Origin of the sequence: Chitinophaga qingshengii, from assembly GCF_014529935.1 — a bacterium.
Lineage (GTDB): Bacteria > Bacteroidota > Bacteroidia > Chitinophagales > Chitinophagaceae > Chitinophaga > Chitinophaga qingshengii.
In genome coordinates, this window is sequence record NZ_JACVFC010000001.1 from 115,344 (window position 1) to 173,014 (window position 57,671).

A 57,671-nucleotide genomic window follows, 5' to 3' on the forward strand; every position below is an offset into this window, starting at 1 on the left:
CCCGGCCACCGTATGTATGAACAATGGCATCCGCTGGGCATCACCGCTATTATTTCCGCCTTTAACTTCCCGGTAGCGGTATGGAGCTGGAACTCCATGCTCGCCTGGGTTTGCGGTAACGTATGTGTTTGGAAACCTTCCGAAAAAACACCGGTTACCGCGCTGGCATGTCAACGTATAGTCGAGACCGTATTTGCCGCCAACAATGTACCGGAAGGCGTTTGCTGCCTGGTGAGCGGCGGTCGTGAAACCGGCGAATGGATGGCCAACGACCATCGTATTCCGCTGGTATCCGCTACCGGCTCCACCCGCATGGGCAAAAGCGTAGGCGCCGCCGTAGGTGCACGCCTGGGCCGCGTTCTGCTGGAACTGGGCGGCAACAACGCCATCATCGTATCCAAAGATGCCGACCTGGACATGACCCTCATCGGCGCTGTATTTGGAGCTGTAGGTACGGCCGGTCAGCGTTGTACCTCCACCCGCCGCCTCATCATCCACGAAAGCGTATACGACGCCTTTACCGCTAAACTGATAAAGGCCTATGCACAGCTGCGTATCGGCAACCCGCTGGATGAAAAGAACCACGTAGGCCCCCTGATCGATAAAGATGCGGTCAACGCCTACCTGAGCAGCATTGCACAGGTGAAGGAACAAGGTGGTACCTTCCTCGTGGAAGGTGGCGTACTCGAAGGCGCCGGCTATGAATCCGGCTGCTACGTGAAACCCTGTATCGCCGCCGTAGAAAACACCTGCGACATCGTACAGCACGAAACCTTCGCCCCCATCCTCTACGTGATGAAATATCAAACCCTCACCGAAGCTATCGCCATGCAGAACGATGTGCCACAGGGCCTCTCCTCTGCTATCATGACGCTGAACCTCCGTGAAGCAGAACAGTTCCTGTCTGCCGCCGGCTCAGATTGTGGTATCGCCAACGTTAACATCGGTACCTCCGGTGCCGAAATCGGCGGCGCCTTCGGCGGTGAAAAAGAAACCGGTGGCGGCAGAGAAAGCGGCTCCGATGCCTGGAAAGCATATATGCGCCGCCAGACCAATACCATCAATTACTCCGATAAACTGCCGCTGGCACAGGGTATTAAATTCGACCTGTAATTCGGCGAAAACGAATATCAAAAAAAAAGGGTGTGTCCGAATGGATACACCCTTTTTTGATTTCCCGAAGGTACCCGAATTTTCCAGGGCATCCAATATATGTCCCCAGGGCTGAAGCCTGGCGAACCTGGGTTTGCGGGCACCAGGATAACCTGGGATTTTAGGGATTCCGGGGAAACGAAATGCACATCCCTGCACCACATACCCCAAAAACAAAGGGCCGACCTACCGGTCAGCCCTCTTATAATAAAACGTTTGTGTTAGTCCTTTGCCTTCTTGTCAGCTCCGAGGCGGTGCCCCGGAGCTTTTAACATTCATGTCAGGAGGTTGTGCTCGTCCCTGATCAGATTTTAAAAGCGGTTGATAAAATCCTGCCTGAATACTCATTCTTTTCTTCAGGTCTTTCTTCTACATACATCGACGTGCTATGGTTTCAATCGTCTCTAAATCCTGAGATTTAAAAATAGTAGCGAGGTTAGAGAACCCCGCTTTTCGTTAAACGGAAACCATGCTTATGAGAAAAATATCTAATAGCGGGAAGCCATTAAATACTCTTCCGGCTATAAATATTAGACTTTTTTTTGAATATTCATATTCAACTTTTGTGCTACGGCGGTATTATTTCCGAGCACCTGAACGATCAAAAACTGTCCGGATCCTTTATCATAAAGGGTTTTAACGGCTTTTGCCCTTACGCCAAGGCTTCTGGCCATGGCCGGAATATTTTCCGGATTACCGCAAATAACAATGGTTTTGCCCTTGTTCTTCTTTACAATGCAGTCCAATACGCACTCGCGGGTCTCCGAATCCCGGGTTACCCAATAGTAAACCGGATGTAATTGCCGGAGCTCCGACAGGGGTCCAACCGTTTGAACAGCTTTGTTCTGATAAATCGTGTAAATGGCGGCCACATCAATATGCCGGAGCGCTTCCGTAAACATCCGGGCCTGGTCCTGCCCTTCTGTACTCAGACCAGCAGACGGTGTTGCCTCTTCTTCCGCAGCATTGACAAAAATAACAGTCGTCACTTTTTCCGGGCCGGTAGCAAAAGCCGGGATAGCAGCAGCCAGCAGGGTGGCTAAAATAGCAGTTTTCAGCATGACAATAGTTTTTAAAGGATGAGGAATACAAAACAAAACGGCACGGGAATTTTTTCCCGGAATGGGGCGCCTGTTGAGGAAGAGAACGTTATGAGGAAAAAAAGGAACCGGCGTAAAGGTAGGTTTTCCCGCTCATATTACGGCAGCATTGTGATAGGTGGATAACAGGGCTGTTCAACCATCAAAACCAGATAAGAATGGTTGCCGGTATCATTTTCTCCAGTTAACCACCAAATAGCGCGTTTATCATTAAAATTCAGGTGTTATAACCCTTTTTCTCTACCTTTATTCTCATCATGATATTTTAATTTTTAATTATAGAACATGAAATTGTTTAGTCGAGAGGTTGCAGTCTTGGCATGTGTTGCATTGACGGCTGCTTTTACAACAAAATCCAGTGCCCAGAGTAGAACCCCGGTGCCTAAAAACTGGCAGTTGCTGAGCTACGAGACCGACAGTGTTTACGGCACGAATACCGAAAAAGCCTATAAGGAAATCCTGAAAGGGAAAAAAAGCACCCCGGTCATTGTAGCTGTGATTGATTCGGGTATAGATACCCTCCATGAAGACCTGAAAGGTATCCTGTGGACCAATCCCGGCGAAATACCCGGAAACGGCAAAGACGACGATGGGAATGGCTATATAGACGATATTCACGGCTGGAACTTCCTGGGCGCCAAAGACGGCAGCAGCCTGAAGGAAGACTCCGATGAAGCTACCCGCGAATATTACCGTTTCAAAAACAAATACGGCAATCCGGACTCCACCCTGGACAAGGGCGCCAAAGAATACGCCACCTGGGAAGCCCTGAAACAAAAGATCGAAAAACCCAGCTCCCAGACCAAGCTGCAGTATAAAACAATGGCCAAATTACAGGAGAACGTTAACAAATGCGAAAACATCCTGAAAACATACCTGGGTAAAGATGACTTTACCGTTGGTCAGCTCGACAGTATCCAAACCACTAACCAGGACGTGCTGCTGGCTCGTAATTTCATGACCCGCCTGCTGAAAAGCACCGGCGATGAACCCACATCCTTCAGTGAGTTTAAAATGGAATTTGATGGCTACATGGGTGAACTGAAGAGAAAGGCTGAAAGCACAGAAGTACCGCCTAACCAGAACCGCGAGCGTATCGTAGGTGATAAATGGGACGATATTACGGATACCAAATACGGCAACAACGACGTGATGGGTAAATTCGGTTTCCATGGTACCCACGTTAGCGGCATCATTGGCGCTATCCGTAACAACGGACTGGGCATCGACGGCGTAGCCGATAATATACGTATCATGGCTGTTAAAGCAGTACCGGACGGTGATGAAAGAGATAAGGACGTTGCCCTGGCTATCCGTTATGCGGTAGACAATGGTGCGCAGATCATCAACATGAGCTTCGGCAAACCTTATTCCCCTCATAAAGAATGGGTGGACGAAGCGGTAAAATACGCTCAGAAAAAAGGCGTACTGCTGGTGCATGCAGCCGGTAATGACGGCGCCAACAACGACTCCGTTCCCAATTACCCGAACCCTGATTTTGCAGACGGCAGTCCCCGCGCTGATAACTATATCACCGTTGGCGCCAGCAGTCATGGTTTGGCTCCGGATAAAGTAGCCAGCTTCTCCAACTACGGTAAAAAGAATGTAGACCTTTTTGCGCCTGGTGTGCAAATTTATTCTACCATTCCCGGTGGTAATAAATACGGCAGCGCCAGCGGTACCAGTATGGCAGCACCGGTAGTAGCCGGCGTTGCAGCGCTTGTACTCTCCTACTACCCTGACCTGAGCGCCCGCCAGCTGAAATATATCCTGGAAAAAAGCGCTACGCCGCTCCCCGATGGTACCAAAGAGGTAAATAAACCGGGTACGCAGGATGAAAAAATAGACTTCGCTGACCTCTCTGTCAGCGGTGGTATGGTTAACTCTTATGAGGCCTTAAAACTGGCTGCTACCATCAAAGGTGAGAACGTGAAGAAAAAGCAGCATAAAGCTAAAATGAAGGCGGTAAAGAAAAACTAGTCACGCAAAGGCGCAAAGCAGCAAAGAGCGCAAAGACGATATAAGCGAATATAAGAAAGCAAAGGAGCGAAGACCCAATACGGATCTTCGCTCCTTTGCTTTCTTATTAAACTTAAAAAAAACTTTGCGCTCTTTGCTGCTTTGCGCCTTTGCGTGAATTACTTCACCAGGCGCAGCGAAATCGGGTACCGGTAAGTGGTGCCTTCGTTGGCTTTCACCGCAGCGATAATACTGAAGATCACATTCACGATCCACAGAACACCATGGAGTTTGCCCCAGCCCCAGCCACCGTGGAAATAGTAGCCTCCACCGCCGGACAATACCCAGCTTCCAAAGGACCAAAGCCCTTCGAAAATACCGCCCAACAGGGAAATCAGTACCCCAATCAGGCTGATGGTAATCTGGAAGTTGATGGCTTCCTTACCCTGGTCATCCACAAAACGGGACTCATTGCGCTTGATCAGCCACAATATCAATACAAGGATGATATTACCGGCAGGCTGGAATATCGCAGCCCCTACGATGCCGCCCAGGTGAATAAAAGTGCCCCAGTTACGTTCGTCTCTTAACGTCATATAAAACAGGATTAATAAGGGTGAGAAGATAGGAGGTTTTATTGTAATATCAAAGCAGGGAAAAAGAAAAACTACAAACCTATAAGCCGGATTCTGTCTCCTGGCAAGCCAGGAGTGCTATCATTTATCTGCGGTGACGCTCGCGCGCCCCCTGTATCTGCCTACCCTCGGACATCGGACGAGCAGCCCTCAAGCATCCGTATACATGGCATTTCAGCACACAAGGTTTACCCGCACAAACAGTTACCTGCCTGCACCGTGGGCTCTTACCCCACATTTTCACCCTTACCCCGCCGAAGCCGGGCGGTCATTTTCTGTGGCACTCTCTGTCTCCGGTAAACCGGAGCCCACCCGTTAGGTGGTGTGTTGCTCTGCGCTGTCCGGACTTTCCTTCCCTTCAGACAAGCCAAAGGAACGATAGCACGGTTTGTAGTTGGAGCGCAAAGGTACACGTAAAAACATTAATAGGCGAAATATTTCGCCTATTAATGCCGCTTTTCAGCGAAAATTTTCATTTAAAAAACAGGCTTACCTAAAAGTTATTTCCGTTGCACCGTAGCCATATTTCGCATGGTACTGGTTGACAAAGTTCGCCACTTCCGGCGTCTGGCGGAGAATCTGATGGATCTCGTCTTTCAGCTTCCCTTTACCGATTCCGTGGATCACCACCATATTATGCTGATGATGACTGATAGCCAGGTCCAGGTAACGTTGAAAAGCATTGAGCTGTACGGCCAGGATAGCGATGTTGCTCATTCCTTTCCAGTTTTTCTCCAATGCCTCGATATGCAGGTCCACCTCCTGCTTAGGTTCCAGCGAGGTTTCCGGCTGCAGCTGTATTTTGCTCAGCAGGCTGGCAAAATTACCGGAACCGATACTGGCTACGGGTTTGGCTTTCTTCTGGTTGACAGGTTCTGCCGGCGCCGGTGGTTCCGGTTCTTTCTCCGGGAACTGATCAAACAGTGTATAGGTCAGCGTAGCTTCCGCTTTGGAGCGCAGCTCTTCCAGCTGGGTAAACATCTGTTTAGGTTTGATTTTCCAGGTCTTTTTCACAGACGCGGCCAGCTTGGGCTGTGGCTCTTTCAGGAAAAAGGTGAACTCAAACCGTGGATTATCGTTCAGCGATTCAAAGATCAGATCGGCCAGGTAAAAGTGGTTATACGGCTGTATTTCGTTTTTGATTTCCAGGTCCATCTGGTTGTTGAGCCAGATCTGGAAATAAAAACGCATGGCATACGGTGTATCATTGAATAAGTGAAACTTCATCAGCTTCACGGTTTCATCGTATCCGTCAAATTGATATACCGGCAGTACAGACAGGAACATGCCCTTGTCTGTTTTAAATACCTCGTATTTTTTTCTGTCTACTTTGATCTCATCCCCCGGAATCTGTCTGGGTTTCTCTTTCACCAGTTTCTGTTGGGTAAAACGATGGAAATAGGGAAAATCTATCTGATCCAGGTATACCGGGAAAGTAGTGCCTTTCACATCAATCATCACCATATTGTCATTGACAATGTCTACCACTGTGCCTTCTTCCTTTGAGCTCAACAGCAATATCTTGTCTCCTGTTTGATATTTCATAATTGCATTCTTCTGGGCACAAAAATAGAATTTTGCCGGGGAAAAGCGAGGAAGAGATAGAAGATTTGCTTTTTGGGGGAAACCGTACCTTACCTGCGCCATTAAAATGGTGGTACTCACAGGTACGCCTATATTAAAACAGCCGGCTTAAAAATCGATGTAGGTATGATTACGCTTCCTTTCCGGATGTCTGCGCATAAACTCGTCTACCGAGAGACGTCCGCTGCCTGTGATGGCAAAAACGATCAGCAGCACCAGCACCAGGGCCGACAAGCCCAGCACCGGGTACACCTGGAACAATGCTGTCCGTGAATGCATGAACAGCAGCGCTCCTAACAGTACCGGGATGTTGACGATCGCACTGAACCGTGTTTCCAGGCCCATAGCGATGAACAGTCCGCCTACGATATGCACAAAAACGATGTAGTGCCCAATGAAAAAGGCAACCGTAACGAGTGCAGGCTTCGTATTGATCAGGGTGTCCAGTGCGTCCCTGTTCATGATAAACAGCACACCTACCGCCATGAGAAAGAGGCCCAGCAACATACGTACTACGCTCAACCATACCGGGTGATGATGATCACCCCATCGTACAACTTTTTGCAGCGTGTCCATAAAATAAGATTTTAAAGAACCGCTTATAAGTTACGAAAAATAAGCCGGATTTAGTGTTAACGGAGCTTACTGTTGCGGTAGCTGTACAGGAAATAAATGCTTAACCCTATCACCAGCCAGATGCCGAAAACGATCCAGTTTTTCAGCGCGATCTCGGTCATCAGGTAAAAACAGCTCAGCAAGCCCAATACCGGGATCAGCGATAGTTTCCGTACGAAGGAAAACCAGGTGAGCAACACCGTTACAATAACAAAGAGAAAGAAGGGAATATTGTGTTTCCATACTTCCCAGCCACCATCGAAAGACAAGCGGCGGCCGATCTCGCCTTTAAAAAGTATAACCATTCCTATCACCAGCACAGGTATAATATACCGGCTGTTGATATAAGGCAAACGGAAACGTTTTTCAGCGGTTTTCTCCTGTGGAGGCAGCATCAGCACACCGCCACATACGAGAATAAAGGCGAACAGGGTTCCGATGCTGGTCAGATCGGTTACGATGGTGAGATTGAGAAACAATGCCGGCACCCCTACGATAATACCGGTAATAATCGTCGCAAAAGACGGTGTTTTAAACCGTGGATGGATTTTAGCAAACTTCCTTGGCAACAGGCCATCGCGGCTCATACTCATCCAGATGCGGGGCTGACCGATCTGGAATACCAGCAGTACGCTGGTCGTAGCCACCACGGCACTGATCGAGATTATATAACTAATAGAAGGCAGGTTCACCTGGTCAAATACAAAAGCCAGGGGATCATCTACCTTCAGCTTATAAAACGGTACCATACCCGTCAATACAAAGGATATGGCCACATATAATACGGTACAGATAATCAGGGAATAAATCATGCCCCGGGGCAGGTCACGCTGCGGATTGGCGCATTCCTCCGCCGTAGTACTTACCGCATCAAAACCAATGTAGGCGAAAAACACGGCAGACACGCCTTTCAGCACACCGGAGAAACCGTTGGGCATAAACGGGTCCCAGTTGGCCGGATTCACGTAAAAGAAGCCCAATGCAATCACAAACAGGATCACCAGGATCTTCAGTCCCACCATCAGGTTGGCGCTGCGTTTACTTTCACGGATACCTACAAAAGCCAGGTAAGTCACCAGCACCACAATGATAAAAGCCGGCAGGTTAACGATGAACGGGATGCCAAAAATATGCGGCGCCCCTTCTATGGTAGCCTGAGAGGCACTATCGTAATTACTGGCCAGCCAATCCGGCAACGACATGCCAAATCCACGTAAAAGATTATTAAAGTAACCGCTCCACGAAATGGCAACGGCGATATTACCGATAGCATATTCCAGGATCAGCGCCCAGCCAATCACCCAGGCTGCCAGTTCACCGAAAGTAACGTAAGAATAAGTATACGCGCTGCCGGATACAGGCACGCGGGAAGCAAACTCCGCGTAACAAAGTGCAGAAAATCCGCAGGTGATAGCAGTGATCACAAACAACAACGATACACCCGGACCACCGTGATAAGAAGCCTCCCCGATCGTAGAAAAGATACCCGCACCAATCACAGCGGCAATGCCCATGGCTGTCAGGTCTTTTACCTTCAGCACTTTATGCATGCCTCCTCCTGTTTCAAGACTATCAGTCATTCCTTCATTGGCATCTTTTAAAATAGAGGTCAGGGACTTCTTTCGAAACAGCGAGTTAGACATTGGCTTCGGAATTACGTTTTAGTGTAAGGTAGTCGTTAAAATAAAAAATCTTTCCCAGTACCGGCGGCCGGGAAAATGAATATAGGATTATTATATTACAAAATAATCAATTATTCATTTTTGTTCCCTCCGGTCCTGAGAAAGACGCGAATATAATGCGATTTTACAAATAAAGTTACTGCTGGCGGTTTAACAGGAAGTCAGCCAGCTCCATCAGCGGCTTTTTACGGGCCGATAACACGGCAATATCTTCCAGACGGGCAAAGGCCTGTTGCTGGAAACGTTCCTTCTCTTTCTCTGCCCACGCATCCGCTTTACAACTATGGAAAATATCCAGCACACGGGCTATTTTATCGTCCGGGTTGGTGGCCAGCAACGTTTTGAGTTCTGCTTTCTGTGCAGCATTGCAAAGCTCAAAAGCTTTCAACAGCAGGAATGTTTTTTTATTGACCAGGATGTCTCCGCCTTGTTGTTTACCGAATTTATCCGGGTCGCCGAAAGCATCCAGGAAATCGTCCTGAATCTGGAAAGCGATCCCGATATTTTTACCAAAGGCGTACATATGTTCCTGGTTGCCGTCGCTGCCGCCGCCGATGATAGCGCCCAGCTGAAGGCTGGCAGCCAGCAACACGGAGGTTTTGAGACCAATCATATGCACGTAATCGTCGTATTGTACCTGCTCGGGGTCCATCTGTTCAAAGTCCATGTCTATCTGCTGACCTTCACAAACTTCCCTGGCTGCTTTGTTGAACACGTTGATGATACGCTGTTTGTATTTGGACTGTACCTTGTTCAGCATATCATACACGTTGATCAGCATCACATCGCCGGCCAGGATAGCGGCAGGTTCGCCGTAAATCATATGTACCGTCTGATGTCCGCGCCGGATGGGCGCTTTGTCCATGATATCGTCATGGATGAGGGTAAAGTTATGGAACAATTCTACCGCGTTGCCCACCTGAAAGGCATCCGGATGCAGGTCGTCAAACAGTTCGTTTCCCATCAGGCACAGCACCGGGCGGATACGTTTACCGCCGATCTGCAGAATATGGGACGCTGCATTATACAAACGTTTAGGTTCTTCCGGAAAATGCCATTGATCAAACTGCTGGCTGAACTGCGCTATTAACTCTTTAAATGAATGCATCTCAAATAGACGGTGGTTTGTTATTTGGTTATTTTTTTATTTGTTTATTTTTTGGGCTTCTTTTTAGCAGCGGCTTTTTTGGCCGGTGCTTTAACCGCTGGTTTCGCAGCCGCTTTCTTAGCCGGTGCTTTTGCTACAGCCGCCTTTTTAGCCGGCGCCTTCACAGCCGCTTTTTTAGCGGGTGCTTTCACTGCAGACTTCTTAGCAGGTGCTTTTACCGCCGCTTTCTTCGCTGGCGCTACCGTTGCTTTTTTAGCAGCCGCCTTTTTTGCCGGCGCGGCCGCCGCTTTTTTCGGTGTTGCCTTTTTAGCGGTAGCCCTGGTAGCTGCCGGTTTGGTGGCTTTAGCCTTCGTTGCCGGCGTCTCCTTTTTAGCGACCGCCTTGGTAACAACCACTTTAGCGGGCTTGGCCTTCGTCACAGGTACTTCCTTCACCGCTTCCTGTTTAGTGGTCTTTTTAGCCGCAGGCTTGGCAGCAGTCGCTTTGGCAGCTTTTGTGGCAGCAGCCGGTACAGTTTTCTCCGTTTCAGGCTTAGCGGCTTTCTTAGCGGAATCCTTAACAGCTGCGGCTTTTTTCGTTTCAGCAGGTGCTGCTTTTTTGATTTCCTTTTCAGTCGCTGCTTTCGCTGCTTTTTTACCGGAAGCTTTTGCAGCCGGTACAGTTTCCACGGGTGTTTTTATTTTTTCGGGAGATGTTGAAGCGACTTTCGTTGCTTCAGCTTCCGGGGCTGGCGACGCTACTGCAGCAGCCTGGACAGCTTTGTCACTTCCTGGTTTTTTCCCGGTTTTCTTTTTCTTAGCCGGTGCCGGTTCTGTTACAGCAGGCGGTGCAGCCGTAATCAGATCTACGACATGCGTTTGTGTGATCACCTGATCTACTACCGGTTCGGGTGGCGTTTCCAGGGATATGGGAGGAGCAGATACAGCCGGCTTAAACGGTTGTTTTTCCCTTGGCTGCCAGGGCTGCTGACCATGTTTCTGTTTTTTCTTTTTGCGGTCACGGTCACGGTTGCGGCCCTCCCTGCGATCTTCGCGCTGACCAGGCCTGAACTCGCGGCCGGCTGCGGTAGCCAGTTCTCCGTCCAGGTCATAATCCAGCTGGCGTTTGGCCAGGTTGGCGGCCACCACGCGGATGGTCACTTTTTCACCGATGCGGAAACGGCGGCCGGAGGCTTGCCCTACCAGCGCATATTCTGCTTCGTTGAAGGCAAACTCTTCTTTGCGGTTGAGGTTATGCACGCTCACAAGGCCTTCGCATTTGGTATCCACGGTTTCTACCCAGAAACCAAAATGCGCCACACCGCTGATCACGCCTTCAAAAGTGTGACCAATATACTGTTGCATGTACTCTACCTGCTTGTATTTATTGGCAGCACGCTCCGCCTCCATGGCTTTGCGTTCCATTTCTGAATCGTGTTTGCATTTAGACTCCATCTGTTTATCCGGATGGATCTCATTGGCCAGGCATTCCGCTACCACCCGGTGAACGAGTACATCGGGGTAACGGCGTATAGGCGAGGTAAAGTGACAGTAGTCTTCAAAGCCCAATCCATAGTGACCCACGTTTTGCACCGTATATATTGCTTTTGCCATGGTACGGATGCCCAGTGTTTCCAGCACATGCTGTTCCGGTTTACCCTGTACCAGCTGCAGCATCTTGTTAAAGGAGCGGGCAATGTTTTCCGGTGAACTGGTATCGAACTTATAGCCGAATTTACCGGCAAAAGCGGCAAACACCTTCAGTTTATCCGGATCCGGCGTATCATGCACCCGGTACGGGAAAGGCACCGGTTGTTTATTGACTTTGATTTTGGACACATAGGTAGCCACAGTCCTGTTGGCCAGCAGCATGAACTCTTCGATCAGCTGGTGTGCTTCCTTACTTTCTTTCACCACAATACCAATCGGTTTGCCGGTTTCATCTAGTTTGAAGCGTACTTCCTGGGAAGAGAAGTTAATGGCGCCCTGTGCAAAACGTTGCTGACGCAGCGTTTGGGCTATTTTATTCAGCAGCAGGATTTCGTTTTCATAAGGTCCTTCCTTCGTTTCAATTACCTCCTGTGCATCCTCGTAGGTGAAGCGATGGTCGGAATGGATCACCGTCCGCCCGATCCAGTAGTGCTTCACCTCTCCTTTTTCGTTCATCTGGAAGATGGCGGAGAAAGTCAGTTTGTCTTCATGCGGGCGCAGGGAACACAGTTCGTTGGAGATTTTCTCCGGCAGCATGGGCAGTACGCGGTCTGGCAGGTATACAGAGGTAGCACGTTTAGACGCTTCCTTGTCCAGTTCTGTTCCGGGTACCACGTAGTGGCTTACGTCAGCGATATGTACCCCGATCTCATAAAGACCGTTTTTCAACGTCCGGATAGAGATGGCGTCATCGAAGTCTTTGGCGTCGATGGGGTCTATGGTGAAGGTGAGGATGTTTCTGCAATCTTTACGTTTCCGTACTTCCGTGTCCGTTATCTCCTCTTTCAGTTCGGTCAGTTCCGTCATTACTTCCGTGGGGAAGTTGAGCGGGAAGCCGGCTTCGATAAGGATTTCCTTCATAGCCAGGTCGTTGGTATCGCTGGCATCGAGGACTTCAATCACTTCTCCCACGGGTTTACGGGTTTTTTCACCCCAGGCCACCACTTTCACCACGGCTTTATCGCCGTTTTTGCCTCCGTTCAGGGAGTTGGCGGGGATATAGATATCCGGCATAAACATACCCTTTTCCGTGATCAGGAAGCCGAAGCTTTTGCTGACCTGCAGGGTGCCGGTAAATTCAGTTTTATTGCGTTTAAGGATGTCCGTTATGATGCCTTCCTGGCGGCCATCACCATGGGCATGTTTGATAACGTCTACCAGGACTTCATCTTTATCCAGTGCAGTGTGCAGGTTTTTCTGCTTTACCATGATGTCTCTGGCGAGGCCCGGTACAATCACGAAGGCCATTCCTGACCTTGTCAATTCCACGATGCCTTTGAAGGTTTTCTTCTGGCCGGGGTTCTTTTTATCTTTCTTTTTCTTACTCATGTTTGGTTGTAGTCTTATTGACCGAAGGCCGGCAACTGCCGGACCACATAGTCAAAAATAAAGTTATTAAATGATTCCGCTTCTCCGAAGAGGAACGAAATTTCCACTGGCATAACAGCAATTTGCAGGTTTTGTTCTGCCAGGTCTTTTTGAAGGAGATGCAGCCTTACGGCGTCTTTTTCGGTGGTGATGACCATTTTATCGGTTCCCGCCATGTCCTCTCTTTCTTTTTTGATTTTCGCGATATCTTTTTCTGAATAGTAATAATGATCAGGGAAAGCCAGCAGGTATACCTGCCGGAACTGTTGTTGCAACTTCTCCAGCAAAGGTTCCGGCCGCGCGATGCCGCAGGCGAGCAACACCGTAGCCGATGCAGGAACATTCACTGGCTGCCGCGTTGTCATATCAAATAATGCGCCGTACTGCAAGGTAGTAAAAAACAACCGCTGACCGGGCAACGGGTTAATTTCTTTTTCCAGTGCTGCCTTTTCCGCCAGGCTCATATCCGGCGGGCACTTGGATACAATGATACAGTTGGCCCGTTTATAACCGCTGCGGTCTTCCCGCAAACGGCCGAAAGGTACCACATGGTCGCGGGTAAACAGCCGGCTGTATTCCGTAATCATGATGTTCATGCCAGGTTTAACAGACCGGTGCTGGAAAGCGTCATCCAGCAGGATCACCTGGGTACCCGGTTCATCTCCCAGCAACTGAGGGATGGCCAGCATACGTTCCTCTCCCACACACACTTTGATATCGGGGTATTTGGCGTGAAACTGCATGGGTTCATCGCCTATATCTGAAGCGGTGCTGTGTTCATCAGCCAGGATATAACCGCTGGTACGGCGGTTGTAGCCCCTGCTCAGGGTGGCAACGCTGAACTGGTCTTTCAGCAGGCGTATCAGGTATTCTACATGCGGGGTTTTACCGGTGCCCCCTACTGAGAGGTTGCCACAGGCAATCACCGGCAGGTCAAACTCCACGGCCGTCAGCAGGCCTTTATCATAAAAACGGTTGCGGACCCACATCACGAGGCCGTACAGCAGGGAGAAGGGATATAAAAGTATTTTCAGGTAACTCAGTAGTTTCAGCACTGCCAGGGTTGTTTAAAATGATAAATAAGGTCAGGTGTTACCACCGTCTGCAGCGGCACGTCCCGTTCATCAGCATCCGTGATCCCGTCAATGGGGCCGAAGAGTGACAGTCCTACCGTACGTACATCGGGGCGACACTGATGGAGGAAGCGGTCATACATCCCTTTGCCGTAACCTACACGCTGGCCTTGCCGGTCGAAAGCCAGCATAGGCACCATCACCAGGTCGATGGATGCGGGATCGACGGGTTCCCCGTTTTCCGGCTCAGGGATACCAAAGCGGTTTTTTACCAGTACGGTATCCGTATACCAGGCATAGTGGTCCATGGCGGCAGTTTTCATGTCTGACCGGGACAGCACCAGCACTATCTCCGGGTGTTGCTGCCGTAGCCAGTGGGCCAGTGGCCACGTGTCGACCTCCTTTTTTTCAGAGATGGGCAGGAAAAGATGCAGGTAACGCACTCCCTGGTAATCCAGCTGGCGGGCATTGGCCAGCAGCCGTTCGTTGAGGTCTGCCGCCATCGCTGCGGAGAGGTTCAGGCGCTGCTCCAGGAAGTGTTTTCGTATATCCTTTTTGGTGATCATGCCAGTAACGCCTTTAAGGGAGCTGACAAAAGTTGTGCCTGTTGCCTTACAAATGCCATATTGACTTCCCCGGCCTGTGGAATGCGGCCTATACGGGGATATCCGCTCAGACGCACCACATCATCTTCGTTGGTATGGTAATCTCCGCCAAAGATCCAGCCTATAACGGGTACGCCTGCATGTTGCAGTACCCTGGCGGTAAGCAGGCTGTGGTTAATGCTGCCCAGGTAGTTTTGTGCGGCGATGATCACGCCGGCGCCAAGGTCGCGCACCAGGTCCAGTGTCAGTATATCGTCGGTGAGCGGTACCAGCAGTCCGCCGGCACCTTCTATCACCAGCGGGCGGTGAACCGGTTGCAGCTGATTGGCCAGCGTTACGATATAATCGGTGTCGATAGTTATATTTTCCAGGCGGGCAGCCAGGTGGGGAGAAGCCGGTTCCTTCAATACATAGGCTTCCGGATGGCAGACAGTAACGCCGTTAGACACCAGAGACCCGACGGTGCTGGTGTCTGTTCCTTCTTCAGACCCTGACTGTACCGGCTTCCAGTAGTCGGCCTCCAGGGCAGTGGTTACACAGGCGGATACGATGGTTTTCCCTACACCGGTGCCTATACCGGTTATAAATATTCGATTCATCAACGGCAAATATAACGGAGGAATTATGAATTATGAATTACGAATTACGAATGGAGGCTGTTTAAATGGGTAGCCGCCGGTTGAAAATGAAGATTTTAACATTTTATAAAACTTGGAAGATTTTTATCTTTTCACAGCTATTATTAAAAAAAATTCATCTACCTAAAACATTATCAGGAAAATAAAAAGAAATAACCGGCTTCACACGGTAGCCAGCTAAAGCCTGCTACGGCAAATTAACGGCAGCGACCCGTTTGTTAAGGCTTAATTCGTAATTTACAGTTGTACACAACCTCATTCATTTTATGAAATACGCAGCAAACATTCTCGAAACGATAGGACATACCCCGCTGGTAAAACTGAACCGCGTAACCGCCTCTCTCCCTTGTCCCGTGTTCGCCAAAGTGGAGTTTTTTAATCCCGGCAACTCCATTAAAGACCGGATGGCCATTAAAATGGTGGAAGTAGCAGAACAAAAAGGCCTGCTGAAACCAGGCGGCACCATCATTGAAGGCACTTCCGGCAATACCGGTATGGGCCTGGCCCTGGCAGCGGTGATCAAAGGATACAAATGTATTTTCACCACTACCGATAAACAATCCAAGGAAAAAGTGGATATCCTCAAAGCAGTAGGTGCAGAAGTGATTGTCTGCCCCACCAACGTGGAACCTGAAGATCCGCGCTCCTACTACTCCGTATCCAAAAGACTGGCTACCGAAATACCCAACTCGTTTTACGTTAATCAATACGACAACCTCGCCAACCGCGATGCCCACTACGAACAAACCGGTCCTGAAATATGGGAACAGACCGATGGTAAAGTCACCCATCTCGTTGTAGCCACCGGCACCGGCGGCACAGTAACCGGTACCGGTAAATATCTCAAGGAAAAAAATCCTGCGATCAAAGTATGGGCGATCGATAGCTATGGCTCGTTGCTGAAAAAATATTTTGAAACCGGTGAAATAGATATGAGCGAAGTGTATCCTTATATCACGGAAGGCATCGGCGAAGATTTTGTACCGCAGAACTATGATATGAGCGTGATTGATGCTTTCACTAAAGTAACCGATAAAGATGGCGCCGTGATGGCCCGCCGGATTACCAAAGAAGAAGGCATCTTCGTGGGTTACTCCGCCGGATCGGCTGTAGCAGGGCTGCTCCAGCTAAAAGACACGCTGAAACCCGACGATGTGGTAGTAGTGATCTTCCACGACCATGGCAGCCGTTACGTGGGTAAAATTTATAACGACCAATGGATGATGGAGCGCGGTTTCCTCGATGTAAAAACCGTGAAGGATATCGTAAATGCCCGCCGGAACATGCCGCTGGTCACCATCGCCGCTGAAGAAAAAGTGAGTGAAGCCATCGCCCGCATGCGTAAATTTGATATCGAACATATCCCTGTCACCAAAGGCGGCGACATCGTTGGCGCCGTATCAGAAAGTGGCCTGTTCAACAAACTCATCGACAATCCACACCTGAAAGACGCCACTGTACAGGATATCATGCATGCTCCTTTCCCTATGGTCAACCAGGACACGCCGATAGAGAAACTGTCGGTTTACATTAACCGGGAAAACGGTGCTGTGATGACCAAAGATGAAAGCGGTGATCATCACATCGTTACCAAATACGACATCATTCAGGCCCTGGGCCGTTAGTAGTATGTACCAGGATCAGTTGCACCGTATCATCGTACTGCCGGAGGCGCCACAGCGGATCGTTTCGCTGGTGCCTTCGCAGACGGAACTATTATATACTTTAGGTCTGGAACAGGAAGTGGTGGGCATCACCAAATTCTGTGTACATCCCGACAGCTGGTTTCGCAGCAAAACGCGGATAGGCGGCACCAAAAATGTGCGTATGGACGCCATTAAAGCGTTATCACCGGATCTTATTATTGCCAACAAGGAAGAGAATACCGCAGCAGATGTAGAAGCGCTGATGGAAACGTACCCGGTGTGGGTCAGTGATATTCATACCCTGGAAGATGCCTGTGAGATGATTACCGGCATTGGTGCTATCACCCGGAAAGCCGAAGCAGCCAATCAGCTGGCAGCCGGTATCCGGCAACGTTTCGCCGCCTTGCCACCGCTCCCCGCTCCCATTCCTGCCGCCTACCTTATCTGGCGTGATCCGTGGATGGCCGCCGGTGGCGATACTTTTATTCATCATATGCTGCAGCGTTGCGGTTTACAGAATATTTTCAGCGGCATTCCCCGTTACCCTGCCATAGACGCCGGTCAGCTGGCAGCCAGCGGTTGCAGGCTGGTATTGTTGTCTTCCGAGCCTTATCCCTTCAAAGAAAAACATATCGCGGAAATACAGGCTATATTACCCGAAGCCCGGGTGTTGCTGGTGGATGGGGAGATGTTTTCCTGGTATGGCAGCCGTTTGCTGGAAGCGCCGGCCTATTTCACTGATTTGTTGTCGTCATTGCAGTCGTCTGCTTAAATATACATTTCTCACTGAAGCAACCCTTCCGTTTCCCGTTTCGTAACAGTAGCAAATACATTTTATGGAACGAAGAGATTTTGTCTCCCATATCGGGATGACACTGACATTGGCTTGTATAGGCGGACTGGCAGCCTGCAGTAAAGGTGGCGGTGGTTACGGCGATTCACCACAGCCTGCACCGGGCGGGTCTAACGCTAAGCTGTCGCTCAATCTGGGCACCGACCTTCCTAATCCCGGCGATTTTAAAATCGGCAACGGTGTCATTATTATCCGTACCGGTACGGGTAAAACGGCAGCCGACTTTGTGGCATTGTCCAGCACCTGTACCCATCAGGGATGTACGGTAGCCACTTTCAACAACACAACCAGGCTGATTGAATGTAATGCGCCTTGTGGCCATGGCAGCAGGTATGCTACCAGTGGCGCCGTGAATACAGGGCCGGCCACGTCGCCTTTAACAGCGTATACGATTACTGTCAACGGTAATACATTAACCGTCGCCTAAAAAATTACGAATTACGAATGGGGCAAATAGGTTTCAAATTCGTAATTCGTAATTCATTTAGTGTTTCAACAGGAAATCCAGTACCCATCCGGCGAAGTACGGTGAGCGCACCACGCTGCCGTGATCGCCGGCCACGGTGCCATGCATGCCCCGTGGCATCATAGCGGCGAGTGATCCGCCGGTATCATTGTCTTCATCCTTATCTCCCCCGATCACCAGTACCGGTTGTTCTACTTTTGACAATTCAGCCGGAGACGTAAACGGCTGTCCCCATTGCATGAGGGCGAGCGCCCTTTGGTCTAACCCTTTCGCCTGTACGTTTTTAACCATGGCGGTTAGTTCCGGGACATCTTTACCGGAGAGGGCGTCGTAGAATTTGAGCCGGCGTGGCCATTCCGGGTTAGTGAAGCCGGTACCGATGCCACCGAGTACAGCACAGGTAACCGAGGAGTCCAGCACCAGCAGGCGGGCGGTGATAATAGAGCCTCTGGAGTACCCTACCACCTGATAGGCGGGCAGTTGCAGGTGCCGGGCGAGCGCCATGACGTCCCGTGCTTCCGCGTCCCCGGTGTAGGCGAGACTATCGTGCGGATGGTCTGAAGTGCCGTTGCCGCGCAGATCCAGTATGATAATGCGGAAGTTGTGCCGCAGCAGCGAATCGTACAGCGGTGTGGTGGGCCAGGAATCACCATTGGTGATAAAACCGTGCACGAGGATAACGGGTTGACCGTTGCCTTTCACCGAATAATGAATACGGGTGCCATCGAAAGAGCGGAAGTAATTTATGGAATCGTTTGCATTCCGATCAAACGGGCTGGCAGACAGGTTTATAAAGGGGATCAATAAAAGTACGGAGCAAAGGAGTTTACGCATAACAGTAACGAATAAGTGGTTAAAATACGTTTTTCCGCCTGTATTTTTCAGCGGAGAGAAAAATACATTTCGCTATAAATCTTATTTTTTACTGTGTATATTTGCTTTCCTAAAAAAACAAATACATTTTAAAGTATGGGAAAATACAGAGCTGGCGTATTATTCGGCGAAGAGCTGGATGCGCTGTATAACGATGCCAAAGACAACGGATTTGCTATGCCTGCCGTGAACGTAGTAGGAACCAACTCAGTGAACGCGGTTCTGGAAACAGCTGCCAAAGTAAATTCACCGGTCATTATACAGTTTTCCAATGGTGGCGCCCAGTTTTTTGCTGGTAAAGGCATGCCGAATGACAAACTGCAGGCAAACATTGCCGGCGGTATCTCCGGTGCGAAGCATGTGCATGAAGTAGCTAAATACTATGGTGTTCCGGTTGTACTCCATACTGACCACGCCGCTAAAAAATGGCTGCCCTGGATCGACGGTCTGCTGGACGCAGGTGAAACGTTCTTCAAACAAACCGGTCAACCGCTGTACAGCTCTCACATGCTGGACCTTTCCGAAGAGCCTATCCAGGAAAACATCGAGATCTCCCATAAATACTTTGAGCGGATGAACAAACTGGGTATGTCCATCGAAATCGAGCTGGGTGTAACCGGCGGTGAAGAAGACGGTGTGGACAACTCCGGCGTAGACAACTCCAAGCTCTATACTCAGCCTGAAGACGTGGCTTACGCGTATGAAGTGCTGTCCAAGGTAGGTCCCCGTTTCACCGTGGCTGCTGCCTTTGGTAACGTACATGGCGTATACAGCCCGGGTAACGTAGAGCTGCGTCCGATCATCCTGCAGAACAGCCAGGAATTTATCCAGCAGAAATTCGGTACCCCTGCTAAACCGGTATACTATGTATTCCATGGCGGCAGCGGTTCTCCGAAACATCAGATCAGCGAAGCCCTGGGTTACGGCGTTATCAAAATGAATATTGATACCGATATGCAATGGGCATTCTGGGAAGGCGTACACGACTTCTACGAAGGTAAAAAAGAATACCTGCAGGCTCAGCTGGGCAACCCTGAAGGTGCGGACAAACCGAACAAAAAATACTACGATCCGCGCGTATGGCTGCGCAAAGGTGAAGAAACCTTTGTAAAACGCCTGGAAGAAGCGTTCCGTGACCTGAACTGCATCAACAGAAACTAATACCGCTATTTTATTTATAACCGCCTGAAGCGGAAACAAAGCGACTTATATTAAAATAATCGCTTTTGTTTCCGCTTCATTTTTAGGAGTTAAAATAGGACAATTCCTCACATTTCCGGGGGATAACAAACCACAGTTGTTTGGTTTTATGCATTAATTCGTATCTTGCACCACTATTTTCTAATCTAATAGTAAAATATGTCAAGCTGGTTTAAGCGAATTAAACAAGGCATCTCCACCTCCACCAGTGAGAAGAAAGAAGCACCGGACGGGTTGTGGCACAAGTGTCCTAACTGTAAAAAAACCACCACTGTTAAGGATCTGAAGGAGCACTACTACGTGTGTGACAAATGTAACTATCACAACCGTATCAACTCCAAGGAGTATTTCGAAATCATTTTTGACGACAACCAGTTCGAGGAACTGTTTTCCAATATTTACCCTACCGATTTCCTGGGCTTTAAAGACCTGAAACCTTACTCCGAAAGGCTGAAGGATGCTCAGAAAAAATCCGGTCTGAAAGACGCCATGACTGTTGGCGTTGGCAAGACAAACGGATTAAACCTGGTAGTGGCCTGTATGGACTTCAACTTCATCGGTGGCTCAATGGGTTCTGTAGTAGGTGAAAAAATCGCCCGCTCCATCGACTATTGCATTGTGCACAAAATGCCGTTGATGATCATTTCCAAATCCGGCGGCGCCCGTATGATGGAAAGTGCCTTCTCCCTGATGCAGATGGCTAAAACTTCCGCCAAACTGACCCAGCTCGCCAATGCCCGGCTGCCCTTTATTTCCATGATGACAGATCCCACTACCGGTGGTGTAACCGCTTCCTTCGCTATGCTGGGAGACGTAAACATTGCTGAACCGGGCGCCCTGATCGGCTTTGCCGGCCCGAGGATCATCAAGGAAACGATTAAAAAGGACCTCCCTCCTGGCTTCCAAAGCGCTGAGTTCCTGCTGGAACACGGCTTCCTGGATTTCATCATGGACCGGAAAGAATTAAAAATAAAACTGGCTAATTTGCTCAGTCTCTTCAAAAACTAGATAATCATTTTGGGATTTTCGGATTTTTTGATTTTGGAATTTTGGGAGACCATCAGCTCTGTTTTACATCACAAAATCAAAAAATCCGAAAATCCCAAATTTTTCACCCCATGGCCGAATTAAAGAACAGATCAGCATATTTTGAGTACGCAATAGAAGAGAAATTTATTGCGGGAATGGTATTGACAGGAACCGAGATTAAGTCTATCAGAGCCAGCAGGGTCAGTTTTAATGACTCTTTTTGCTATTTTTCAAAAGGAGAACTGTTTGTTAAAAGCCTGCACATCGCCGAATACTCACACGGCACCAGCGCCAATCATGATCCCCTGCGCGAAAGAAAATTGTTGTTGACCAAACGGGAGTTGAAAAAAATCGAAAACAAAATCAAGGAGCGTGGTTATACCATCGTTCCCCTTCGTATATTCATCACCGAAAAAAGTCTTGCCAAAATGGAAATAGGTGTAGGCAAGGGTAAAAAACTGTACGACAAACGGGAATCCATCAAACAACGGGAGTCTGACAGGGAATTACGCCGCCAGATCAAATAACCAAGGCGCAAGCAACCGTTACTGCTTAAACTCCATCCCTTGAATACGATTAGTTTACCTATCCGCTCCACCAGAATATGGGGCGTACTATGCCTGTTATGCTGCCTGGTATTGTGGAGTTGCCGTTCCGGCGAAAAACTCTACCAGAAAGGCAAGTACGATGATGCAGTGACCGCTTTCGTGAAAAAGCTGCAAAGCAAACCCCAGGAAGTTACCGCCCTGCAACTGCTACCCGAAGCCTACCGTCACGCCCAACAGTTGCACGAAGACCGGGTAAATGCCCTCCTCCGCTCCAACAACCTGCACAAATGGGAGGCCGTACGGAATGAATACAGGGCCATGCAACGGCTATACGACGCTATTCACAGCTCTCCTGCCGCCCTGGGCGTAGTAACGCCGAAAGACTACCGCGATGCCATTACCGGCGCCCTGGAAAACGCCGCCCAAACCCGTTACGATGAAGGGAACGCCCTCATGCAACGAGGCGACAAGGCCAGCGCCCGCAAAGCATATGACGAATTTGCTGCCGCCCTTAAACTCCTCCCCAACTTCCGCGATGCCAAAGAACGGAAGGAAGAAGCCTTCCAGGCCGGCATTATCCATGTAGTAGTGAGCGAAATCGATGTACGCTCTCCCTACTTCCAGTTTAGCGCCGACCAGTTCCGGGACTACCTGGTACGTACCCTGGAACAACGCAACGTCAACCGCTTTGTTGAATTTCACGACGAACGTTTTGCCCGGGCAGAAAACCTGCAACCGGACCAGTACATCTCTCTGCGCTTCATGGACTTTGTAGTGGGCCAAACCTATGTTGACCGCCTCCAGCGCGAGGTTTCCAAAGAAATTGTTACCGGCACCACCAAAGACACCTCCGGTAAAACCATTGATATCCGCACTATCGTAAAAGCGACCATCTTTACCACCAAAAAAACAGTGGTATCCAAAGGACTGCTCGATTATCAGATCACCGATGTTTACAACAACCGTGTACTCCGTACCGACCGCATTCCCGGCAGTTACACCTGGCTCAATCAATTCGGTACCTACCGCGGCGATTCCCGCGCACTCAGCGAAGAAGACAAAAAGCAGATCGGCGGCCAGGATATAGCACCGCCCCCACCACAGGAGTTGTTTGTTGAGTTTACAAGGCCGATATACGACCAGCTGGAGCGGGATTTGAGGAGTTTTTATTCATACGTTAATTAATCGACGATATGGGGCTCCATGTCCCCCCGGGGCTTCAGCCATGGGTTCCCTGGGACGATGAAATCATAGGGGCCAACACCGGTATCAGCTGATGTGCAGGTACCACCCCGCTTTGGCGCCAGGCCATTTTACCATTTTTAAACAGCAACATGGTAGGCACACTGCTGATCTGCCATTGGGCTGCCAGTTGCTGGTTTTTATCTATATCAATCTTGATGATCCGGAGTTTATCTCCAAACTTATCTTTCACCTCTTTCAGAATAGGCGGCATCATTTTACAGGGGCCGCACCAAACGGCAAAACAGTCGATCAGGACCGGGGTATCTGACTGGAGAATCGCTTGCAGGTTTTCCATAGCACACTAATTTAATCCACCTGCAAAATACGCTATTTTAAACACTTGATAATGGATGCGTTGGAAGCGTTACTGCAAGAAAATGTTGACGACGTTGAAAACATTTCATATATTAGGTATATTTATCATTTCAATATTCCCCACCGATGAACATCCTGTCCTCCGTTATTTACATGGTTTGGTTTCTTTCAGAGATATTATTACATCGTATACTGCGGGGAGGAGCGCCGGAAGACAAAAAGCGACAGGACAAAGGTAGCCTGGCCTATATCTGGATCGTGATCCTGATCAGCATCAATGTATCGATATACCTGTCTTACCAGACGAAATTCCCCATCCTGCAGCAAGGCAGCCTGATGAACTATATAGGGCTTTCGGTGATCCTGCTGGGTATGATACTGCGCTTTTATGCCATCGCCTCGCTGGGCCGGTTGTTTACAGTGGTAGTCACTATCCGCAAAGACCATCGCCTGAAAAAAGATGGTATTTACAGCGTGTTGCGGCATCCGGCCTATGCCGGTTCATTGCTGTCTTTCCTGGGCTTCGGGTTGTCGCTCAACAACTGGCTGGGACTCGTCATGGCGTTTATACCGGTGCTGGCGGCTTTTATTTACCGGATGGATATTGAAGAGAAAATGCTGACAACGCAGTTCGGTAACGAATACAACGAGTATATGCAACATACCCATCGTATTCTTCCCTGGATATATTAAAAAAGCCTTTGGAAAGAATTCCAAAGGCTCTCGATTTATGAAGGGTAAAAACTAGTTGTTGAGATTCGGATTGTTCTGTATCTCACTGAGCGGAATAGCGAATAGATAATAAGGGCTGTTAGGCACGAATGCGCTCTTATCCGGCAGTGTAAGCGTGCGATGCCCTACCCCGCGTACCGGTATCACAGAACCGTCGGGCTGCCGCACATTGATAATGCTATCGCCGCCGTTGAAATTCTTAAACGGCTTTCTCACTACGGTACCGCCGGTACGAATAATATCTACCAGGGAAAATCCTTCGCCCCATAATTCCTTTCTTCTTTCCAGCAGGATACTATCGAGTACCTGACCGCCACCATTGTAAGGATGGGAACTTCTGACGGATCTTAATGCATTCAGGGCCTCTGCCGCTTTGGCGTTATTAGCCGTACGGGCATAACTTTCTGCTTCAATCAGGTACATCTCGGCAGACCGCATCAGCACCACGTCGGCCACCTGGGCGCCGGGATCACGGAAACGGAATTTTTTATAGAGTAAGGCGCCCGGACCGGTAGTACTCCACTGGAACAAACGGAAACGTACATCAGTGCTGTCAAAATAGCCCTGGAACCAGGGATCAGCCTTGAAGCTTTTGTAGTAAGCCACCGGTGTAGATACGTCCAGGAAGTTGAAGGTAGAAGCAGCTACGTTCTGGTTGGGCGTTTGTGGCTGGCCCCAGATCCATTCCGGGTTGTTGACGTCGTTAAAACCTTTGTTGTAATCGTCGCCGGACATCAAAGAGTACCCCTGACGGGCTGCCACAGCCGGATCGATGGCTTTAGCCGGCTGGTTGCTGTACAGGTAGGCCCGCGCCAGTAACCCATTGGCTACATTGGCATCGATTTTAAACTTCTGCGTAGCATCGCGCTGGTAATCCGCCAGTAAAGGCAGCGCCGCTGTCAGATCGCTGATAGCCTGCTGATACACCTGCGTTACGCTGGATCTGGGCTTGCCGGGTGTAGCCGGATTAGCCGGATCGGTGTAAATGGGAACGGATTTTCCGGTAGCACTGGTCGTAACACCGAAAGAATAAAATTCTGCCAGCGTCAGGTAGCACCAGCCCCGTAAAGCGGAGGCCTGGCCTTTCAGCAGTTTACGTTTGGCATCGTCACCGGGAACCTGGTCTATTTTAGACAGGAAGTTGTTGCAGTTATCGATGGTTTTGTACAGGATAGTCCAATAAGCGCTTACCCTGTTTTTGGTATTATCCGTCATTTCGATAAACGTATAGGAATCCCTGAAACCATACGAAGTGGTGAGGGCCACATCGCTGCCCATCGCATCGCTGGTAAGGTCCAGCGATTTGATACCGGGTACCGCGAAGGTGAAGTAGGTTTCAAACATATAGGCCCAGATACCGGTCAGCGCAGTGGATGCGTTGTCTACCGAATTAAACACCTGGTCATCGGGCACAGCATTGGTAGGCTTCGTATCCAGGAAGCTTTTGTTGCAGGCCGAAAGAATGGCTGCGGCGAATATAGCGATGAATAATAGTCTGTTCTTTTTCATGACACAGTTTTTAGAAGCTCAGATTAAGACCGGCGGACACAGATTTTACAGCCGGGTAACGATAGTAGGTAGTACCGCCGACCGTTTGTTCAGGGTCCATGCCTTTGTGATTGTACAAAGTAAACAGGTTCTCTCCCTGTACATACACCGTGATATTGTTCAGGTGCGCCCGCTCCATCAATGTCTTGGGCAGCGTGTAGCTGAGGTTCAGCGTCTTTAGCCTGGCGTAGGTAGCATCGTACAGGAAACGGGTGGAAGTGCCCGTCCAGCTGGGCGCTACGGAATTCACCTGTGGTACGTCGGTATTACGGTTGGTTGGCGTCCAGGCATTAAGCACTTCGGTTGACCATGCACGGCCGGCAGCGCTACCCAGTCCCATCAGGAACGTATAGTCGTTGTCGAGCACTTTACCACCCAGGCTGTACACGATAAGGAATGACAGCGAGAAGTTTTTGTAAGTGAAAGTGTTGGTCAAACCGCCATACAGGTCCGGCAATGAAGAACCGGAATAATACAAGGAGGATGCAGCATAGTTACTGGTATCACCGATACTGCCATCCGGTTTCGTTACTTTCCAGAGCGGCGCACCGGTGTTGGGATCTACACCTGACCATTGACGGATAAAGAAATCATAAATGGATTTGCCTACCATTAATTTTTTGGTACCGCTGATGATTTCCTGTTGTGGCAGGCTGGTCACTTTGTTGCGATAATGGGTCATATTCAGATCGATGTTCCAGCTGAAATCTTTTGTTCGTATAGGCGTACCATGCAGGTTGATGTCTATACCGGTATTTTTCAGGGCGCCGATGTTTTCGTCTACAGAAGCGTAACCGATAGAAGGCGGTTTAGGCCTGGAATACAACAGGTCCTGTGATTTGCGGACAAAGAACTCTGCACTACCGCCAAAACGATTGTCGAACATAGCCCAGTCCACCCCCAGGTTCAGGTTGAGGTTTGTTTCCCATTTCAGCAGGTTGTTGTACAGGTTTTCGCGGAAGGTACCACCCAAGCCCAGGTTGCTGTTCACAGAGTACAGTGGCAGGTAGTTGTAATAACGGGTAGGTCCCAGGTTATCGTTACCCTGTCCGCCGTAGCTGGCGCGCAGCGTCAGCAGGTTGAGCCAGGAACTGTTTTTCAGGAATGCTTCTTCCGTCATTTTCCAGGAGGCGCCTACAGACCAGAAAGTACCCCAGCGGCGGTCGGGAGCGAAGCGGGAGGAGCCATCACGGCGAAGGGAAGCGGAGAAGAAATATTTGTTACTATAATCGTATTCCGCTCTGCCGAGATAGCTGCTTTGCCGGTAGGAATCGGAGTATCCTTCGAAGCCGCCGATCAGGGCTGCATCAGAAGGCTCATCAATGCCGGGAACGGAAAATCCGGACTTATTGCCTTGCAGATAAGTGTACTGGTATTTATAGGCTTCCTGACCGAGCAACACATTCAGGTGATGTTTTTCATCGAAGGTAGTTTCGTAAGTCAGGATGTTGTTGAATGTCCAGCTGAAAGTACGGTAGTTGCCTTTTACCACGGTACCGCCTACTTCGGCATCGAAACCGAGGGTGGGATTTGTATAGTCGTGCCCTACGCGGGTAGAGTAATCGGCGTTATAGCTGGTTTTAAATTTCAGGCCTTTATAAAGTGTTGCTTCGGCGTATACGCGGGCGGATACGTCGTCGCGGATGGTATCGTGTTTATCGATGCCGGAAGTTTGTACCAGGTTGGTCCTGGGGTTGGCCGGATCGGGACGGTAATCGCCATAGTCGAAGATGCGGCCGCCTTTGGCATCCAGCAGATAAGCGCCGGTATTGGGATCGCGCTGATAAACAGGGTACATAGGTCCCATGAGCCGGCCGTAATTGACGTAGTTGTCGCTGCGGCTATCTTCAGAAGGAGGCGCCTGCTGATCGGAATGGGTGGCGTTGAGGTTGAGGCCTACTTTCAACCATTTACGCGCATCAATGTCTATATTGGAGCGTACGGTATACCGTTTAAAACCGGAGCCGAGGTAAATGCCCTGGTCATCGAGATAACCGCCGGAGATAAAGTAGCGGGTTTTATCCGTTGCGCCGCTGATGGCCACATTGGCCTCCGTACGGTGACCGGTACGCTGCATTGCTTTGTTCCAATCATCGTTCCACAGCGGTTTAGCGCCGGCCACCAGTTTACCGTCGGTACCTACCGGCTGCGGGAAAGCGCTGCCATAGGGATTGATGCCCAGGTTGTCCACCAGGTCGCGGCTGGCATCCCTGGCGGCTGTAACGGAATCTGAGCTCATCAGGTTTTCGTTGAACAACGCGCGCCAGAACATAGGGAAGTACTGATCGGTAGACATCCTGTCATAATCTTTTACCGCTCTTTTGGAGAAACCCTGACTAACGCGAACGTCTATATTACTGCCTTTGGCTTTTCCTTTTTTAGTAGTGATGATGATGACACCGTTGGCGCCCCGGGAGCCGTACAATGCAGCAGAGGCCGCGTCTTTCAGCACGCTGATGGATTCAATATCGTAAGGATTGATAGCACTGAGGTTACCACCATAAGGTACCCCGTCTACTACATATAATGGGTCTGCGGAAGCATTGATAGAGCCTACCCCGCGAATACGGATGGTAGCGTCAGAACCCGGCTGTCCGCTCTGGGAGGCGCTTTGCACGCCGGGAGCGAGACCTTGTAAGGCTTTGGTAATGCTGGATACCTGGCGGTTTTCCAGTTCGGCGCCTTTTATCTGCGATACAGAGCCCGTATAGGAGCTCTTTTTAGCCGTACCATAGGCGATCACCACTACTTCATCGATGTCTTTCCCGGATGATTGCAGGGAGATGGTTATGGGAGCAGTACTGACAGGTACTTCCTGCGGTGTCATGCCTACGTAACTGATGACCAGTGTAGTGGCGGCAGGATCGGTTACTTCCAGCCGGAAAGTGCCGTCAGGACCGGTTAACACCCCTTTCGTCGTTCCTTTGATAACGATGGTGGCGCCGGGCAACGGCTCTTTGTCTTTAGCCGAGAGCACGGTACCTGTAACGGTACGTACCTGCGCAAATGCTGCCAGTGGGCCCAGCAACAGTAAAATAATCAGCAATCGTTGTAACATAAGTTCTATGTTGATTGGTTTAGAGAACGAATGAAGGCAATAGCAAGCCCCTACCTGCTGCAAGCAGATAACACCGGCTAAGCCTCCCTGTATGGTTTGTACTGTGACAGTTAACTTCCGGAATCAGTAAATGTTGCTGTAACCTGTTGTTTCGGAAGTGCTGTTATGCAGATAGCGATTTGATATTTAATTACAGCAACAACAACTTTGGTTGATGCCCTGAAGGAGCTGGCTCGTTTGTTCCATCATTCGGTTTCCTGGTTTGTTTAGCAATGGTTTTTTTGATATTCTACTAATCCTATAGACTAATGGGACGCAAAGCTATGGTGTTTGCATGTAAACAACAAAAGAAATGTTAAAATAGTTGAGCTATGATGGTCATGATTATTGCTGATTACGCTGATGATTTGGAAACGATGGTTACTTAAAACAGCCTACCCTTATAGCTATCAGGGTGTTTATCATGATAATATTTTTTTTCTGAAGAGGAGGATTATCATCTTATATTTTTTTGAAGATGATCCCCTGTTGTTGTTTTTCAGGGAGACGGCTATCTGCTATTGATATGATATGGAGGAAGATAATCAGCCTTTGTGCATCAACAGGACAATGATGACACCGGAGGTGGTTAATGTGATATTAGCCACTGCATAGGCTACCGTATAACCGAGCGCAGGTACTTTACTGTTAAGTGCATCCTGCACCGCCAGTAAAGGGGCCGACTCATCGTGCGCACCGGCACAGGCGCCCAGCCCGATGGCCGGATGAAATTTGAAGACGTACTTAGAGAGAAATAATGCCACTACCATGGGCAACAGGCTTAAAACCATGCCTGCCACAAACAACGTCAGGCCTTCCTGTTTGAGGCCCAGAAGAAAACCATCGCTGGCGGTAAGTCCCACAATAGCAATGAACACATGCAAACCGAGTTTGGTTAATACCCATTGGGAAGAAGGCGGGATATACCCGAAACGGGGATTTACACTTCGCAGCCAGCCAAAGAACAGACCGGCAATCAGCGCACCGCCGCTGGTACTCAGTTCCACCGGCACATTGCCGATGCGTACGCTCATAGCGCCCACCAGGGTACCCAATACGATACCGCCTGCCAGGTATGGGATATCCGTTTCCACTCCTACCCTTTCTTTAAAACCCAGCAGCGGCACCGCCAGGTCCAGTTCTTCCTGTATGCCCACCAGTTCGGCTACATCACCCTTTTGTACAATGGTATTGGCTTGTAACGGCATTTCTATACCGGCACGGGTAATTTTCCGGACACTGATGCCGTGCAGTTGCGGCTGCCGCACCAATAGTTTAATAGCCTTGTTACAGGCTGTTTTTTTGCTGATCACCACATTGACTGTCTGCACCGGAAAGGTGAGCAAGTCTGCGTCCGCTACCTCTTTGCCCAGCAAATCGCCGGAAGCGATGGCGGCGGACCGCTGTCCGCCTACGGCAATAATATCGCCGGGACGTATCACAAAATCGGGCGGCGTGGCCATGATCTCACCCTGACGTCTTACCCGCAACAGGTACAATACTCTTTTTTTACGACGGAAAAGCGCTTCTATCTCCCCGACAGATTTACCTCCATCCGCTACCAGCTCATTATTGACCAGGTATGCCCGGAAAGCTACATGATCGTAAGCCGTCTTAATATCACCATCTTCTTCTGCGTTCGCATCTTTGAGCGTGGCTTCCAGCTTGCGGGTCTCTTCTATCAGTTTCTCCCGGCTACCCGACATAAACCAGGGACCAATCACCGACAGGAACCAGCTGGTACCGGCAGTTCCAAAGATGTAGGTCACCGCATAGGCGACCGGTATCTGGTTGATCAGCCGGTCCTTGTCCGCCAGGCTGATATTGAGTTCATTGATGGTATTGGATGCCACGCCGATAATAGCGGAGCAGGTGTTGGCGCCGGACATAAGGCCGGCGGAAGTGCCGGTATCAAACCGCAGTATAGACGCAATAGCCCAGCAGAAAAAGAGACTACTGCAACATACAATAAAAGAGAATGCAGCGATGGGGAGACCATCTTTTTTTAGTCCCTGGAAAAACTGGGGACCGATACTATACCCGGTACAAAAGAGGAACAGCAGGAAAAAAACGGATTTCGCAGCGCCGGGGATCTGGATATGGATGCCACCAATGACTATACCCACCAGCAGCACCCCGGTAACGGTGCCCAGTGTAAAACCCCTGATACGTAATTTACCCAGGAGAAAACCAATGAGCAGGGTTAACATGACAGCGATTTCCGGGTATTTCTGGAGCGTTTCAAATAGCCAGGTAAGCATAAACGAAGTTTTTCCGTTTATATTACAATCCGGGCTGTCAGTTGGTTCGCGATGGTTAGTTTCCGCTTTCAAAGCCCTGGTCTATCAACCAGTTGCCGCTGTCTGCTGCCGCTGTAGCCAGTTCATCGCAGCGATTATTGAGCGGGTTGCTGGCATGGCCTTTCACCCACTGCATTTTCACTTTATGTTTACGGTAGAGCGGTATAAACCGCATCCACAGGTCTTTATTCTTTTTATCTTTAAACCCGGTTTTTACCCAGCTCCATATCCATCCTTTTTCGATGCTGTCTACCACATACTTACTGTCGGTAAAAATGGTTACCGCCAGTCCATCTTTTTTTAAGGCTTCCAGGGCGGTGATCACCGCCAGCAGCTCCATCCGGTTGTTAGTCGTTTTACGATACCCTTGTGATAACTCCTTACGGACGCTACCCCATAACAATACCACGCCGTAACCACCAGGACCGGGATTACCGCGGGAGGCGCCATCCGTATATATCTGCAATTCTGCCATAGCGCGCAAAGATAGTGTTCATTTGGTTATTTTGTCATTTGGCTATTTTGATATTTATTCATTTGGATATTTGGTTATTTTATTGGTTCCATGCGTAATATTGGCACCAATAAAATAACCAAATATCCAAATGAATAAATAATCAGACCTGGAAAACGCCCACGTTAAACGCCTGTTCTACCGGCGCGTTATTGGCAGCTTTAATACTTTCCGCAATATGGCTGCGGGTATCGGCAGGATCAATGATATCATCTACCCAGAGGCGGGCAGCAGCATAATAAGGAGTTGTCTGGCTGTTGTATTTATCTGTGATTTCCTTCAGCAGGCGGGTTTCCTCTTCCGGAGTGATCTCCTGTCCTTTTGCTTTGAGGGAAGCCACCTGTATCTGCAACAATGTTTTCGCCGCCTGTTCACCGCCCATCACCGCTATTTTAGCCGAAGGCCAGGCGAAGATAAAGCGTGGATCATAGGCTTTACCGCACATAGCGTAGTTACCGGCGCCGTAAGAGTTACCGATGATGATAGTGATTTTAGGCACGACAGAGTTAGATACCGCATTCACCAGTTTAGCGCCGTCTTTAATGATACCCGCGTGTTCACTGCGACTACCCACCATAAAACCGGTGACATCCTGGAGGAATACCAGCGGTATTTTTTTCTGGTTGCAGTTCATGATAAACCGGGCCGCCTTGTCGGCGCTGTCGTTATAGATAACGCCGCCCATCTGCATTTCCCCTTTGCGGCTCTTTACCATTTTACGCTGGTTAGCTACAATGCCTACCGCCCAGCCATCGATGCGGGCGTAGCCACAGAGGATACTTTTACCGTAGTCCTGTTTGTATTGGTCAAAGGCCGAGTGATCGACGAGGCGGTGAATGATCTCCAGCATATCATACGGACGGCTGCTATCGGCCGGCAGTATGCTGTTCAGCTCCGCTTCCGGCAGGGCTGGCGGTGCAGGCGCAATGCGGTCGAAGCCGGCAGAGGGTCCCTGTCCTATTTTGCTGACGATCCTTTTAATCTGGTCCAGGCATTCCTCATCCGTTTTGAATTTATAGTCCGCGATACCGGATATTTCGGTATGAGTGACAGCACCGCCTAACGTTTCCGCATCTACGTCTTCCCCGATAGCCGCTTTCACCAGGTAGGGACCGGCGAGGAAGATTGAACCGTTGCCTTCTACCATCAGTACTTCATCGCTCATGATGGGCAGGTAAGCGCCACCCGCCACGCAGCTGCCCATTACAGCGGCTATTTGCGTGATGCCCATCGCGCTCATGCGGGCATTGTTGCGGAAGATGCGGCCAAAGTGTTCTTTATCGGGGAATATCTCATCCTGCATAGGCAGGAATACTCCGGCGCTGTCTACCAGGTAGATCACCGGAAGATGATTTTCCATGGCTATTTCCTGCAGGCGCAGGTTCTTTTTGCCGGTCATGGGAAACCAGGCGCCGGCTTTTACCGTCATGTCGTTGGCTACGATCATACACTGGCGGCCGCTTACATAACCGATGCCACCAACTGTACCGGCGGCGGGGCAACCACCATATTCGGGGTACATTTCATAAGCGGCAAAGGCTCCGATTTCAATAAAGGGCGTGTCTTTGTCTATCAGATATTGAATACGTTCCCTGGCTGTCAGTTTGCCGCGCTGGCGAACCTTCTCAAGGCTTTTTTTTCCGCCGCCCTGTTCAATGGTTCCCAGGCGCTGCTTCATCGTACTTATAGCCAGTCTCATGGCATCTTCGTTCTTGTTCGTTTCCAGATCCACTTGGTTCATAACGTTTGGGTTTTACTTTAAAAATACCGACAAATAAGTTAAATTACGAATTATGCAGCTTACAGAACACCTCGCTTCTTCCTTAGAAGCATTATATAATGGTAAACCCTGGCTGGACGTAACTTTCAGGGAACATCTTTCCCGTATTGATGCAAAACAGGCCGTTAAAAGCCTGAACGGCTCCAATAACATCTGGCAGATTGTAAACCATGTTATCTACTGGCATCAGCGGGTAGACCGGTATATGCATAACGAACCACCGGAAAAAGACGGAGATCTTCCGGATTTTTATATGCCCGAAAATCATGGCGAAGAAAACTGGCAGGGAACCATTCACCGGCTGGAACATTCTTTTGACCTGATGGCCGCCTCTATCCGGAAATTTCCGGAGGCTGAACTTTTCGATACCTTTCCCGGTACCGATAAACAAGCGATTTATTATTTGCAGGGCCTTGCCGAACATGATGCCTATCATCTGGGACAGATAGTGCTGCTGCGGAAATACCTCTGAACATTTAGGGATTTACGGATTTTTTGATTTTGTGATTTAGCGGATGACCAGGCATCATTCAAATCAAAAAATTAAAAAATCCGTAAATCCCTAAATCATTGACTCAGGTCCATATCATAACGTTGTTCATATTGTTGCTGGCCCCATAGCTGCAGGAACTTTTCGCCAGTTTTACGAAAGCCGGCTTTTTTGTAAATATCGATAGCCGTGTTTTGCAGGCTGGTTGTCATCAGGTACACCTTCTCATAATTTTTCTCCCGGCAGAAGGCGATGGCTTCTTTGAATAATCGTTTTCCCAGTCCGCGCCCCCGGTAGTCGGGATGTACAATGAACCACCGCAGTTGCGCCAGGTAGCGCGACGAGCCCAGGATAGCCACGGCTCCTACGATCTTATTATCTGCAATAGCCAGAAATACCCGGTCCTTATTGGCGTTGTAGGTAGCCAGGAAATCCTGGAAGGTTTTGCATACATAGGATTCAAACTCAAAGTTATAGCCACATTCCTTCGCATACAGTTCACCGTGGAGGTAAATCAGGTATCCGATATCGCCCGGTTGCAGGTCATAACGGATATGGATATCCGAAGTTACGGCCGGGGCAGAACCGGACAATACTGTTTCGATGGTTTTCATGGCACCTGCCACTTGTTGTTGCTGTGATTCAGGCAACGGTTCCAGTATCTGCCGGATCTGGTCAGATGATTTATCGTTGAGGCCTGTCATCAGTTTTTTTCCTTTGGCGGTCAGCTGCAGGAAAAAGGTACGGCCGTCGGCGGGCGACTGGTGCCGGGTCAATAAACCGGCTGTTTCAAATTTCTTTAAGATGCGGCTCAGGTATCCCCCATCAATTTTCATGGTGGTGATCAACTGGCCGGCGGTACATTTTTCCTGCTCCCCGATCTCGTAAAGCACCCTGACTTCCGAGAGAGAATATTTGCTTTCGAGGATGTGCTGGTCCAACAGGCCTACTACCCCGGTATAAAAACGGTTAAAATGGCGGATTTCCGCTATCAGCGTGTCATTCGACGACATAGGTATCTGTATTTCAGTCAAATTTACAAAAATACTTGACAATGTCAAATATTTTATTTGACTAAAGCAAATAGTTATTTTCGGAGTATGAGTGTAAAAAACACCCCTGCGGTGTGTATACACTCAATAGTGTAAGATGTTATATTTGTGATTTAGCACTTTAAATTGGAGGTGCGGGCTTGATTAAAACACATATATGTCACCAGGATTATTATTTTCATTTGTCGTTGCCTACTTTGTTATCTTATTGATCGTCGCCTGGTACACTGGCCGTGGCTCCAACAACGACTCCTTTTTTATCGGGAACCGCAACAGTAACTGGATGCTGGTAGCCTTCGGGATGATAGGCACCTCTTTGAGCGGAGTTACTTTTGTGAGCGTTCCCGGAGCAGTGGGCAAAGACGCCTTTACCTATTTCCAGATTACCCTGGGGTATTTTATCGGGTACATCACCATTGCGTATGTATTGATACCGTTGTATTACCGGTTGCAACTGACTTCTATTTACAATTACCTGAACAGCCGTTTCGGGGCAGCCTCCTATAAAACAGGCGCTTCGTTTTTTATCCTGTCCCGTACACTCGGCGCCACCGCCCGTTTGTACCTGGTGGTACGTATCCTGCAGGACGCGATCCTGTCCAGCTTCGGCGTGCCTTTCTGGTTAACCACCCTGATCATTCTCTTTATGATCCTGGTGTATACCTATGAAGGCGGGGTAAAAACCATCGTATATACCGACACCCTGCAAACTACCTGTATGCTGGCCGGTTTGATCATTTGCGTGTTTTATATCCTGCATGCCATGGATATGAATATGGGCCAGAGTATTGCCGCCATGCAGGAGAAAGGACTTACCCGGATCTTTGAATTTGATCCCAACAGCAAACTGTTTTTTGTCAAGCAGATACTGGCCGGGGCATTTATTACCATTACCATGACCGGCCTTGACCAGGAAATGATGCAGAAAAACATCTCTGTTAAAACCCTGCGCGATTCCAAGAAAAACATGGTCTCCCTGGCATTCATCATGCTGGTCGTGATAGGATTATTCCTGTTCCTCGGCGGCCTGTTGAACCTCTACGGCGCCCAACAGCAGGTTAGCGCCACCGGCGATGCCCTGTTCCCTGAACTGGCCCTGCGTCATATGCCACCGGTCATCTCCGTGATCTTTATCATTGCGCTGATCTCGGCCCTGTTCCCCAGTGCCGACGGCGCTATGACCGCCCTCACCTCTTCTATCTGTATCGACATCCTGGACCTGCAGCGTCGTTCCGACTGGGACGAAGTCAAAAAGAAAAAAGTGCGTCAGCGCATTCACCTGCTGATGGCGTTTATCTTCCTGCTGTTCGTGATGGTATTTGAGTGGGTGAACAACCCGAGTATGATTGGCGTGATCCTGAAAGTGGCGACCTATACTTACGGACCGCTGCTGGGGCTCTTTGCCTTCGGTATCCTGAGCAAACGGGTTGTCAACGACCGGCTGGTACCGGTTGTTTGTGTGATTGCCCCCCTGCTTTGCTACGTGGTAGACAGCAACCAGGCCGTACTGTTCAAACAATTCCAGATCGGACTGGAGCTGTTGATCATCAACGGTGCATTTACGTATATCGGATTGCTCCTGATTTCAACAAAAAAAGAACTGCGTTAAGCAGTTCATCTATCTACATAAAAGAGAGAAGACCAACGACCGGTCTTCTCTCTTTTTTATTTATGGTAAATTTGATACTAAAAGTATCCTATGTATCATATTCGCCAGCTTCAGGAAAACGAACTTCCGCTTTATAAATCGATGCGTTTGGAAGCCCTACGGCTGGAATCTTCCATGTTCCGGCGCCCTCACGCAGAAGAAGCAGCGCTGCCGGATGCAACCTGGCTGGAACGTTTGACGCACCCCGGCGCCGTTTTTGGCTTGTTTGAAAATGACACGATCATCGGCATCACCGGCGTCCGGTTGTTGGATGGCCAGGTGGGCTATCTCGGACAATCCTATATCAGAAAGGAATACAGAGGGCGAGGCCTCTCCGCGATGCTTTACCAGGCAAGAATAGCCTGGGCAAAAAAAATGCAATTGAAGCAACTGCAGGTGGGCCATCGCGAAAACAATCTGGTTTCCAAAGCTGCCATTCAACGTTATGGATTTACATATAGTCACCGGGAGCCGTCCAACTGGCCTGATGGCAGTACAGAAGATGTGCTGTACTATGTGCTGGATTTATAATCCGTCCGTTTCTTTTGATTTATTGATCATGTGCAGTTCCAGTATGGTGGTCCTGCCGTTTTCGCTTTCGCGGTACATGGGGATGAACTTACGGTTGAACTGTATTTCCTGGTAGGTGTAAGACGTGCGTTGCAGCACGGTATTGGCATATACATCATTAAATCCTTTCACCAGCACGTATATTTCCACGTCGGCGTTCTGCATATCTTCCGCGGTAAAGCCCAGCAGCGGGCTGTTTTCATCGATCGGATGCACCACGGTCCAGTTCATGGCCAGGCTTTCAATTTTACCTCTTTCCAGCGGCAGGGTGTAGAACCGGTAGATGGGCGTACCGTCTTCCACCACCTGCAATCCCATGGTGACGGTCACATCCACGTTGGTGAGGGTGTGATTGTCTTTGTAGGAGGCAAAGCGGAACATCAGGCCGGTCATACCCTTATACGGCGCGATGAGTGCATTGTCGCTAAACACCAGGTGAGCACGGGGTTTGGAAAAGCGGCCATACATAAGGCCTGTAGCCACCGCAAAAGAGAGGAAGCCCGACATCGCTTCAATAGCCGCCACCGCATTGGCGCCGTCGCCGATAGGATTTACCCGGCCATAACCTACTGTCGTAAAGGTTTCCGTACTAAAGAAAAAAATCTCCTTAAACCGTGCCCAGGTAGTTTGCCCGATAATACCCTGGAACTCTCCAACGCCTATCCACCAATAGATACCAGTGTACAGCAGATTAATGGACACATAAAACAGCAGGATAACGCAGGTGAACTTCCAGGCCGGCAGGCTTAGCAAGGTGTGGTAGACATTAAAACGGTGCCAGAACGGACGGCCTACCCGTTGGATATTAAACGTGCCGTCGCGGTTGATAAACCGGCCTCCGTAACCATTGGGATTGGTACCGAAGCCGGTGTTGTCATTTTCTTTGGAGAAAGGGTTGATCCTTTTAAGGAGCGACATAAAAAAGATAGTTTGAATAACAAAGCTAACAAGATAATGTCATCTCCCGTTTGATCTTAATCACAAGTCCCGTCGATAGCGCAGGAAGGTCCGCCGGTAGATTCGATCGTGGTCAGCGGCTGTGTTTTATGCCATTCACCATATGCCTGTGTCAGCGCCTGTGTAAAGGCCTCTGACGGCTGCGCGCCGGATACGCCGTATTTGCGGTCCAATACAAAGAAAGGCACGCCGCGGGCGCCTAATTGCTCCGCTTCGCGGATATCGAGGTTTACTGCGCCGGCAAAATCGTCGGATGCCAGCATGTTTGTCACCAGTGTACGGTCCAGGCCTATGGCTGTTCCGATTTCTACCAGCACATCATGATTGGCCACATCTTTTCCTTCCGTGAAATAGGCAATGAATAATTTTTCTTCCGCCGCATCACCCAGTTTATGTGCTTTGGCCAGTTGTATCAACCGGTGTGCATCAAAGGAGTTAGCGATCACTGCTTTGTCGAAGTTATAGGTAAGGCCTACCTGGCTAGCAGTCTGTGTTACCTGCTGATGCATCTGTACAGACTGTTCACGGGAAATGCCTTTATGCTGTGCCAGGTAATCGTATACATCCGTGCCCGGCACAGGTGCCAGATCGGGGTTGAGCTGAAAGCTCTTCCACTCTACTTCTATCTTATCTTTTTCCGGGAATTTTTCCAGGGCAGCTTCAAATTTACGTTTGCCGATATAACAAAACGGACACATGATGTCTGACCATATTTCTACTTTCATCTTATTCATCTTTTATGTTAGAAACTCCTGCAAAGTTAATATATTTGCTTTCTAAAAGTTAGCAGTTACCAAAAGGATAGTGCTATACTAAAAGTAACCGAAAACATTTATATTGTCTTGTTATTTAATTATTTATAAATAACAAAATAACTAAATAATCAAATTATATGGTAACAGGTATTTTAACGGATCAGCCGATGGAGCTGACAGTAAAAGAGAAATGCATGGAGAAAGGTGATCATAAAGACTGCCTGGGTGTGATTATGCCGGTGCGCGACGCGCTGGATGTGATCAATGGCAAATGGAAGTTGCCGATTATCATTGCTATTTCCCGTGGCCATAAACGTTTCCGGGATATCGAAAGGAATATTCCCAAAATTACGTCCAAAGTGTTGTCCAAGGAACTGAAAGACCTGGAAGCGCATAAGCTGGTAAAACGCAGTGTATTTGACAGTCAGCCGGTAACGGTGGAATATACCCTTACACCGTATGCCGCTACGCTGAATCCGGTGATTGATGCGTTGTTTGCGTGGGGAACACAGCATCGCAAAACGATATTCGGATCAGCAGAAGTAGCGGAAATGCCGGTCATGCAGGAATAGGATATCAGGTGTACCACTCCGTAACGAGGTAGGGGACGTTCCCGGAAACCCAGAACCCAGGGCTGAAGCCCGGGGTTTTTCGTGCAGGCATATTATTCTTCTATCTTCAACACAATCTTCCCTTTGCCGGGGCCGCCCAGCTGGCTATAATCCTGGGCTGCGGCAGCGCTGGACAACGGCGCAAACACTTTCCGCACATAAGGCCTGATCAGATCTTTATCCAGCAGTTTGTGTACCTCCTGCATAGCGCGCAGGGTTTTCGTTCCGGCCCATACCGCGCGGATGCCGGCAGCAGCGGCTTTCTCCGGGGATGGTTCTTTCACCAGGCATAACAATATGCCGCCTGGTTTCACCAGTTGATAGGAGCGCTCAAGCGTATCGCCGCCCACCGTATCCAGCACCACATCTACCGGCGCTATTTGTGTTTCGAAGGGAGCGGTTTTATAATCGATTACTTCGGAAGCGCCCAGGGATTTAACGAAGCCGGCATTTTCAGCAGCGCTGGTGGCGATTACATAAGCGCCGGCATGATAGGCCAGTTGAACCGCCAGGTGCCCTACCCCACCGGCGCCGGCATGGATTAATATCCGTTGACCTTTTGTGAGTTGACCGACATCGAATAGCGCACCCCAGGCAGTTTTAGCGCCACCTGCCGCAGCCGCCTCCTCAAAAGACAGGTGCAGCGGTTTGGGAAACAATCTTTCGCCGGGCGCTACCGCACAGGCGGTATAGGAACCATCTACCGCGCCGTATACGGCTTGTCCCACCTTTTTATCCGTCACCCCTTCACCGAGGGCCACTACTACGCCGGATGCTTCCACTCCCGGGATATAGGGCAATGGCTTTTGCATCAGTCCTTCCCTGACTTTCCAATCGATGGGATTGACCCCGCTGGCCACGATATTAATCAACACCTCCCCTGGTCCCGGCACCGGTACAGGCACCTCTTCCAGGCGTAGCTGATCCGAACCGCCATAGGCGTGTACTCTTATTGCCTGTATATGTATATCCTTCATACCATTGATTTTTTTACTCCCTTAAATGTAAGGAAAAGCCGGCAGGAATCATGCGGAATGGGCCTTTACAGCTGCGGGCCAAAAATATTGTTTACCTTCGCCGTTCATATTTTGTAGAAACATGACATTTGGGGATTTAAATCTGAATACACCATTACGCAATGCACTGGATGAACTGGGCTTTACCAAACCCACTACCATACAGCAACGGGCCTTTTCTGTGATCATGTCCGGACAGGATGTTTGCGGTATCGCGCAAACCGGTACGGGTAAGACCTTTGCGTACCTGCTGCCTGTTCTCCGGCAGTTTAAGTTTACCAAAGAAAAATATCCGCAGGTACTGATTATGGTACCTACCCGCGAGCTGGTGGTGCAGGTAGTAGAAGCCGTTAAAAAACTGACCACCTATATGAGTGTGGAAGTGCTGGGCATTTATGGCGGCGTGAATATGAACCCGCAGATGGCAGCCGTACAGGAAAAGGTAGACGTGCTCGTAGCCACACCCGGACGCCTATACGATGTTATCCTCAGCGGAGCACTCAAAGTAAAATCAATTAAGAAACTCATCATCGATGAGGTGGATGAAATGCTGAACCTGGGCTTCCGGACGCAGCTGACCAACATCATGGACCTGCTGCCACCACGCCGGCAGAACCTGATGTTCTCCGCCACCATCACCGAAGAAGTAGAAGCGTTGATACAGCGGCATTTTGATAACCCGGCGATGATAGAAGCCGCACCCGCAGGCACGCCACTTGAAAACATCGACCAGGTACTGTACCGCGTGCCTAACTTCAATACCAAGGTAAACCTGCTGGAACTGCTGATTACCCGGGATGAAAGCATGGTAAAAACCCTCATTTTTGCGGGCACCAAAAAACTGGCCGACGACCTGTATGAACAACTGGAACCCAAGTTTCCCGGGAAGGTTGGTATTATCCACTCCAACAAAGAACAAAACCATCGTTTTAATACCGTTAACCAGTTCCAGGCTGGCAACTACCGCTTTCTGATTGCTACAGACATCATCGCCCGTGGTTTGGATATAGCGGAAGTAAGCCATGTGATCAACTTTGATACGCCTGAAGTGCCGGAGAACTATATCCACCGTATCGGAAGAACCGGCCGTGCTGATAAAAAAGGCATTGCCATTCTGCTGACGAAGGACCAGGAGACCGAAGCGCTGACCGCTATCGAAGGACTGATGAACTATAACATACCGGAAAGAACGTTACCGGAGGACCTGGTGATTTCTGATGTGCTGACAGAAGATGAGAAGCCGAAGGTGTTTATGCGTAACACGCTGGTGAAGGCACCCAAACGGGAAGATGCCGGTCCGGCTTTCCACCAGAAGCTGGCCAAAAACATGAAGACCAATCAGAAGGTCAGTCACAAAGAAAAGATGATGCTGAAATACGGTAAGCCGAAAAAACGCAAGCCTAAGAAAAGATAATTTTAGCCGGTCCCTGTCTTTAAAAAGGGCAGGGATTTTTTCTACCTGTATGATTATTTTTTTACCCCCTTTCCCGGGGGTAATTCCGTCTCAAAAAACTTTCTATCCAGCAGATTATCAACGCTATTGACGGTTTGTTAACTGATGGTTACCATTTTATACGCGCCTATTTCGATTAACAATTAATTAACAAATTCCTTATCTTCAGAAAAATCCGTGGAGTAGTTACGTATCGAATATACCTGAAAATTTATACCTGGCAGGAGCAGACACCCGATCAATCTTTACACTGTATGACGAAAACCAGCGAAGCGCAGCTGTTTAAAGGGCTTTTACCCCTCCCTGACAGCTCAACCACATACAACGTATGAATGCCCCCGATAATGACATAGCATTACTGGCGGCACTGAAAACGGGCAATGTGGAAGCATTTGACCATTTCTACCACCTCTACCGCCAATGGCTGTTAATTACGGCAATGACCATCCTGCAGGACGAAGACGAAGCGCAGGAACTGGTACAGGAATTCTTTATTGATTTCTGGCAGCATGCCTTGTATAAGCGGCTGGAGCTGAACACCGTGTCTACGCTGAAGAATTTCCTTTTTGTCAGCATTAAGAACCGGTGTTTAAACAAGATCTCTAAAGACGAGACGCGGAGAAAGCGGATGTCGTGGTTGGAGCATTCGCCCCATGTACCTCCCGACACCCGGCTGGAGAAAATTGAGTTACATGGCCAGCTGGAAGAAGCCATCAACCTGTTGCCCCTTAAACAATCCCAGGTATTCCGTTTGGCGTACCAGGAACATAAGACCCGTAAGGAAATTGCCGCTGTACTGGACATCAGCGAAGAAACCGTCAAAAAACATGTGGCGGCCGCCCTGAAAACACTTCGTCAATTATTGGAAAAAATCCGCTTCTGAGATACCCCGTCCAGATAATATTTCTGTTATTATGATTGATGAAAAATCTGACGTTCCTATTTCAGTTGATGACAGAAAAGAAAGCCGGTATTATATCGGCAGCTGATGAAGCATTACTGGACGCCTATATGGAAGAAATTCCGGAGGCCCGGGAAATGTGGGAGCTTATCGAAAGTGGTCAGCAGTTACGACAGCCTGCACATTGGCGTAATACCTACAGTATCGCCGATTCGCAGGCAGGTCCCCCATTGATAAAATGGGGTATTGCAGCCAGTATGTTCCTGGCGGTATTTTGTGTTAGCTGGTACTACCTGTTTCAGGGCGGCGTTCATCTGGCGGCCGAACCTGCACCCATAGCAGCTTTCCCCGGGGCTACGCTTACGCTGGCAGACGGATCTGTTCACCAGTTGCCTGGCAGTCCGGGTACCGTTGATATCGGCGGGCAACAATTGCCTTTGCAAGCCGGCGTACTATCCCTTCAAACCGCCATCCACCTGCCATCGGGGCAGAACACCCTGGCAGTTCCCCAGGACAGTCACTACAAAATAACCCTGGCAGACGGCTCCGAAATATGGCTCAACGCCAGTACCACGCTGCAGTTCCCCTTTGAGTTCAGGCAGTCCACCCGGGAAACGCTGCTCACCGGCGAAGCCTATTTCCGGATCGCCGCCAATCCTAATAAACCTTTTATCCTGAAGCTGCCCAATAGTACGGTGCAGGTATTGGGTACCAGTTTTCATGTCAACACCTACGATCCTCATCATATTCGTATATCCCTTACCGAAGGCTCTATCCGTATTACTGCCGGTACCCGGCAGGTGGTACTGCGTCCCGGTCAGCAGGCCGTTTACAACGACAGTACCCATACCCTTGATGTACAACATTTTGATGAACAGCAAGCAGACGCCTGGCGTAAAAAACAATTTTATTTCACCAGCGTAACCCTCGCCGGACTGAAAAGCATTACCATGCGCCGTTACGGCCAGCATGGCGTGATTGATCCTTCCGGAGCCATCCATAAACCATTCATTGTGAGTCCCGACGGAGAGCCACTTTCCGCCGGCATACTATTGCCAGGCCCACATCCGGCCAGCGACAGCATGCAACTATATCAATAGGCACTCATCAAAAACCATCTTCCATGAAATCTACCACCAAAATCCTCTACATCGAAAGGGATGACACTACCTTTACACCGCACCAGGATATTCCCGCTGCCTTCCAGGGCCAGCTGATTCCGTATGCGCGGTTTTACTACCACGAGGACAAAGACGGCAGTATCCTGGACCAGAACATCAGAGCCGGTGAATTTTCCATCTGGGTACACAGTATTCAGATGCGCCCCGGCGTGGAAGTACGGCCCTGCGCCCAGTACCAGGTAATTACCCTGCACGCCTACGACGACATTGAGAGCCTGAGAGGCGCCATCAACAACCGGGAGCAGCTGGAGAAAGAAGTCAGCCTCTTTAACGTGATGGCTTCCGATGAACCCTCCCTTCCTGGCACGCAACAACCAATGAGTTTTCATATCAACATCGAGCCATATGCCCTCAAGGAGCTGTCCAGGGAATTTCCGCTGCTCAGCGCACTGGCGGCTATTCCTATTTCCAACGTCACCGGGCCGCTGCATAAAGCGCCGTTCCTGCTCAATCCCGTGAGCCGCCTGATACGCGACCGTATCCTGCGCGCCAAACATATCGGTAACAGTGCCTACAGTTTTTTCCGCCGCAATGCAGCCGATTTCTATGGCAACTATACCCGGCGGCTGATAGCACCGGCGCCCATTATGATGAACGACGCCAAAAGGCAACAGCTGTACGAGATATTCCGCTATATCCTGGAGCATCTGGATGAACCGCTGACCTATAAAATGTTGCAACAGAAATTTGGGGTAGAAGAAGCGTTGTTACGCCGTCCGTTTGAACAGGAATTTCACCTGACTATACCGGAGCTGGTATTGCAGGAAAAAATGGCCGTAGCCTTTGAGATGCTGAGCACCCGCAATACGCCGGTCACCATCATCATGGAGCGATTAGGCTTCAACAGTCTGCCTGTTTTCCTCAGCACTTTCGATAAATACTTTAAATACGGCGCCTTACAGGTCATGGATGCCCAGTAAGGAACCCTACTTTTCCAATCCTTTCAGCAGTTCCTTTACAAAGAGGTCTGCAGCCTTTTTGCGGTAGGTGCCTTTCTGCCAGAGTATAAAAGCCTTGCGTAGCAGGGCTTTCCCGGCGATGGGCACCGCTACCAGGTTTTTCCAGCCATTGAGCGCCCGCTCATTCAGCAGTGTTACCCAATGTCCGCCTTCCAGCATCGACAGCAGCGCGTGTACATCGTTGAGCTCCACCCTTACCGCCGGATATACCTTATGTTTCTCCAGTACCTCACTGAGAAAATCGCGGGAGCTGAACCCTTTAGAGGCCAGGATCAGTTCCATCCCATCCAGGTTTTTCAGGTTGATTTCCTTCAATTGCGCCATGGGATGCTTTTTGGAGACCGCCATCACTATTTTGGACGTAAACAGTTCCTGGTGTTCAAACTCCTTTCCCGGTTGCAGCTGGTGAAAGGCCAGGATAAAGTCCAGCTGGGAGGAACGTAGTTTCCTTTCCAGTTCCTCCGTATTACCATAATCCACGAAGATGCGGATGCCCGGGTATTTTCCGGGAAAGGACTTTAATACCGGCAGCAGCAGGGAAGTAAACGCGTAAGTGGCGCCAATGCGCAGATCGCCGGTGAGCAGGTTTTGTAAATCTTCGATCGCCTGTTTTCCTTTCTCTACATCCAATAGAATCTGGCGGGCATGCAGGAGGAACACGCTGCCGGCTTCCGTGAGTTGTACGTGTTTACCCACACGGTCAAATAACGGCATGCCTAATTCTGTTTCCAGGGCCTTGATTTGCTGCGATAAGGTAGATTGAGTGACATACATAGACGCCGCAGCTTCCGTAAAATGCGCTGTTTCCGCGGCTTTCACAAAATAGGCCAGTTGACGAAGCTCCATCGATTAATCGTTTTTACTAATGAATATGATTAAAACAATCTATTTTACAAATATATCATTCTGACCGAAATTTGCACCATCGATTATTAAAAGGAATGCCTGCATTCCCGCTTTCATAAATAAATTTTGAATGGATGTATTTCGCTCACTAAAATCCCGGAATTTCCGGCTCTTTTTTTATGGACAATCTGTTTCGCTGATAGGCACCTGGATGCAAAAGACAGCCGTTTGCTGGCTGGTGTACCGGTTAACCAATTCCGCCCTGCTGCTGGGTGTTGTCAGTTTTGTAAGCCTCATTCCTTCCCTGGTATTATCGCCTTACGCAGGCAGTTATATTGACCGTCATAACCGTTACCATCTGATGATCATCACGCAGGTGATTTCCATGGTACAGGCAGGCGCACTGGCGCTTATGATCCTGCTACGGTATTATCATATCCCTGGTATCATTTTCCTGTCGCTCGTACAGGGCGTGATCAACGCTTTTGATGTTACCTGCCGGCAGTCGCTGATGGTGGAGATGGTAGAGCAGAAAGATGATCTACCCAATGCCATTGCGCTGAACTCCACCATGGCTAATTTCGCCCGTATTGCCGGCCCAGCGCTGGCAGGCATTGTATTAAGCACCTTCGGGGAAGACATTTGTTTTATCGGCAATTTCCTGAGTTATGTGCCTGTGCTGATTTCTTTATTTATGATGAAGATGGAACTGCCTGTGATGGTAAAGTCAAAGCGCAGTATCTGGGTAGAATTAAGAGAAGGCTGGGACTATATTTCCCATGACAGGGACCTGTCTTCCCTGCTGCTGATGCTGACTGCCAGCAGTTTACTGGTGATGCCTTTCAATACCCTGATGCCGATCTTCGCCAAAGATATTTTCAACGGCAGCGCCCGCACCTTCAGTTGGTTTGAAAGCGCAGCCGGCGTAGGTTCTATTCTTTCCGCCATTTATATGGCGCAGTTAAAAGCCGGTAAAGACCTGGTGAAGATTATGATCACTTCCAGCCTGGTGTTTGGATTAAGTTTGATACTCCTCGCCTATGCCGGCTGGCTGCCACTGGCATTGTTCTTTATGATGTTGTCCGGTGTGGGCATGATGGCACAGACATCCGCTATCAACACCTATATCCAGACTCACGCCATTCCTGTGATGCGGGCCAGGGCCATCAGTTATTACATCATGGCCTACCAGGGTATGATCCCCATTGGCAGTTTGCTGACAGGCTTGCTGGCACAATGGATCGGTTCACGCGCCACGGTGTGTATCGCCGGACTGACCGGCGTTGCCGCTACCATTGTGTTTGTACAGCATCGCAAAAAAAGTAATACCCCGGGCACTATTTTTCCTTCTTCCGGTAAGATGATCGCCAACGACCGCGCTTAAAGTTTGAGTGGAGACACGCCTTCCTTCGTCATCACCACCGGACGGATTGTACCGTCTGCATTGAATTCCATCCGGTCTATGCAGGTCTCCCTGGAATTGGCCTCTTTAAGTCCCAGCGGGCGGCGATGATACACAATAAACCACTGATCGGCGCGGGGGTTGTGTATCACTGAATGATGTCCGGCACCGGTAGCGATAGCCGGGTCTTGCTGCAGAATTTTACCGATGCGTTTAAAAGGCCCTGCCGGATTGTCGGCGATGGCATAGGCCACGCTGTAGTCTGGTCCACCCCAGCCACCTTCCGACCACATAAAGTAGTACTTCCCGTTTCTGACAAACATGGTGGGTCCTTCCGTATATTTTTCCGGCGTAATTTCCCGGAAGGTAGTACCATCCTCAAAAGGTATGAACCCGGTAAAATCGTCCTTCAGGCGGGCGATATTACAATGTCCCCAGCCGCCATAGATCAGGTAATAAGCGCCGTCCGTATCCTGGAACACGTACTGGTCAATCGGTTGGGCACCATGAACAATACTGTCAACCAGCGGTTTGCGGAGATAGTCGCGGTAAGGCCCTTCCGGATTGTTGGCTACGGCGACGCCTATACCGCCGGGTTCGCCGTTATGCTGAATATCGTTGGCGCCGAAGAAAAAGAAATATTGTTTCCCTTTTTGGATCACCGCCGGCGCCCACATGGCTCTCCTGGCCCATTTGATAGCCGCCGTGTCCAGGACATGCGGGTATTTTTTCCAGTGGACCAGGTCATCAGAAGCAAAAGCATCAAAAAAGACCTGTTGCTCATATTTAGCGGAAAAAGTGGGAAAGATCCAGTATTTTTTTCCGAACACCACCCCTTCGGGATCAGCGTACCATCCGGGGAAAACCGGGTTGCCGGCGTGGCCCGGCAGTTTTTTGTCCTGGGCGTGTACAGTCAGCGCCAGCGTGGTGGCTGCCAGCAGCGCAGCACACTTTTTTTTCATACCGTTCGTTTTCATAGCAGCTAAAAATAATAAAGCCATTGTATTTATCCGGCAAAACTTTAACACATCCCCAACATGCATGGGTACCCACTGCCACCATTTTTCGATATTTTTACGCATTAGAATGGCCTTGAACATGAAAGCAGGAAAAAAAATCATCCGTGTGGCGCTGATATCGCTGGCAGCTTTACTGCTGCTGACCGGCATTGCAGGCGGCGTTTTATACAGCCAGCAACAGCGTCTGACCCAAATGGCAGTTGATGAGCTGAACAAACAGTTTGCCGGGGAACTGGTACTGGGCAACAGCAGCATCTCCCCTTTCAGCAATTTTCCCTATGTATCTATCGCTTTGCACAACGTTCGTTTTTATGCCAACAAACGCATGGACAGTAAACCGTTGTACGAGGTGGAGAAGCTATATGCCGGCTTCAGCCTGCCGGATATACTCCGGGGCCGCTACCAGGTACGCATTATCGTGGTAGCTAACGGGAACGTACATATTGCACGTGCCGCCAATGGCGATGTAGACCTGATCAAGGCGCATGCCTTCAAGACGGATACCAGCTCCGCCGCCGTGGCCGACAGCGTAGAAGCGCTGACCCTCGACCTGAAAAAGGTAATCCTGAAAAATATTGACGTTACCTACCTGGACGCTGCTTCCGGCTGGAAAATCGTGTCCCATATTGATAAAATCAGGACATCCTTTAAAATGGAAGGCGATCATATGGCGCTGGACCTGGATAGCAAACTGTCGTTCGATTTCACCAGTCCAACCGACAGCACCTTATTCCGCAACCGGAAAGTGGCCATGGTGCTGAAAGGAGACTATGACCTTGGCCAAAAGAAACTGTCCCTCTCTCCCAGCACCATCCGGCTGGAGAATGCCAGTCTCGCACTCGCCGGCAGCGCTGTGCTGGGTAAAGAAACAGACCTGGACCTGCAAGTCAGGGGAGACAGGCCCGACCTGAACCTGCTTTTCGCCCTCGTACCCAACGACATCGCCGCCATGCTGGAGAAATACCGCCGCGATGGCCGCATCTTTTTCGATGGCACCGTAAAAGGGAAAATCTCCAAAAATGAAATGCCTGCCATCCGCGTTAATTTCGGTTGCGAAAACGTGTGGTTCCAGAATAAAAACATTGACCGGAAAGTCGACTCCCTGGGCTTCAAAGGATACTTTACCAACGGTGACGCCCATACGCTAAAAACAGCAGAACTGCATCTGCTCGGCATCAACGCCAAACCAGGACAGGGCGTTTTCAAAGGTAATTTTATTATGAAGGATTTCACCGATCCGCATGTCGTGATGCAGGTGTACTCCGAACTGGACCTGAAGTTCGTAGGCGAGTTCCTGGGTATCAAAGACCTGCAGCAGCTACAGGGGCAAATTGCCCTGAAAATGGACTTCAAGGAGCTGGTAGACATCCATCTGCCGGAACAACAGCTGGCCAAACTGAAAGAGGGCGTACAGAGCGAGTTGACCGTGAGTAACCTGGAATTCCGTATTCCCAACTATCCCCTGCCGGTTCGTAAAATGAACCTGCATGCTCAAATCCGCAATGGTGGCCTGCTGCTGGACTCCGTAGCTTTTCGTATAGGCCATTCCGATATAAAGGCAGCAGGTTCCATCAGCGACCTCCCGGCTATTTTCCACCAGCAGAAAAAGCCTATTGCCGTTACCTTCCGGGCCTCGAGTAACGCTATCCATCCCGGGGAACTGCTGCTGGCAGACTCCACCCACAAAGTGCTACGCCAGGAAGTAATTTCCGGTTTTAACATCGGGCTGGCTTTTGAAACATCCGTGCAGGAACTGCTGCATCCTGCCCCACTGCCGAAAGGCACTTTCAAACTGACCAACCTGGGCGCCGCTTTCAAAGAATATCCGCATGCCCTGCATGATTTCGGTGCAGACATCACCATCAATGATACCAGCCTGCTGGTACGTAATTTCACCGGGCATATCGACAGCAGCGGCTTTGCCTTTAAAGGCCGGCTCAATAATTATCCGCTTTGGTTTACCAAAATCAAAAAAGGCCGGACAGAACTGGCGTTTGATCTGAAGTCAGACCGTATAGCCGTCAACGATCTGATTGGTCCCCGCGGGCGTAAATTCATCCCCCAGGGCTATTGGTACGAACAGGCCAGCAACCTCTGGTTACGCGCCAAACTGAACCTGCGTTACGACACCGTGTTCAAACGTGTAGACGCGCATATTGCCAACATCTCCGGCACCCTGAAACAACATCCTATTCAACTGGAGAATATTAAAGGGAGAATACGGTATGGCGCCAACAAATACCTGGTGGTAGACACGCTCACCGGCAAAATCGGCAGCAGTGACTTCGACATGAACGTGAAACTATACGCCGGGCCCGATCGCCAGGGTAAGGAGCGGAATAACTTCTTCAGCTTTCATTCCAAATTCCTGAATGTGGATGAGCTGATGAACTACGACTTTACCGATCATACCGCGCAAACCGCTCCCACACAACCTACCACCGTTAGGCAGAACGACAGTCTGCATGCCGCCGGTTTCAACATCTTCAAAATACCTTTCAGCAATTTCGACGCGCAGGTCAATATTGGCAAGATACGCTACCACCGCCTGTGGATGAAGGAAGTGCTGGCCAACGTGCATATGCAGAAAGACCAGCGCATCAAGGTAGATACCATTTCCGTGCGGATGGCAGGTGGACATATCGGTATGCGGGGCATACTCAACGCCTCCGATCCCGCGAAGCTCTATTTCCGCAGCGGTATCCGGCTCGATAGCGTAGACATGACCAAAATGCTGCTGAAGTTCGACAACTTCGGACAAGACATGGTACTCAATAAGAACCTGAAAGGAAAACTAAGCGGGCATATCAAAAGCCATGTGCGGTTACACCCCGACCTGACGCCGGTGCTGAGCGAAACCGCCGCCCAGATGGATATCGAAATAAACGACGGCGTGCTGATAGACTTTGGTCCCATGCAGGCCATGTCGTCCTATTTCAAGGATAAAAACCTCCGTATGGTGCGTTTTGACACGTTGCGCAATAAACTCACGTTTAAAAACGGTACCCTGGAAATTCCCAATATGAATATTAATTCTTCCCTGGGGTATATAGAAGTATCGGGGAAGCAGTCACTGGACCTCCAGATGAGTTACCAGCTCCGTATCCCCATGCGGATGGTTACGCAGGTCGGTTTCCAGTCCCTTTTTGGCCGTAAACGCGAAGAAGTGGAGGCTGACCAGGTAGATGCTATTGAAAGCGTGGATAAGGGGAAAAAGGGCCGTTTTATGCATATCAGGATTTCCGGCACACCGGATAAATATCATATCGGGTTGGGTAAGGCGAAGAATATTTAAAAAAACAGCGGCCGTCTCTTGTTGAGACGGCCGCTGTTTTTTAGATTGATGATGATTGTTATTTCTTTTGTTTCTCCAGGAAACTCACCAGCGACGCAAACTCCTCAAAAGACAGTGCATTCGCAAGACCTTCCGGCATCATAGACGTTTTCATTTCCTTACGGGAGAGGATATCCGCTGTATTAACCGTATATACCGATCCTGTAATATCTCTCAGCACCACTTTAGCGGCCGTTTCTTCCGTCACAAATCCCATGTAGGTCTTATTTCCTTTTGCGGTGATGGTCACCGTCGCAAATCCCTGGGAAATAGAGGCATTGGGTTTAAGGATGGATTCAGCGATCCGTTCGCGGTTCATGATGGAACCGATTTGACCCATAAAGGGGCCTTTCATCTTTTCGGCCCTGGTAAGGCTATGACAGGCATTACATCCCTGGTTGGCGAACAAAATTTTTCCTTTGGCAGGATCGCCTTTGATTTGTTTTACCGCCAGCAGTACGTCTTCAATAGAGGTTTTACCTACCTGTCCTTTTTTGCTTTTTATTTTTTCCAGGTCGACTTTGGGTTCTTTCGCCGCCACAGGCTCTTCTTTTTTGATCGGTGCAAAAGCAGCGATACCCATTCTGTGACGTGCATCCAGCTCCCTGAAATTATCCATACGGGCCGGGACTTTCAGCGCTTCCTTCTTCAGGAATTTTTCGATCTGCGGAGAGCCTGCCCACAGTACCGCTTTGTAATACGGACCGTGTGAATCCGGCCGGGTTCCCCACCACCAGGAAGCGTCGTAGTCCGCTTCTTTTTTATACAGGCGTGCTAAGGTAGTCAGGATTTGCTTTTTCAGTTTCTGATCTTTTGAACGCTGATAAGCCCCTATCAGGCCATTCACCACCTTTTCCTCGTGCATATAACGCATGGCCCATAAGGCGAGCGGCGCATGGGAACCGTTGAGCGCGGCCACCACAGCATCTACAGCATGCAGCTCCAGTAACGCACGCACCGCCAGATGTGGCAATACAATAGCGGCATTAGGCGTGGCATGAGGTCCTTCCACGTCTTTCACCGGCGCTGTAAAAGAAGCGGGTACTTTTGTCTGTAATAAAGCGGTAGCAGCATCGGTGCGGCCTAAACGGCCCAAGCCTACTATGGCAGCCGCCTGCACGCGGGGGGAAGGGTCTTTCAGTCCGTCGAGGAAAGGTTGTTCCGGAACGGCGGCTATGATGCCTTTGCGATCTGCCAGGGCTCTCAGTGCGTGCTCCCGCATGGCAGCGTCTTTCGTCAGTTCTACCAATGCGGCAATACCGTCTTTTCCGGCAGCCTGCGCATAGGTGTAGAGACCAGCTACGCGGGCATATAACGGTAACTGCGCATCAGATGCGATTTTCAGCGCCGCGGCTGTTCCTTCCTGACCGCCCCGCTGCAACAGCATCTGCGAAGCATTTAAGCGGGCCACCGCACCGGGGGATTTCAGTAAATCTACCAGTTCACTTACCGAGGCTTTGTTTAGGTCGGGGAAAGCTTTGTAGGTCCAGTTATTGGGTACTGCCCGCACTACAAACCCGATGGTATCGCTACCGGAATAACCGGCGCCATCCCATGCGGAGAGGTATAGCCTGCCGGAGCCGTCCACATCGAGGTCAGTAATCTGGGGTAAGGGAATAAAGTCTTCTTCTTTTTGTGTGAACGTCGGGCCATCGGGCGTTACGCGGTGAATATACAGCATACTCCTACCCCAGTCCGCCATCATGGGAACATCCGTATATTTCGCCGGCCAGCCAGGTTCGGACATATACAGCGCACCCGTACCGGAACCGCCGCCGAGATCGGCCAGCGCCGGTATTATTTCATCCGTGAAATGCTGGAACAATACCGGGTAACCGTATTCCCCCGATTGGATATGATGAGAGAAACGAACGTTCCATCCGCCGCCATCATTGGTATTTTCCCGGGTGAAGACGTTCATATAGGGATCGATGGCCACATCGTATACGTTGCGTGTACCATGTGTGAACACTTCCATTTCAGTGCCATCAGGGCGTACCCTCACAATTCCTCCACCCAGCATCGTCAATTTTTTACCGGAGCGGTCGGTGGCATCATGAAAGCCAAAATCGCCTACGGCAATATATATCCAGCCATCGATACCCATCCGGATACCGTTGGTAGCGTGATCGGTACCTCTTTCCTGGATGTATTTGCTGTTGCTGAGATGCTCTATCAGTGGCTGAGGCGGCCCATCGGCTTTGCCGTCCCCGTCTTTGTCTTCAAAAACCACCAGGGCCATGCCGGTGGCTTTACCTGTTTCTTTAGAAAAGGTAGTATGCAATACAAAGACCTGGTTGCCCATTACGATGATACCCCGGGGATTGTCTACCTCGGCGAACTTAGTATGACGATCCATCTTACCGTCGTTGTCCTGGTCTATCAGTTTAAGGATGCTGCCTTTACCAGGCGCTCTTCCTAAGGAGCCTTCCCTATCAACGCCCACAAATACCTCACCGGTGGGCGCTACAGCCAGACAAGCAGGGCTGGGTGTGACAGAAGGACCTGAAAATCGTGTGATGTTTAGTTCAGGGGGTGTGGTTTGTGCATGTCCTGCAATCGGGTTCACTGTGATAAGCGCTGTCAGCGAACAGGCCAGCGCTACTGGAAGTTTGATCATTATAAACGGCTTGTTTGATATCGTGGAAATAGCTGATCAAGATATAAAAAATTAATTGTTGTCCATAAAATTATTGCAGTCAGGAAAAGAAAATTGGTTTATTGGTAAAAAGCAGCGCGTGTCTCCTTTACAAAGAGACACGCGCTGCTTTTTACATTTTACCTGTTAGTAACCCGGGTTGCGGATCAGTTTAGGATTCAGTGCCAGTTCTATTTCCGGGATCGGGAATATACGGCGGAACAGATCATTATCTTTTTGTTTGAAGCCCCATTGGCCTTCGAATTTACCGAAGCGGATCAGGTCATTTCTTCTCCATCCTTCCCAGGCAAATTCGCGTGCACGTTCTACCAGCAGGTCATCGAGGGTAATGCCGGCAGCAGGGGTAGTGCCAGCACGGGTGCGGATTTTAGTCACCAGTACATCGGCGGTTTGCAGTTCCCCTTTAACCGTGGTAGGTGCAGCCCCCCGGAGGATGGCCTCCGCTTTCATCATCAGCACATCAGAGAGACGGAATACCGGCATATCGGTGTTCTGGAAACGGGTAGACGTGTTGAGGTTTTTATCGGGATAAAATTTGATGGAGCGGGCTCCTTTGAGCTGGCCGAGCAAGTCGTTACCCACATCCAGTTTGCCTTCACCGCCGGGTTTGAGTTTCATTTCCGGTGTGATGGTCACCCACCAGTCGATAGGCGTGTCAGGTCCCTGATAGGAAGCATCCAATGTTTTGGTACTGGTGCGAAACATATTTGGTGTGCCATCTTTATTGGTTTGCTTGCCTGCCAGCCAGGTACCATTACGTACATCATTGGGCAGGTTGAAGAAAGCGTAGAAATCGGCGATGGTGCTGAGCGCCACACTGGGACCGAAAGCCTCCGGCAGGTCAAACTTCGCTTTCAGCAAAGGATGCAGGCAGAAACGGGTGAAGTGGCAGCCAGGAATCAGGTTAGCATCGTAAGGAATAGCGAAGATGGTTTCCTTTATTTGCGGACCGTTATCCGGTTTGAAGATGGAGGTGTAATCCGCATCCATGGAGTAAGGCCCGTTGATGAGTATACTATCTGCCATGGCTACCGCGTCCGCATAACGGGGGGTGCCCGTATAGTATTCCGCGTTGAGATACATTTTTTCCAACAGCGAGAAGGCCATCCATTTAGTGGCGCGGCCGTAGGTAGAGCCGTCTACTTTCGTAGGAAGATCCGGCAATGCCGATTTCAGCGAGCTTTCGATGAAAGCAAAAACTTCCTTACGCGGTTTGGTTTCCGGCAGCGAAGCTACCGGGTACGCATCTACGATGGGAATATTGCCGAAGGAGTCCATCATAAAAAAGTAGAACAGGGAGCGCATAGCTTTCAGTTCAGCCACGGCCGTATTCCGGGTAGTGCCTTCCGGCAGTCCTTTAGCAAGGTTTAGCGCATTGTTGGCAATATTGATACCACCAAAACCCCATTGCCAGGAGCTGATCACAAAAGGCAGGTTACCCGTCCAGGTATGCAGGTGCAGGAAACGGTATTTACCACCGTCGTCGTAGTTACCGTCACGGGCCGGGATGATAGCCTCATCGGTACTCAGTTCCTGCAGCATCCAGTAATCTACGGCGTAGCTGAAGCCGGTACCATTCATAAAATAGGTAGCATCGCCGGATTTGGAGTTGGCCAGCTGGGCATATACCGCGCCGACAGCGGCCGCATAGGAAGCGCTGTTGGTGGGAAAGTTACCGGGCGTATAACGGGATTCCACGTCCACATCCAGTTTACGGCATCCGGACAGGGCCACCGCCGCTGCCAGGGCTATATTCAGAAATTTATGCAGTTTCATATTCATCAGTAGCTTAACGTTCATAATTAAAATGTAGCATTCACACCGAAGATGAATGACCGTGTTTTCGGATAGTAGTTACGTACGTCGATACCCGGAGTAAGGCCGCCCAGGTCGATTTCCGGATCAATACCGCGGTAATTGGTAATAGTGAACACGTTGTTCACGTTACCGTATACACGAATCGCACTGATGTACTGGCTCTTCGTTTTGATGGTGTACCCCAGGGTGAGGTTATCCATACGCAGGTAGGAGCCATTTTCCAGGAAGCGGTCGGAGATGAGGAAAGAGTTTTTATCGTTGTAGGACTCTCCCATGGTGAACTTCGCGATGTTGGTCATTTTAGCGTCGGTGGGCGTGTTGACTGCTGCCAGCGTAGCGTTCAGGATTTTATTGCCGGATACGCCGCGGATGAAAATAGTCAGGTCGAACCCTTTGTACAGGAAGGTATTGCTCCATCCGTAGCTGATTTTAGGCTGTGCGGAGCCGGCCACCATCAGATCGGCAGTGCTGGGCGATGTGGTGACAGTGCCATCCGCCTTTTGGTAAGTGGAGATACCGTCTTTATCCTTGCCGAGGTAATGGAACAGGGTGAAAGTACCGATGGGCTGACCTTCCAGTACTTTCTGGCTCCAGTTGCCGGATTGGCCTTTACCACCGAGGATAGCCGTGGGAATATCCTTGAGGGTGAACTGGCTATTGGCCAGAGAGCTGATTTTATTGGTATTGTGGGAAGCGTTGACCGTTGTTTTCCAGGTAAAGTTCTTACCCCTGATAACATCCGCGTTCAACACGACTTCTATCCCTTTGTTGCTCACTTTTCCTACGTTGGCCAGCAAGGTGGTGGCGATGTATTGGGTAGTAGCTACCGGGTAGTTCCAGATGAGGTCGGAAGTTTGTTTATCGTAGTAGTCGATAGCGCCACTCAGTCTGCCTTTCAGCAGGGTAAAGTCTACGCCTGCATTGAACATAGCGGTACGTTCCCATTTCAGGTCGGGGTTGGCGTTTTGAACCGGGGCGATGGCGTTGATCAGCTGACCGTTATCATAGTAGCGGCCAACGGTGCTGTATTGCAGTTGAGCCGTGAGCGGATCGAATCCGAGCGAGTTACCGGAGATACCGTAGCTGACGCGGAGTTTCAGGTCGTCCAGGGCACGTACCGTTTTCAGGAAGTTTTCCTGGCTTAAGCGCCAGCCCAGTGAGGCAGCCGGGAAGTAGCCCCAGCGGTTGTTTTTACCGAAAGCAGAAGAGCCGTCATTACGCAGGGAAGCCTGTACATAGTATTTATCCGCGTATTGATAGTTGATCCTGCCGTAGTAAGAAATGAGACGCAGCGTGGTGAGCGTGGTTTGTGCGCTGTTATCGAACACGATGGTTCCTGCAGGCGGATTGCTGAGTGCCAGGTTGTTCCAGGAAAGCGCATCGCTGCCGAAGCCCTGGGTAGTGACGCCGAAGCCGTCGCCGCTGCGGTCTTCCTGCCAGGAGTACCCTGCCAGCACTTTAAAGTTGTGTTTTCCGACCGTTTTATCGTAGTTAAAATACGACTCGATGATATTGCGTGTATTCGTCCACGATATACGGTTGGCTTTACCGCCGTTACCTTTAGCCAGTACGGAAAGGCTGTTATAGTATACGTTGCGGTTGAATTGTTCGCGTTGGGTGGTGAGGCTGGCCGTATAGGTAAGACCG

At 49.7% G+C, this 57,671-nt stretch carries 46 protein-coding genes and 1 other RNA gene (2 of these 47 cut by a window edge); 20 read left to right on the forward strand and 27 right to left on the reverse strand.

Translation table 11 applies throughout. The annotated features are described in order from the left end of the window. On the forward strand, positions 1–1,113 hold the 3' portion of the coding sequence (amaB, locus tag ICL07_RS00395; protein WP_188085979.1) for an L-piperidine-6-carboxylate dehydrogenase. Its footprint begins 417 nt before the window's first position; only the last 1,113 of its 1,530 coding nucleotides appear in the window; its start codon lies off the left edge, out of view; the stop codon is at positions 1,111–1,113. Between the two features lie 569 nt (positions 1,114–1,682). Here the strand turns inward: amaB and ICL07_RS00400 are convergent. After that, complete coding sequence (locus ICL07_RS00400) at positions 1,683–2,213, reverse strand: hypothetical protein (RefSeq protein ID WP_188085980.1); 531 nt, start codon at positions 2,211–2,213, stop codon at positions 1,683–1,685. Positions 2,214–2,648: 435 nt separating this feature from the next. On the opposite strand from ICL07_RS00400, the gene ICL07_RS00405 reads away from it, so the two are divergent. Then, positions 2,649–4,232 (forward strand): S8 family peptidase, encoded by a 1,584-nt coding sequence (locus ICL07_RS00405; RefSeq protein ID WP_223151709.1) that lies wholly within the window; start codon positions 2,649–2,651, stop codon positions 4,230–4,232. Positions 4,233–4,390: 158 nt separating this feature from the next. Here ICL07_RS00405 and ICL07_RS00410 read toward each other — a convergent pair whose 3' ends face one another. The 10 genes from ICL07_RS00410 to bioD all read right to left on the reverse strand — a co-directional run bounded on the left by ICL07_RS00410 (position 4,391) and on the right by bioD (position 15,168). After that, complete coding sequence (locus ICL07_RS00410; protein WP_188085982.1) at positions 4,391–4,807, reverse strand: DUF4870 domain-containing protein; 417 nt, start codon at positions 4,805–4,807, stop codon at positions 4,391–4,393. A gap of 66 nt (positions 4,808–4,873) precedes the next feature. Next, positions 4,874–5,241: RNase P RNA component class A (gene rnpB / locus ICL07_RS00415), an RNA gene on the reverse strand. A 94-nt stretch (positions 5,242–5,335) separates the two neighbouring features. Beyond that, entirely contained in the window at positions 5,336–6,391 is a 1,056-nt protein-coding gene (locus ICL07_RS00420; RefSeq protein WP_188085983.1) for a Smr/MutS family protein, read from the reverse strand. Positions 6,392–6,538: 147 nt separating this feature from the next. Beyond that, on the reverse strand, positions 6,539–7,006 hold the full coding sequence (locus ICL07_RS00425; protein WP_188085984.1) for a DoxX family protein: 468 nt from the start codon (positions 7,004–7,006) through the stop codon (positions 6,539–6,541). 56 nt (positions 7,007–7,062) lie between these two features. Continuing rightward, positions 7,063–8,688 (reverse strand): amino acid permease, encoded by a 1,626-nt coding sequence (locus ICL07_RS00430; protein ID WP_188085985.1) that lies wholly within the window; start codon positions 8,686–8,688, stop codon positions 7,063–7,065. A gap of 175 nt (positions 8,689–8,863) precedes the next feature. Then, positions 8,864–9,835: a polyprenyl synthetase family protein gene (locus ICL07_RS00435; RefSeq protein WP_188085986.1), complete on the reverse strand. Its 972-nt coding sequence runs from the start codon at positions 9,833–9,835 to the stop codon at positions 8,864–8,866. 44 nt (positions 9,836–9,879) lie between these two features. Further along, the gene (gene rnr / locus ICL07_RS00440; protein WP_223151710.1) at positions 9,880–12,852 is read right to left on the reverse strand and encodes a ribonuclease R; all 2,973 of its coding nucleotides are present in this window, start codon (positions 12,850–12,852) and stop codon (positions 9,880–9,882) included. A 14-nt stretch (positions 12,853–12,866) separates the two neighbouring features. Next, a complete protein-coding gene (lpxK, locus tag ICL07_RS00445) occupies positions 12,867–13,946 on the reverse strand; it encodes a tetraacyldisaccharide 4'-kinase (protein WP_343070946.1) in 1,080 nt (359 codons plus the stop codon). Next, positions 13,940–14,530 (reverse strand): 5-formyltetrahydrofolate cyclo-ligase, encoded by a 591-nt coding sequence (locus ICL07_RS00450; protein WP_188085987.1) that lies wholly within the window; start codon positions 14,528–14,530, stop codon positions 13,940–13,942. The genes lpxK and ICL07_RS00450 overlap by 7 nt, the downstream gene beginning before the upstream one ends. Beyond that, positions 14,527–15,168 carry a dethiobiotin synthase gene (gene bioD, locus ICL07_RS00455; protein ID WP_188085988.1) on the reverse strand — a complete coding sequence of 214 codons (642 nt, stop codon included), beginning with the start codon at positions 15,166–15,168 and terminating at the stop codon, positions 14,527–14,529. Before bioD ends, ICL07_RS00450 begins: the two co-directional genes overlap by 4 nt. A gap of 305 nt (positions 15,169–15,473) precedes the next feature. Between bioD and ICL07_RS00460 the strand changes: the two genes are divergently transcribed. From ICL07_RS00460 to ICL07_RS00470, 3 genes are all read left to right on the forward strand, one after another. Beyond that, a complete protein-coding gene (locus ICL07_RS00460) occupies positions 15,474–16,832 on the forward strand; it encodes a pyridoxal-phosphate dependent enzyme (protein ID WP_188085989.1) in 1,359 nt (452 codons plus the stop codon). A gap of 4 nt (positions 16,833–16,836) precedes the next feature. Next, complete coding sequence (locus tag ICL07_RS00465; RefSeq protein ID WP_188085990.1) at positions 16,837–17,625, forward strand: helical backbone metal receptor; 789 nt, start codon at positions 16,837–16,839, stop codon at positions 17,623–17,625. A 64-nt stretch (positions 17,626–17,689) separates the two neighbouring features. Continuing rightward, entirely contained in the window at positions 17,690–18,133 is a 444-nt protein-coding gene (locus tag ICL07_RS00470; RefSeq protein ID WP_188085991.1) for a QcrA and Rieske domain-containing protein, read from the forward strand. Positions 18,134–18,190: 57 nt separating this feature from the next. Here the strand turns inward: ICL07_RS00470 and ICL07_RS00475 are convergent, their stop codons facing one another. Further along, positions 18,191–19,006: an alpha/beta fold hydrolase gene (locus tag ICL07_RS00475; protein WP_188085992.1), complete on the reverse strand. Its 816-nt coding sequence runs from the start codon at positions 19,004–19,006 to the stop codon at positions 18,191–18,193. A gap of 135 nt (positions 19,007–19,141) precedes the next feature. Between ICL07_RS00475 and fbaA the strand changes: the two genes are divergently transcribed. The 4 genes from fbaA (at position 19,142) to ICL07_RS00495 (ending at position 23,007) form a co-directional block, all read left to right on the forward strand. Beyond that, positions 19,142–20,206: a class II fructose-bisphosphate aldolase gene (fbaA, locus tag ICL07_RS00480; protein ID WP_188085993.1), complete on the forward strand. Its 1,065-nt coding sequence runs from the start codon at positions 19,142–19,144 to the stop codon at positions 20,204–20,206. 198 nt (positions 20,207–20,404) lie between these two features. Further along, positions 20,405–21,253 carry an acetyl-CoA carboxylase, carboxyltransferase subunit beta gene (gene accD / locus ICL07_RS00485; RefSeq protein ID WP_188085994.1) on the forward strand — a complete coding sequence of 283 codons (849 nt, stop codon included), beginning with the start codon at positions 20,405–20,407 and terminating at the stop codon, positions 21,251–21,253. A gap of 110 nt (positions 21,254–21,363) precedes the next feature. Beyond that, positions 21,364–21,801: an SsrA-binding protein SmpB gene (smpB, locus tag ICL07_RS00490; RefSeq protein WP_188085995.1), complete on the forward strand. Its 438-nt coding sequence runs from the start codon at positions 21,364–21,366 to the stop codon at positions 21,799–21,801. Positions 21,802–21,840: 39 nt separating this feature from the next. Then, positions 21,841–23,007: a tetratricopeptide repeat protein gene (locus ICL07_RS00495; protein ID WP_188085996.1), complete on the forward strand. Its 1,167-nt coding sequence runs from the start codon at positions 21,841–21,843 to the stop codon at positions 23,005–23,007. A 34-nt stretch (positions 23,008–23,041) separates the two neighbouring features. Here the strand turns inward: ICL07_RS00495 and trxA are convergent, their stop codons facing one another. Continuing rightward, entirely contained in the window at positions 23,042–23,362 is a 321-nt protein-coding gene (gene trxA, locus ICL07_RS00500; protein WP_188085997.1) for a thioredoxin, read from the reverse strand. 146 nt (positions 23,363–23,508) lie between these two features. Here trxA and ICL07_RS00505 point away from each other — a divergent pair, with 146 nt between their 5' ends. Next, positions 23,509–24,075 (forward strand): methyltransferase family protein, encoded by a 567-nt coding sequence (locus tag ICL07_RS00505; protein ID WP_188085998.1) that lies wholly within the window; start codon positions 23,509–23,511, stop codon positions 24,073–24,075. 51 nt (positions 24,076–24,126) lie between these two features. Here the strand turns inward: ICL07_RS00505 and ICL07_RS00510 are convergent, their stop codons facing one another. The 5 genes from ICL07_RS00510 to ICL07_RS00530 form a co-directional block, all read right to left on the reverse strand. Then, a complete protein-coding gene (locus tag ICL07_RS00510) occupies positions 24,127–25,623 on the reverse strand; it encodes a RagB/SusD family nutrient uptake outer membrane protein (protein WP_188085999.1) in 1,497 nt (498 codons plus the stop codon). 10 nt (positions 25,624–25,633) lie between these two features. Further along, positions 25,634–28,720: a SusC/RagA family TonB-linked outer membrane protein gene (locus ICL07_RS00515; RefSeq protein ID WP_223151712.1), complete on the reverse strand. Its 3,087-nt coding sequence runs from the start codon at positions 28,718–28,720 to the stop codon at positions 25,634–25,636. 584 nt (positions 28,721–29,304) lie between these two features. Continuing rightward, on the reverse strand, positions 29,305–31,020 hold the full coding sequence (aspT, locus tag ICL07_RS00520; RefSeq protein WP_188086000.1) for an aspartate-alanine antiporter: 1,716 nt from the start codon (positions 31,018–31,020) through the stop codon (positions 29,305–29,307). 55 nt (positions 31,021–31,075) lie between these two features. Then, on the reverse strand, positions 31,076–31,534 hold the full coding sequence (rnhA, locus tag ICL07_RS00525) for a ribonuclease HI (protein WP_188086001.1): 459 nt from the start codon (positions 31,532–31,534) through the stop codon (positions 31,076–31,078). A gap of 142 nt (positions 31,535–31,676) precedes the next feature. Next, entirely contained in the window at positions 31,677–33,314 is a 1,638-nt protein-coding gene (locus ICL07_RS00530) for an acyl-CoA carboxylase subunit beta (protein ID WP_223151713.1), read from the reverse strand. A gap of 52 nt (positions 33,315–33,366) precedes the next feature. Here ICL07_RS00530 and ICL07_RS00535 point away from each other — a divergent pair, with 52 nt between their 5' ends. Next, positions 33,367–33,825: a DinB family protein gene (locus tag ICL07_RS00535; protein ID WP_188086002.1), complete on the forward strand. Its 459-nt coding sequence runs from the start codon at positions 33,367–33,369 to the stop codon at positions 33,823–33,825. A gap of 95 nt (positions 33,826–33,920) precedes the next feature. On the opposite strand, the gene ICL07_RS00540 is transcribed toward ICL07_RS00535, so the two are convergent. Further along, on the reverse strand, positions 33,921–34,856 hold the full coding sequence (locus tag ICL07_RS00540) for a bifunctional helix-turn-helix transcriptional regulator/GNAT family N-acetyltransferase (protein ID WP_188086003.1): 936 nt from the start codon (positions 34,854–34,856) through the stop codon (positions 33,921–33,923). 196 nt (positions 34,857–35,052) lie between these two features. On the opposite strand from ICL07_RS00540, the gene ICL07_RS00545 reads away from it, so the two are divergent. Continuing rightward, the gene (locus ICL07_RS00545; RefSeq protein ID WP_188086004.1) at positions 35,053–36,504 is read left to right on the forward strand and encodes a sodium:solute symporter; all 1,452 of its coding nucleotides are present in this window, start codon (positions 35,053–35,055) and stop codon (positions 36,502–36,504) included. Between the two features lie 90 nt (positions 36,505–36,594). Then, the gene (locus tag ICL07_RS00550) at positions 36,595–37,074 is read left to right on the forward strand and encodes a GNAT family N-acetyltransferase (protein WP_188086005.1); all 480 of its coding nucleotides are present in this window, start codon (positions 36,595–36,597) and stop codon (positions 37,072–37,074) included. On the opposite strand, the gene ICL07_RS00555 is transcribed toward ICL07_RS00550, so the two are convergent. Together ICL07_RS00555 and ICL07_RS00560 are read right to left on the reverse strand one after the other, a co-directional pair. Next, positions 37,069–38,031 (reverse strand): ion channel, encoded by a 963-nt coding sequence (locus tag ICL07_RS00555; RefSeq protein ID WP_188086006.1) that lies wholly within the window; start codon positions 38,029–38,031, stop codon positions 37,069–37,071. The genes ICL07_RS00550 and ICL07_RS00555 overlap by 6 nt on opposite strands. Positions 38,032–38,087: 56 nt before the next feature. Next, positions 38,088–38,795 (reverse strand): DsbA family oxidoreductase, encoded by a 708-nt coding sequence (locus tag ICL07_RS00560; protein ID WP_188086007.1) that lies wholly within the window; start codon positions 38,793–38,795, stop codon positions 38,088–38,090. 167 nt (positions 38,796–38,962) lie between these two features. Between ICL07_RS00560 and ICL07_RS00565 the strand changes: the two genes are divergently transcribed. After that, positions 38,963–39,397, forward strand: coding sequence for a winged helix-turn-helix transcriptional regulator (locus ICL07_RS00565; protein ID WP_246484952.1), 435 nt, complete (start codon positions 38,963–38,965; stop codon positions 39,395–39,397). Between the two features lie 92 nt (positions 39,398–39,489). Here the strand turns inward: ICL07_RS00565 and ICL07_RS00570 are convergent, their stop codons facing one another. Next, a complete protein-coding gene (locus ICL07_RS00570) occupies positions 39,490–40,413 on the reverse strand; it encodes an NADP-dependent oxidoreductase (protein ID WP_188086008.1) in 924 nt (307 codons plus the stop codon). Between the two features lie 121 nt (positions 40,414–40,534). On the opposite strand from ICL07_RS00570, the gene ICL07_RS00575 reads away from it, so the two are divergent. The 4 genes from ICL07_RS00575 (at position 40,535) to ICL07_RS00590 (ending at position 44,907) form a co-directional block, all read left to right on the forward strand. Further along, positions 40,535–41,866, forward strand: a complete 1,332-nt coding sequence (locus ICL07_RS00575; protein ID WP_188086009.1) for a DEAD/DEAH box helicase — start codon at positions 40,535–40,537, stop codon at positions 41,864–41,866. Between the two features lie 367 nt (positions 41,867–42,233). Then, entirely contained in the window at positions 42,234–42,788 is a 555-nt protein-coding gene (locus tag ICL07_RS00580) for an RNA polymerase sigma factor (protein WP_188086010.1), read from the forward strand. Positions 42,789–42,826: 38 nt separating this feature from the next. Then, positions 42,827–43,906, forward strand: coding sequence for a FecR family protein (locus ICL07_RS00585; protein ID WP_188086011.1), 1,080 nt, complete (start codon positions 42,827–42,829; stop codon positions 43,904–43,906). Positions 43,907–43,929: 23 nt separating this feature from the next. After that, positions 43,930–44,907, forward strand: a complete 978-nt coding sequence (locus tag ICL07_RS00590) for a helix-turn-helix transcriptional regulator (RefSeq protein ID WP_188086012.1) — start codon at positions 43,930–43,932, stop codon at positions 44,905–44,907. A 6-nt stretch (positions 44,908–44,913) separates the two neighbouring features. Here the strand turns inward: ICL07_RS00590 and ICL07_RS00595 are convergent, their stop codons facing one another. Next, positions 44,914–45,792: a LysR substrate-binding domain-containing protein gene (locus tag ICL07_RS00595; protein WP_188086013.1), complete on the reverse strand. Its 879-nt coding sequence runs from the start codon at positions 45,790–45,792 to the stop codon at positions 44,914–44,916. A 130-nt stretch (positions 45,793–45,922) separates the two neighbouring features. Here ICL07_RS00595 and ICL07_RS00600 point away from each other — a divergent pair, with 130 nt between their 5' ends. After that, the gene (locus ICL07_RS00600) at positions 45,923–47,176 is read left to right on the forward strand and encodes an MFS transporter (RefSeq protein WP_188086014.1); all 1,254 of its coding nucleotides are present in this window, start codon (positions 45,923–45,925) and stop codon (positions 47,174–47,176) included. Here ICL07_RS00600 and ICL07_RS00605 read toward each other — a convergent pair. Beyond that, positions 47,173–48,156, reverse strand: a complete 984-nt coding sequence (locus tag ICL07_RS00605) for a glycoside hydrolase family 43 protein (protein WP_188086015.1) — start codon at positions 48,154–48,156, stop codon at positions 47,173–47,175. The genes ICL07_RS00600 and ICL07_RS00605 overlap by 4 nt on opposite strands. 136 nt (positions 48,157–48,292) lie before the next feature. On the opposite strand from ICL07_RS00605, the gene ICL07_RS00610 reads away from it, so the two are divergent. Continuing rightward, positions 48,293–51,508 (forward strand): AsmA family protein, encoded by a 3,216-nt coding sequence (locus ICL07_RS00610; protein ID WP_188086016.1) that lies wholly within the window; start codon positions 48,293–48,295, stop codon positions 51,506–51,508. Positions 51,509–51,566: 58 nt separating this feature from the next. Here ICL07_RS00610 and ICL07_RS00615 read toward each other — a convergent pair whose 3' ends face one another. From ICL07_RS00615 to ICL07_RS00625, 3 genes are all read right to left on the reverse strand, one after another. Then, positions 51,567–54,167, reverse strand: a complete 2,601-nt coding sequence (locus ICL07_RS00615; protein ID WP_188086017.1) for a DUF7133 domain-containing protein — start codon at positions 54,165–54,167, stop codon at positions 51,567–51,569. 165 nt (positions 54,168–54,332) lie between these two features. Beyond that, the gene (locus ICL07_RS00620; RefSeq protein WP_246484953.1) at positions 54,333–56,006 is read right to left on the reverse strand and encodes a RagB/SusD family nutrient uptake outer membrane protein; all 1,674 of its coding nucleotides are present in this window, start codon (positions 56,004–56,006) and stop codon (positions 54,333–54,335) included. 2 nt (positions 56,007–56,008) lie between these two features. Then, on the reverse strand, positions 56,009–57,671 hold the 3' portion of the coding sequence (locus tag ICL07_RS00625) for a SusC/RagA family TonB-linked outer membrane protein (RefSeq protein WP_188086018.1). It continues 1,349 nt past the right edge of the window; 1,663 of the gene's 3,012 nt are visible here — the last part of the coding sequence; its start codon lies off the right edge, out of view; its stop codon occupies positions 56,009–56,011.

Excerpts from the sequence above, each read along its gene's own strand:
- ICL07_RS00400 (WP_188085980.1), bottom strand. The coding sequence starts at position 2,213 with ATGCTGAAAACTGCTATTTTAGCCACCCTGCTGGCTGCTGCTATCCCG.
- ICL07_RS00410 (WP_188085982.1), bottom strand. The coding sequence starts at position 4,807 with ATGACGTTAAGAGACGAACGTAACTGGGGCACTTTTATTCACCTGGGC.
- ICL07_RS00420 (WP_188085983.1), bottom strand. The coding sequence starts at position 6,391 with ATGAAATATCAAACAGGAGACAAGATATTGCTGTTGAGCTCAAAGGAA.
- ICL07_RS00425 (WP_188085984.1), bottom strand. The coding sequence starts at position 7,006 with ATGGACACGCTGCAAAAAGTTGTACGATGGGGTGATCATCATCACCCG.
- ICL07_RS00430 (WP_188085985.1), bottom strand. The coding sequence starts at position 8,688 with ATGTCTAACTCGCTGTTTCGAAAGAAGTCCCTGACCTCTATTTTAAAA.
- ICL07_RS00435 (WP_188085986.1), bottom strand. The coding sequence starts at position 9,835 with ATGCATTCATTTAAAGAGTTAATAGCGCAGTTCAGCCAGCAGTTTGAT.
- rnr (WP_223151710.1), bottom strand. The coding sequence starts at position 12,852 with ATGAGTAAGAAAAAGAAAGATAAAAAGAACCCCGGCCAGAAGAAAACC.
- ICL07_RS00450 (WP_188085987.1), bottom strand. The coding sequence starts at position 14,530 with ATGATCACCAAAAAGGATATACGAAAACACTTCCTGGAGCAGCGCCTG.
- bioD (WP_188085988.1), bottom strand. The coding sequence starts at position 15,168 with ATGAATCGAATATTTATAACCGGTATAGGCACCGGTGTAGGGAAAACC.
- ICL07_RS00460 (WP_188085989.1), top strand. The coding sequence starts at position 15,474 with ATGAAATACGCAGCAAACATTCTCGAAACGATAGGACATACCCCGCTG.
- ICL07_RS00465 (WP_188085990.1), top strand. The coding sequence starts at position 16,837 with ATGTACCAGGATCAGTTGCACCGTATCATCGTACTGCCGGAGGCGCCA.
- ICL07_RS00470 (WP_188085991.1), top strand. The coding sequence starts at position 17,690 with ATGGAACGAAGAGATTTTGTCTCCCATATCGGGATGACACTGACATTG.
- ICL07_RS00475 (WP_188085992.1), bottom strand. The coding sequence starts at position 19,006 with ATGCGTAAACTCCTTTGCTCCGTACTTTTATTGATCCCCTTTATAAAC.
- fbaA (WP_188085993.1), top strand. The coding sequence starts at position 19,142 with ATGGGAAAATACAGAGCTGGCGTATTATTCGGCGAAGAGCTGGATGCG.
- accD (WP_188085994.1), top strand. The coding sequence starts at position 20,405 with ATGTCAAGCTGGTTTAAGCGAATTAAACAAGGCATCTCCACCTCCACC.
- smpB (WP_188085995.1), top strand. The coding sequence starts at position 21,364 with ATGGCCGAATTAAAGAACAGATCAGCATATTTTGAGTACGCAATAGAA.
- trxA (WP_188085997.1), bottom strand. The coding sequence starts at position 23,362 with ATGGAAAACCTGCAAGCGATTCTCCAGTCAGATACCCCGGTCCTGATC.
- ICL07_RS00505 (WP_188085998.1), top strand. The coding sequence starts at position 23,509 with ATGAACATCCTGTCCTCCGTTATTTACATGGTTTGGTTTCTTTCAGAG.
- ICL07_RS00510 (WP_188085999.1), bottom strand. The coding sequence starts at position 25,623 with ATGAAAAAGAACAGACTATTATTCATCGCTATATTCGCCGCAGCCATT.
- ICL07_RS00515 (WP_223151712.1), bottom strand. The coding sequence starts at position 28,720 with ATGTTACAACGATTGCTGATTATTTTACTGTTGCTGGGCCCACTGGCA.
- aspT (WP_188086000.1), bottom strand. The coding sequence starts at position 31,020 with ATGCTTACCTGGCTATTTGAAACGCTCCAGAAATACCCGGAAATCGCT.
- rnhA (WP_188086001.1), bottom strand. The coding sequence starts at position 31,534 with ATGGCAGAATTGCAGATATATACGGATGGCGCCTCCCGCGGTAATCCC.
- ICL07_RS00530 (WP_223151713.1), bottom strand. The coding sequence starts at position 33,314 with ATGAACCAAGTGGATCTGGAAACGAACAAGAACGAAGATGCCATGAGA.
- ICL07_RS00535 (WP_188086002.1), top strand. The coding sequence starts at position 33,367 with ATGCAGCTTACAGAACACCTCGCTTCTTCCTTAGAAGCATTATATAAT.
- ICL07_RS00540 (WP_188086003.1), bottom strand. The coding sequence starts at position 34,856 with ATGTCGTCGAATGACACGCTGATAGCGGAAATCCGCCATTTTAACCGT.
- ICL07_RS00545 (WP_188086004.1), top strand. The coding sequence starts at position 35,053 with ATGTCACCAGGATTATTATTTTCATTTGTCGTTGCCTACTTTGTTATC.
- ICL07_RS00550 (WP_188086005.1), top strand. The coding sequence starts at position 36,595 with ATGTATCATATTCGCCAGCTTCAGGAAAACGAACTTCCGCTTTATAAA.
- ICL07_RS00555 (WP_188086006.1), bottom strand. The coding sequence starts at position 38,031 with ATGTCGCTCCTTAAAAGGATCAACCCTTTCTCCAAAGAAAATGACAAC.
- ICL07_RS00560 (WP_188086007.1), bottom strand. The coding sequence starts at position 38,795 with ATGAAAGTAGAAATATGGTCAGACATCATGTGTCCGTTTTGTTATATC.
- ICL07_RS00565 (WP_246484952.1), top strand. The coding sequence starts at position 38,963 with ATGGTAACAGGTATTTTAACGGATCAGCCGATGGAGCTGACAGTAAAA.
- ICL07_RS00570 (WP_188086008.1), bottom strand. The coding sequence starts at position 40,413 with ATGAAGGATATACATATACAGGCAATAAGAGTACACGCCTATGGCGGT.
- ICL07_RS00575 (WP_188086009.1), top strand. The coding sequence starts at position 40,535 with ATGACATTTGGGGATTTAAATCTGAATACACCATTACGCAATGCACTG.
- ICL07_RS00580 (WP_188086010.1), top strand. The coding sequence starts at position 42,234 with ATGAATGCCCCCGATAATGACATAGCATTACTGGCGGCACTGAAAACG.
- ICL07_RS00585 (WP_188086011.1), top strand. The coding sequence starts at position 42,827 with ATGAAAAATCTGACGTTCCTATTTCAGTTGATGACAGAAAAGAAAGCC.
- ICL07_RS00590 (WP_188086012.1), top strand. The coding sequence starts at position 43,930 with ATGAAATCTACCACCAAAATCCTCTACATCGAAAGGGATGACACTACC.
- ICL07_RS00595 (WP_188086013.1), bottom strand. The coding sequence starts at position 45,792 with ATGGAGCTTCGTCAACTGGCCTATTTTGTGAAAGCCGCGGAAACAGCG.
- ICL07_RS00600 (WP_188086014.1), top strand. The coding sequence starts at position 45,923 with ATGGATGTATTTCGCTCACTAAAATCCCGGAATTTCCGGCTCTTTTTT.
- ICL07_RS00605 (WP_188086015.1), bottom strand. The coding sequence starts at position 48,156 with ATGAAAAAAAAGTGTGCTGCGCTGCTGGCAGCCACCACGCTGGCGCTG.
- ICL07_RS00610 (WP_188086016.1), top strand. The coding sequence starts at position 48,293 with ATGAAAGCAGGAAAAAAAATCATCCGTGTGGCGCTGATATCGCTGGCA.
- ICL07_RS00615 (WP_188086017.1), bottom strand. The coding sequence starts at position 54,167 with ATGATCAAACTTCCAGTAGCGCTGGCCTGTTCGCTGACAGCGCTTATC.
- ICL07_RS00620 (WP_246484953.1), bottom strand. The coding sequence starts at position 56,006 with ATGAACGTTAAGCTACTGATGAATATGAAACTGCATAAATTTCTGAAT.